Origin of the sequence: Parasphingorhabdus sp. (assembly GCF_048267785.1) — a bacterium.
In the GTDB taxonomy this organism is placed as follows: domain Bacteria; phylum Pseudomonadota; class Alphaproteobacteria; order Sphingomonadales; family Sphingomonadaceae; genus Parasphingorhabdus.
In genome coordinates this window covers 115,343-172,171 of the sequence record NZ_JBLWWU010000006.1, presented here as the reverse complement: position 1 = coordinate 172,171, position 56,829 = coordinate 115,343, and the positions used below count along the sequence as shown (strand labels likewise).

Annotated in this window: 57 protein-coding genes and 1 tRNA gene (2 of these 58 only partly in view); 28 read left to right on the top strand and 30 right to left on the bottom strand. The window is 57.1% G+C overall.

The window, feature by feature from the left end:
- On the top strand, positions 1-32 hold the final stretch of the coding sequence (locus tag ACN0VD_RS07030) for a hypothetical protein (RefSeq protein WP_417593039.1). 547 nt of this gene lie to the left of the window's left edge; the window shows 32 of its 579 coding nt (coding positions 548-579); its start codon lies off the left edge, out of view; its stop codon occupies positions 30-32.
- Between the two features lie 14 nt (positions 33-46).
- Here ACN0VD_RS07030 and ACN0VD_RS07025 read toward each other — a convergent pair whose 3' ends face one another.
- The 7 genes from ACN0VD_RS07025 to ACN0VD_RS06995 form a co-directional block, all read right to left on the bottom strand.
- Positions 47-1,282, bottom strand: coding sequence for a winged helix-turn-helix domain-containing protein (locus ACN0VD_RS07025; RefSeq protein ID WP_417593037.1), 1,236 nt, complete (start codon positions 1,280-1,282; stop codon positions 47-49).
- Positions 1,222-2,145 carry a DMT family transporter gene (locus ACN0VD_RS07020; RefSeq protein WP_417593035.1) on the bottom strand — a complete coding sequence of 308 codons (924 nt, stop codon included), beginning with the start codon at positions 2,143-2,145 and terminating at the stop codon, positions 1,222-1,224. Before ACN0VD_RS07020 ends, ACN0VD_RS07025 begins: the two co-directional genes overlap by 61 nt.
- Positions 2,146-2,250: 105 nt before the next feature.
- The gene (locus tag ACN0VD_RS07015; protein ID WP_417593033.1) at positions 2,251-3,393 is read right to left on the bottom strand and encodes an acyl-CoA dehydrogenase family protein; all 1,143 of its coding nucleotides are present in this window, start codon (positions 3,391-3,393) and stop codon (positions 2,251-2,253) included.
- A gap of 29 nt (positions 3,394-3,422) precedes the next feature.
- Positions 3,423-3,875: an acyl-CoA thioesterase gene (locus ACN0VD_RS07010; protein ID WP_417593031.1), complete on the bottom strand. Its 453-nt coding sequence runs from the start codon at positions 3,873-3,875 to the stop codon at positions 3,423-3,425.
- Positions 3,859-5,019 carry an iron-containing alcohol dehydrogenase gene (locus ACN0VD_RS07005; protein ID WP_417593029.1) on the bottom strand — a complete coding sequence of 387 codons (1,161 nt, stop codon included), beginning with the start codon at positions 5,017-5,019 and terminating at the stop codon, positions 3,859-3,861. Before ACN0VD_RS07005 ends, ACN0VD_RS07010 begins: the two co-directional genes overlap by 17 nt.
- A gap of 105 nt (positions 5,020-5,124) precedes the next feature.
- Complete coding sequence (locus tag ACN0VD_RS07000) at positions 5,125-7,707, bottom strand: TonB-dependent receptor (RefSeq protein WP_417593027.1); 2,583 nt, start codon at positions 7,705-7,707, stop codon at positions 5,125-5,127.
- A gap of 367 nt (positions 7,708-8,074) precedes the next feature.
- Positions 8,075-10,618, bottom strand: coding sequence for a TonB-dependent receptor (locus ACN0VD_RS06995; protein WP_417593025.1), 2,544 nt, complete (start codon positions 10,616-10,618; stop codon positions 8,075-8,077).
- 355 nt (positions 10,619-10,973) lie between these two features.
- Between ACN0VD_RS06995 and gpmA the strand changes: the two genes are divergently transcribed.
- The gene (gene gpmA / locus ACN0VD_RS06990; RefSeq protein ID WP_417593023.1) at positions 10,974-11,660 is read left to right on the top strand and encodes a 2,3-diphosphoglycerate-dependent phosphoglycerate mutase; all 687 of its coding nucleotides are present in this window, start codon (positions 10,974-10,976) and stop codon (positions 11,658-11,660) included.
- 10 nt (positions 11,661-11,670) lie between these two features.
- On the opposite strand, the gene ACN0VD_RS06985 is transcribed toward gpmA, so the two are convergent.
- Positions 11,671-12,003: a GGDEF domain-containing protein gene (locus tag ACN0VD_RS06985; RefSeq protein ID WP_417593094.1), complete on the bottom strand. Its 333-nt coding sequence runs from the start codon at positions 12,001-12,003 to the stop codon at positions 11,671-11,673.
- Between the two features lie 5 nt (positions 12,004-12,008).
- Positions 12,009-12,251 (bottom strand): GGDEF domain-containing protein, encoded by a 243-nt coding sequence (locus tag ACN0VD_RS06980; RefSeq protein ID WP_417593021.1) that lies wholly within the window; start codon positions 12,249-12,251, stop codon positions 12,009-12,011.
- A 234-nt stretch (positions 12,252-12,485) separates the two neighbouring features.
- Here ACN0VD_RS06980 and purE point away from each other — a divergent pair, with 234 nt between their 5' ends.
- From purE to ACN0VD_RS06940, 8 genes are all read left to right on the top strand, one after another.
- Entirely contained in the window at positions 12,486-12,974 is a 489-nt protein-coding gene (purE, locus tag ACN0VD_RS06975; protein ID WP_417593019.1) for a 5-(carboxyamino)imidazole ribonucleotide mutase, read from the top strand.
- Positions 12,975-12,982: 8 nt separating this feature from the next.
- Entirely contained in the window at positions 12,983-14,053 is a 1,071-nt protein-coding gene (locus ACN0VD_RS06970) for a 5-(carboxyamino)imidazole ribonucleotide synthase (RefSeq protein WP_417593017.1), read from the top strand.
- Between the two features lie 35 nt (positions 14,054-14,088).
- Positions 14,089-14,583, top strand: a complete 495-nt coding sequence (locus ACN0VD_RS06965) for a dihydrofolate reductase (protein ID WP_417593015.1) — start codon at positions 14,089-14,091, stop codon at positions 14,581-14,583.
- Complete coding sequence (locus ACN0VD_RS06960; RefSeq protein WP_417593013.1) at positions 14,580-15,836, top strand: dipeptidase; 1,257 nt, start codon at positions 14,580-14,582, stop codon at positions 15,834-15,836. The genes ACN0VD_RS06965 and ACN0VD_RS06960 overlap by 4 nt, the downstream gene beginning before the upstream one ends.
- 65 nt (positions 15,837-15,901) lie before the next feature.
- Positions 15,902-16,825 carry a bifunctional riboflavin kinase/FAD synthetase gene (locus ACN0VD_RS06955; protein ID WP_417593011.1) on the top strand — a complete coding sequence of 308 codons (924 nt, stop codon included), beginning with the start codon at positions 15,902-15,904 and terminating at the stop codon, positions 16,823-16,825.
- Between the two features lie 286 nt (positions 16,826-17,111).
- Positions 17,112-20,039, top strand: a complete 2,928-nt coding sequence (ileS, locus tag ACN0VD_RS06950) for an isoleucine--tRNA ligase (RefSeq protein WP_417593009.1) — start codon at positions 17,112-17,114, stop codon at positions 20,037-20,039.
- A 90-nt stretch (positions 20,040-20,129) separates the two neighbouring features.
- Complete coding sequence (gene lspA / locus ACN0VD_RS06945; protein WP_417593007.1) at positions 20,130-20,663, top strand: signal peptidase II; 534 nt, start codon at positions 20,130-20,132, stop codon at positions 20,661-20,663.
- Between the two features lie 55 nt (positions 20,664-20,718).
- Positions 20,719-21,126 (top strand): DUF3035 domain-containing protein, encoded by a 408-nt coding sequence (locus ACN0VD_RS06940; protein ID WP_417593005.1) that lies wholly within the window; start codon positions 20,719-20,721, stop codon positions 21,124-21,126.
- A 67-nt stretch (positions 21,127-21,193) separates the two neighbouring features.
- Here ACN0VD_RS06940 and ACN0VD_RS06935 read toward each other — a convergent pair whose 3' ends face one another.
- Positions 21,194-21,484, bottom strand: a complete 291-nt coding sequence (locus tag ACN0VD_RS06935; RefSeq protein WP_417593003.1) for a DUF167 domain-containing protein — start codon at positions 21,482-21,484, stop codon at positions 21,194-21,196.
- Between the two features lie 13 nt (positions 21,485-21,497).
- Complete coding sequence (locus ACN0VD_RS06930; RefSeq protein ID WP_417593001.1) at positions 21,498-21,839, bottom strand: DUF6481 family protein; 342 nt, start codon at positions 21,837-21,839, stop codon at positions 21,498-21,500.
- Between the two features lie 268 nt (positions 21,840-22,107).
- Here ACN0VD_RS06930 and ACN0VD_RS06925 point away from each other — a divergent pair, with 268 nt between their 5' ends.
- Positions 22,108-22,878 (top strand): NRDE family protein, encoded by a 771-nt coding sequence (locus ACN0VD_RS06925; protein WP_417592999.1) that lies wholly within the window; start codon positions 22,108-22,110, stop codon positions 22,876-22,878.
- Between the two features lie 156 nt (positions 22,879-23,034).
- On the top strand, positions 23,035-23,388 hold the full coding sequence (locus ACN0VD_RS06920; RefSeq protein ID WP_417592997.1) for a hypothetical protein: 354 nt from the start codon (positions 23,035-23,037) through the stop codon (positions 23,386-23,388).
- Positions 23,389-23,483: 95 nt separating this feature from the next.
- Here ACN0VD_RS06920 and purH read toward each other — a convergent pair whose 3' ends face one another.
- From purH to ACN0VD_RS06900, 4 genes are all read right to left on the bottom strand, one after another.
- The gene (gene purH / locus ACN0VD_RS06915) at positions 23,484-25,076 is read right to left on the bottom strand and encodes a bifunctional phosphoribosylaminoimidazolecarboxamide formyltransferase/IMP cyclohydrolase (protein ID WP_417592995.1); all 1,593 of its coding nucleotides are present in this window, start codon (positions 25,074-25,076) and stop codon (positions 23,484-23,486) included.
- Between the two features lie 2 nt (positions 25,077-25,078).
- The gene (locus ACN0VD_RS06910) at positions 25,079-26,866 is read right to left on the bottom strand and encodes a heparinase II/III family protein (RefSeq protein ID WP_417592993.1); all 1,788 of its coding nucleotides are present in this window, start codon (positions 26,864-26,866) and stop codon (positions 25,079-25,081) included.
- Entirely contained in the window at positions 26,863-27,525 is a 663-nt protein-coding gene (gene rpe / locus ACN0VD_RS06905) for a ribulose-phosphate 3-epimerase (RefSeq protein WP_417592991.1), read from the bottom strand. The genes ACN0VD_RS06910 and rpe overlap by 4 nt, the downstream gene beginning before the upstream one ends.
- A 121-nt stretch (positions 27,526-27,646) precedes the next feature.
- Positions 27,647-28,924, bottom strand: coding sequence for an RsmB/NOP family class I SAM-dependent RNA methyltransferase (locus ACN0VD_RS06900; RefSeq protein WP_417592989.1), 1,278 nt, complete (start codon positions 28,922-28,924; stop codon positions 27,647-27,649).
- Positions 28,925-29,398: 474 nt separating this feature from the next.
- Here ACN0VD_RS06900 and ACN0VD_RS06895 point away from each other — a divergent pair, with 474 nt between their 5' ends.
- Positions 29,399-29,728 carry a hypothetical protein gene (locus tag ACN0VD_RS06895; RefSeq protein ID WP_417592987.1) on the top strand — a complete coding sequence of 110 codons (330 nt, stop codon included), beginning with the start codon at positions 29,399-29,401 and terminating at the stop codon, positions 29,726-29,728.
- A gap of 142 nt (positions 29,729-29,870) precedes the next feature.
- On the opposite strand, the gene ACN0VD_RS06890 is transcribed toward ACN0VD_RS06895, so the two are convergent.
- The gene (locus ACN0VD_RS06890; RefSeq protein WP_417592985.1) at positions 29,871-30,221 is read right to left on the bottom strand and encodes a hypothetical protein; all 351 of its coding nucleotides are present in this window, start codon (positions 30,219-30,221) and stop codon (positions 29,871-29,873) included.
- 100 nt (positions 30,222-30,321) lie between these two features.
- Here ACN0VD_RS06890 and ACN0VD_RS06885 point away from each other — a divergent pair, with 100 nt between their 5' ends.
- Positions 30,322-31,224 (top strand): LysR substrate-binding domain-containing protein, encoded by a 903-nt coding sequence (locus ACN0VD_RS06885; RefSeq protein WP_417592983.1) that lies wholly within the window; start codon positions 30,322-30,324, stop codon positions 31,222-31,224.
- Positions 31,225-31,398: 174 nt separating this feature from the next.
- Here the strand turns inward: ACN0VD_RS06885 and ACN0VD_RS06880 are convergent, their stop codons facing one another.
- Positions 31,399-32,307, bottom strand: a complete 909-nt coding sequence (locus ACN0VD_RS06880) for a M48 family metalloprotease (protein ID WP_417592981.1) — start codon at positions 32,305-32,307, stop codon at positions 31,399-31,401.
- 85 nt (positions 32,308-32,392) lie between these two features.
- Between ACN0VD_RS06880 and ACN0VD_RS06875 the strand changes: the two genes are divergently transcribed.
- Positions 32,393-32,575 (top strand): DUF1674 domain-containing protein, encoded by a 183-nt coding sequence (locus ACN0VD_RS06875; RefSeq protein ID WP_417592979.1) that lies wholly within the window; start codon positions 32,393-32,395, stop codon positions 32,573-32,575.
- A gap of 16 nt (positions 32,576-32,591) precedes the next feature.
- Here ACN0VD_RS06875 and ACN0VD_RS06870 read toward each other — a convergent pair whose 3' ends face one another.
- Positions 32,592-33,776 (bottom strand): hypothetical protein, encoded by a 1,185-nt coding sequence (locus ACN0VD_RS06870; protein WP_417592977.1) that lies wholly within the window; start codon positions 33,774-33,776, stop codon positions 32,592-32,594.
- Positions 33,777-34,017: 241 nt separating this feature from the next.
- On the opposite strand from ACN0VD_RS06870, the gene ACN0VD_RS06865 reads away from it, so the two are divergent.
- Positions 34,018-34,854: a nucleotidyltransferase family protein gene (locus ACN0VD_RS06865; RefSeq protein WP_417592975.1), complete on the top strand. Its 837-nt coding sequence runs from the start codon at positions 34,018-34,020 to the stop codon at positions 34,852-34,854.
- Positions 34,855-35,019: 165 nt separating this feature from the next.
- Positions 35,020-35,364: a hypothetical protein gene (locus tag ACN0VD_RS06860; RefSeq protein WP_417592973.1), complete on the top strand. Its 345-nt coding sequence runs from the start codon at positions 35,020-35,022 to the stop codon at positions 35,362-35,364.
- A gap of 258 nt (positions 35,365-35,622) precedes the next feature.
- Here the strand turns inward: ACN0VD_RS06860 and ACN0VD_RS06855 are convergent.
- Positions 35,623-35,697, bottom strand: a tRNA-Gly gene (locus tag ACN0VD_RS06855).
- A gap of 221 nt (positions 35,698-35,918) precedes the next feature.
- On the opposite strand from ACN0VD_RS06855, the gene ACN0VD_RS06850 reads away from it, so the two are divergent.
- The 3 genes from ACN0VD_RS06850 to ACN0VD_RS06840 are packed head-to-tail and all read left to right on the top strand — an operon-like array spanning position 35,919 to position 37,653.
- Complete coding sequence (locus ACN0VD_RS06850; RefSeq protein WP_417592971.1) at positions 35,919-36,827, top strand: tetratricopeptide repeat protein; 909 nt, start codon at positions 35,919-35,921, stop codon at positions 36,825-36,827.
- On the top strand, positions 36,824-37,444 hold the full coding sequence (locus tag ACN0VD_RS06845; RefSeq protein WP_417592969.1) for an LON peptidase substrate-binding domain-containing protein: 621 nt from the start codon (positions 36,824-36,826) through the stop codon (positions 37,442-37,444). Before ACN0VD_RS06850 ends, ACN0VD_RS06845 begins: the two co-directional genes overlap by 4 nt.
- An 11-nt stretch (positions 37,445-37,455) precedes the next feature.
- Positions 37,456-37,653 carry a Trm112 family protein gene (locus ACN0VD_RS06840; protein ID WP_417592967.1) on the top strand — a complete coding sequence of 66 codons (198 nt, stop codon included), beginning with the start codon at positions 37,456-37,458 and terminating at the stop codon, positions 37,651-37,653.
- 34 nt (positions 37,654-37,687) lie between these two features.
- On the opposite strand, the gene ACN0VD_RS06835 is transcribed toward ACN0VD_RS06840, so the two are convergent.
- The gene (locus tag ACN0VD_RS06835; RefSeq protein ID WP_417592965.1) at positions 37,688-37,855 is read right to left on the bottom strand and encodes a hypothetical protein; all 168 of its coding nucleotides are present in this window, start codon (positions 37,853-37,855) and stop codon (positions 37,688-37,690) included.
- Between the two features lie 483 nt (positions 37,856-38,338).
- Here ACN0VD_RS06835 and ACN0VD_RS06830 point away from each other — a divergent pair, with 483 nt between their 5' ends.
- The 5 genes from ACN0VD_RS06830 to ACN0VD_RS06810 all read left to right on the top strand — a co-directional run bounded on the left by ACN0VD_RS06830 (position 38,339) and on the right by ACN0VD_RS06810 (position 42,181).
- The gene (locus tag ACN0VD_RS06830; RefSeq protein WP_417592963.1) at positions 38,339-38,947 is read left to right on the top strand and encodes a helix-turn-helix transcriptional regulator; all 609 of its coding nucleotides are present in this window, start codon (positions 38,339-38,341) and stop codon (positions 38,945-38,947) included.
- Between the two features lie 57 nt (positions 38,948-39,004).
- On the top strand, positions 39,005-39,373 hold the full coding sequence (locus ACN0VD_RS06825) for a hypothetical protein (protein WP_417592961.1): 369 nt from the start codon (positions 39,005-39,007) through the stop codon (positions 39,371-39,373).
- 48 nt (positions 39,374-39,421) lie between these two features.
- A complete protein-coding gene (locus tag ACN0VD_RS06820; protein WP_417593100.1) occupies positions 39,422-39,880 on the top strand; it encodes a hypothetical protein in 459 nt (152 codons plus the stop codon).
- 14 nt (positions 39,881-39,894) lie between these two features.
- Positions 39,895-40,422, top strand: coding sequence for a JAB domain-containing protein (locus tag ACN0VD_RS06815; RefSeq protein ID WP_417593092.1), 528 nt, complete (start codon positions 39,895-39,897; stop codon positions 40,420-40,422).
- A gap of 64 nt (positions 40,423-40,486) precedes the next feature.
- Entirely contained in the window at positions 40,487-42,181 is a 1,695-nt protein-coding gene (locus tag ACN0VD_RS06810) for a tetratricopeptide repeat protein (RefSeq protein ID WP_417592959.1), read from the top strand.
- Positions 42,182-42,196: 15 nt separating this feature from the next.
- Here the strand turns inward: ACN0VD_RS06810 and ACN0VD_RS06805 are convergent, their stop codons facing one another.
- From ACN0VD_RS06805 to mutS, 7 genes are all read right to left on the bottom strand, one after another.
- A complete protein-coding gene (locus tag ACN0VD_RS06805; protein WP_417592957.1) occupies positions 42,197-42,814 on the bottom strand; it encodes a MarC family protein in 618 nt (205 codons plus the stop codon).
- The gene (locus ACN0VD_RS06800) at positions 42,811-43,530 is read right to left on the bottom strand and encodes a hypothetical protein (protein WP_417592955.1); all 720 of its coding nucleotides are present in this window, start codon (positions 43,528-43,530) and stop codon (positions 42,811-42,813) included. Before ACN0VD_RS06800 ends, ACN0VD_RS06805 begins: the two co-directional genes overlap by 4 nt.
- Positions 43,530-44,426: a bifunctional methylenetetrahydrofolate dehydrogenase/methenyltetrahydrofolate cyclohydrolase FolD gene (gene folD / locus ACN0VD_RS06795; RefSeq protein WP_417592953.1), complete on the bottom strand. Its 897-nt coding sequence runs from the start codon at positions 44,424-44,426 to the stop codon at positions 43,530-43,532. The genes ACN0VD_RS06800 and folD overlap by 1 nt, the downstream gene beginning before the upstream one ends.
- A complete protein-coding gene (locus ACN0VD_RS06790; RefSeq protein ID WP_417592951.1) occupies positions 44,423-44,719 on the bottom strand; it encodes a YggT family protein in 297 nt (98 codons plus the stop codon). The genes folD and ACN0VD_RS06790 overlap by 4 nt, the downstream gene beginning before the upstream one ends.
- Before the next feature lie 98 nt (positions 44,720-44,817).
- Entirely contained in the window at positions 44,818-45,732 is a 915-nt protein-coding gene (argB, locus tag ACN0VD_RS06785) for an acetylglutamate kinase (protein WP_417592949.1), read from the bottom strand.
- Between the two features lie 43 nt (positions 45,733-45,775).
- Positions 45,776-46,330 (bottom strand): peroxiredoxin, encoded by a 555-nt coding sequence (locus ACN0VD_RS06780; RefSeq protein WP_417592947.1) that lies wholly within the window; start codon positions 46,328-46,330, stop codon positions 45,776-45,778.
- Between the two features lie 4 nt (positions 46,331-46,334).
- Positions 46,335-48,914, bottom strand: a complete 2,580-nt coding sequence (gene mutS, locus ACN0VD_RS06775; protein ID WP_417593090.1) for a DNA mismatch repair protein MutS — start codon at positions 48,912-48,914, stop codon at positions 46,335-46,337.
- Between the two features lie 240 nt (positions 48,915-49,154).
- Between mutS and ACN0VD_RS06770 the strand changes: the two genes are divergently transcribed.
- The gene (locus ACN0VD_RS06770) at positions 49,155-51,425 is read left to right on the top strand and encodes an NADP-dependent malic enzyme (RefSeq protein WP_417592945.1); all 2,271 of its coding nucleotides are present in this window, start codon (positions 49,155-49,157) and stop codon (positions 51,423-51,425) included.
- A 33-nt stretch (positions 51,426-51,458) separates the two neighbouring features.
- Here the strand turns inward: ACN0VD_RS06770 and ACN0VD_RS06765 are convergent, their stop codons facing one another.
- A complete protein-coding gene (locus tag ACN0VD_RS06765; protein ID WP_417592943.1) occupies positions 51,459-51,950 on the bottom strand; it encodes an outer membrane protein assembly factor BamE in 492 nt (163 codons plus the stop codon).
- A gap of 147 nt (positions 51,951-52,097) precedes the next feature.
- Here ACN0VD_RS06765 and ACN0VD_RS06760 point away from each other — a divergent pair, with 147 nt between their 5' ends.
- The gene (locus ACN0VD_RS06760; RefSeq protein ID WP_417592941.1) at positions 52,098-52,631 is read left to right on the top strand and encodes a ubiquinol-cytochrome C chaperone family protein; all 534 of its coding nucleotides are present in this window, start codon (positions 52,098-52,100) and stop codon (positions 52,629-52,631) included.
- Positions 52,631-53,155 (top strand): YceD family protein, encoded by a 525-nt coding sequence (locus ACN0VD_RS06755; protein WP_417592939.1) that lies wholly within the window; start codon positions 52,631-52,633, stop codon positions 53,153-53,155. The genes ACN0VD_RS06760 and ACN0VD_RS06755 overlap by 1 nt, the downstream gene beginning before the upstream one ends.
- On the opposite strand, the gene ACN0VD_RS06750 is transcribed toward ACN0VD_RS06755, so the two are convergent.
- On the bottom strand, positions 53,152-55,932 hold the full coding sequence (locus tag ACN0VD_RS06750; RefSeq protein ID WP_417592937.1) for a [protein-PII] uridylyltransferase: 2,781 nt from the start codon (positions 55,930-55,932) through the stop codon (positions 53,152-53,154). The genes ACN0VD_RS06755 and ACN0VD_RS06750 overlap by 4 nt on opposite strands.
- Positions 55,929-56,829, bottom strand: the 3' portion of a protein-coding gene (locus tag ACN0VD_RS06745) for a class I adenylate-forming enzyme family protein (protein WP_417592935.1). Its footprint extends 809 nt past the window's final position; the window shows 901 of its 1,710 coding nt (coding positions 810-1,710); its start codon lies beyond the right edge, outside the window; it ends in the stop codon at positions 55,929-55,931. Before ACN0VD_RS06745 ends, ACN0VD_RS06750 begins: the two co-directional genes overlap by 4 nt.

Here is a 56,829-nt window from a genome sequence, read left to right as displayed (position 1 = left end):
GTGATCTGCGCTTTCGTGGCATTGTCAAATAGCAGCGCGATCGCAATTACCCGCCGTCACATTCCCATATGATATCGCCGACCCCGATCAGGCGCGCCAATCGCGCCAGTTCGGAACTCAACTTGCCCTGACGGGCAACCGGCCACCGAATGCCCGGTTCGGGCCAGAGTTGGGTCACCCGCAAATGGCCCGCTGAACGGTCTGCCTTGATTTCGATGCGACCGACAAAACGGTCGCGCTCGAGTATCGGATAGACATAATAGCCCCATTGCCGCTGCGCTGCGGGCACGAACATCTCGTTGCGATAGTGAAAGCCGAACAGGGTGAGCAGGCGCTTGCGGTCGCGGACGACCGGATCGAAGGGATTGATGATACGCAGGCGCGCGGTCGGTTCGGGCACGCTGGCCAGACGGGCCGCGATATCGGGCGGTGCCAGTGCCTTGAACCATTGCCCCTCATGATTTTCCACCTCGACCGCAACACTGTCCTTCGCCGAATCTGCCCAGAGCCGTGTTTCCTTGGCATTTACCGCATCCCAGAACCGCTGGATTTCTCCGGGTGAGCCAAAGGCCAGCCGGTCGAGCGCGTTGCGGCAGAGCCAGTCAATCTGATCGGCCTCGTCATGGTCCGCCTCGCGGTGATGCGAGGGAATCACCCGCTCGCTGAGGTCGTAAAATTTGTTGAAATTGACGCGATGGGAAGTGGCCAGTTCACCGGCATACCAGAGCTGGTCCATCACCCTCTTGTGCGGCGGGCGATCCCACATCTGTTTCTTGCCGCTGACCTTTGTGTCAAAGGCCTGGGTCGACAGCGGACCTTCTGCGGCAATCCGCGCCTTGATCTCCTCGGCCCCAATTTCCCGCGCTGCCTTTTTAAAGGAGGCATAGCCTGCCACCTTTGCGCCCAGCCGCCGGAATTGCCGCTGCCACATCGGGTAGAATTCCATTGGCAGGACCGAGGCGTCATGGGTGAAATGCTCGAACACTCCCCTGTCCTCGCCCAACAGCTTGTCGAGCATCGGCTCGCGGTAATTCTGGTTGCGGCTCCACAGGATATGATGGTGGGCGCGAGTGACATTCTGGATGGTGTCGAGCTGGACATAGCCGAGGCGGCGGATCGTCTCGGGCAGGTCGAGCGGCCCGGTCGGGGTGTCGGACAGGCCCTGCGACTGCAGCCAGAGCCAGCGTGCCTGCCGGTTGCGGATCCGCAGCGCCATCGCGATCAGACCGCGGTCGTTTCGATATGCGCCACTTTCCGGTCCCGCCGCGTTGCCAATATGCAACCGACAACGATCATGGCCGCGCCGGAAACGGTGGTCAGCGTGATCGGCTCGCGGAAAAACAGCCAGCCGAAGATCGCCGCCCAGATGAAGGCGCTATATTCGAGATTGATCAGATTTTGCGCTTCGGCCCGCGCATAGCCCCAGGCGATGAACAGCGAGGAGATCAGCGAGAATATCGCCGCGGCCCCGATATAGGGCAGCGATTCCGCTTCCGGAACGACCGCAAAAAAGGGCGCGAGCAGCAGGAAGGATGACCCGACGACAAGATTCTGGGCGAAGCTGATCTCGATTGGCCCGGCGAGCAGCGCCTGTTGCCGCTGGATCACCAGATTGCCGGCATAGAGAACCGCTGACACTAGAATGGCTCCGATGCCGAGCAGCGCTTCTTTCTCGAACTCGCCGCTCGCCCTGCCCCACGCGATCACCAGCACCCCGGCAAAGCCGAGAGCCGAGGCGTAGATGGCGTTGCGGTGGATGGTCTCGCCGAGGAATACGGCGGCGAGATAAAGCGCGATAATCGGCGCGATGAAGGACAGCGCAATCGCTTCGGCCAGCGGTACCCGCGCCAGACCCCAGAAGAACAGATAGGACATGAAGACGATGATAATGCCCCGCTGCAGATGGACCTTGCGGGCGGCCTTGCCCGGCATTCTGGGGCGGCGCACGAAGAAAACCACCGAAACGATCACCAGAGCGAGCAGCACCCGCCAGAGGATCGCGTTATAGGCGCCAATCTCGATCGACAGACTTTTCATCGCCACGTCCATCATCGCGAAGGTGAGCAGGCCGAAAAGCACCGAACCCGCCGGCAGCAGGATCGGGCCATTTTCTGGCGCTGGGTCAGGGGATATTATGTCAGCCATATATTGTTCCATCAGCCCCGGTCCCGGTGCTTCGACAGGCTCAGCACGAACGGATTTTTCAAGTCCCGCCGGTTATCGCCGGATCGCCGAAAATGGCAAGCGCGATCAGAGGCCCATTTGCCGGACCGCGAGATCGCGCATGATTTCTTCCGAGCCGCCGCCGATCGCCATCACCTTGACCTCGCGATAGAAACGCTCGACCGGATTGCCGCGCAAATAGCCGGCGCCGCCGAGTATCTGCATGGCTTCGCTGGCGCAAAATTCGAGATCCTTGGTGGCGCTGAACTTGGCCTTGCAAATCTGCGCGACCGGCATTTCGCCCTGATCGGCCAGCCAACAGATCTGGTTGAGCCAGCCGTCGAGTCGATCCACCCGCGCCGACATGTCGGCAATCTTGTGGCGGATCACCTGATGCTTGATCATCGGTTTGCCGAAGGTCTCGCGCTGCTGCGCATAGTCTATCGAATATTCGAGCAAGACCCGCATCATGCCGAGAGACTGGGCGACCATGCCGAGCCGTTCATGGTTGAAATTGTGCATGATCTGGATGAAACCGCGCCCTTCCTCGCCGAGCATATTTTCCGCCGGGACGCGCACTTCGTCGAAATAGAGCGACGCCTGATCGGAAGCCCACCAGCCCATTTTCTTGTCGAGCGCGGTGCGCGAGAAGCCCTCGGCATCGGCGTCGACGAGAAACAGCGAAATGCCGTTCAGGCCCTCGCCACCGGTGCGCGCGCCGATGACATAGTGGTCGGCGGTCATGCCGCCGGTGATGAAGGTCTTGGCCCCGTTGATCACCCAATGATTACCGTCCTGCCTTGCGGTGGTCTGCATATTGGCGACGTCCGATCCGCCACCCGGTTCGGTGATGCCAAGGCTGGAGCCCTTTTTGCCCAGCACGATATCTTTCAGGATGCGGTCCTTGATATCCTGCGACGCCAGCTTGTGGATCGGACCGATGGAAATGCTGCGGCCGCCGAGCGCCGCCAGCGTGCCGCCATTATGCGCTCTTGCCGCTTCCTCGCCCCAGGCCGCGCGCATGAAGATATCGTCCATGCCGAGCCCGCCATATTTTTCGTCAACGCCAAAGCCCCAGACGCCGAGTGCGCCGGCTTTTTCGTGGACCTCCCACGGGATTTCGCCCGCTTCGTCCCACTGGTTGGCGAACGGCTGCAATTCACTTTCGGCAAAGCGGCGGCAGGTTTCGCGGAACTGTCGGCGTTCTTCGTTATCAAAGGGGCGTAACATGTCTCTCTCCCGGCGATTTAATCGTCTGATTAAACTTCTATCGCTTCCAGTGCGGAACGCAAGGGGGATGGCAGAGAAACCGGTCGTCTTGTGTCGCGATCAACATAGACATGGGTGAAGCTGCCGGCGGCGGAGGCAATATCCTCGTCGCCGCGAAACAGGCCGACACCATAAGTCACGCTGCTGTTGCCCAGCCGGTCGACGCGAATCCGCGCCATGACATCGTCGGGAAAGGCAATCGGCGCGAAATAGTCGCAGCTGGTATTGACGACCAGACCGATGGTCTCGCCCCCGGTGATATCGAGCGCGCCCTGTTCGACCAGATAGCGGTTTACCGCGGTGTCGAACCAGAAATAATAGATCGCATTATTCACATGACCATATGGATCATTGTCGTTCCAGCGGGTGGTGATCGCCGAGCCGGTGCGATAGTCGCTCCTTACCGGAGGTTCAGCCCTCGGGCTTTTACCAGGCGGCATCATAGATCCTTTGCGCGTCGGCCAAGGTCACCTCTTTGGGATTGTTGACCAGCAGCCGGACCTGCAACATCGCCGCTTTGGCGAGTTCGGTGGTGGCGTTTTTGGCGATGCCGATGTCCCGCAGCTTGCGCGGTGCCTTAACCTTGACCGCCAGTGCCTCGAGAAAGTCGATCAGTTGCTGCGCCCGCGCTTCGCTGCTGTTCTCGCTGCCGCGCGGCAGATCGAGCGCATCGGCGAGCTCGGCATAGAGCGGCGCGGCGGCTTCCAGATTGAATTGCATGACATAAGGCATGACCAGCGCGTTGGAGAGGCCGTGCGGGATATGATAAATGCCGCCGAGCGGATAGGCGAGCGCGTGGATCGCGCCGACCGGACTGTTCGCAAAAGCCTGCCCGGCGAGCATCGAGCCGCGCAACATCGCTTCGCGCGCCTGCATGTTTTTCCCGTCAAAGCAGGCGATTTCGATATTGGCGGTGAGCAATTTCAATGCCTCGATCGCGAACATATCGGAGACGGGGTTCTTGCCATTGCGGCTGGTGTAGGATTCAATCGCATGGACCATCGCATCGATTCCGGTTGCGGCGGTCACATCGGCGGGAAGGCCGAGAGTCAGGGCCGGATCTAGCAAGGCAACATCGGCAACAAGATGCGGCGAGATGATACCGGCTTTGGTCGTTTCGCCAGTGGTCAGGATCGAAATGGCGGTGACTTCCGATCCGGTGCCGGATGTGGTCGGGATCAATATGGTCGGCAGGCCCTTGCGTTCCAGCAACCCGATGCCGTAAATCTCCGCAAGCGGCTGGGCCCCGTCGACCGCGAGAGCAGCAACCACCTTTGCGGTATCAAGCGAACTGCCGCCGCCCAATCCGATAACGATATCGACGCCCGCGGCTTTGGCCGCTTCGATGGCCCGCAAGACAATCGCTTCCGGCGGGTCGGCAATCACGGAGTCGAATATCGCGACCTCGAGACCGGCTGCCCGCAAGGTCTGTTCAACCGGTGCGATCAGGCCCGCATCGACAATGCCCTTGTCGGTGACAATCATCGGTCGGGAAGCACGCAGGGCCGCGATCTGGCCGGGCAGTTCGGCGAGGCAGCCTTCACCAAAGTGGAGCACGGGGACGGTCTGGAATATATAGTTTTTCATAGCCTTGGTCTTTTGCACCTATGGTTCTGCCGCGCAATAAAAAGGGGCCGGAAGGACCGGCCCCTGATTGCCTGGTGACGAAAAGCCACCAAATTCTCCTAGCTTCTAGAATGCGCCACGAAGCGTCAGGCCATACATGCGCGGTTCCTGAACAAAGGCCGAGCGTGATGCTGCAGCGCCCGATCCGCGAAGTACGGTGTTGAATGTCACACCGCGTGTCGCTTCGTTGGTCAGGTTGGTAACCCACGCTTCGATCCCCCATGCATCATTGATATCACCGATACCGGCGCGCATGTTGATCTTGATATTGCCGTCCTGGATATCAAACGGAGCCAATGGCGCCGCATCGACAGCAGCCTGAACGCTGCCGGCTGTTGCGATATCCGTCGCACTCGGGACAACAATTGCCTGAGTGGAAGTCCGGCGATCGCTTTCCATGCGAACCTGACCATTCACGAAGAACTTCATGCTGCTACCCAGATCGCGATCATAGGTTGCGCCCATGATACCGACCCATTTCGGAGCATTGGTCAACGAATTGCCACAGAGCGACAATACGTTGGCTGACGTTTGCGTACCGGCACAATCTTCCGGATAGCGCGCGTCTGTGTAAGTCAGGCCACCGTTGATGGTGAAATGCCTGCTTGGACGGGCCAGCATTTCCAGTTCGACACCGGTGGATTTCGCCATCGGCACGTTGAATGTGGTAAACTGGGCACCGGTGAATTCCAGCACCTGGAAATTGCTGAATTCTTCATGGAAACCCGCAATATTCACGGTCAACGCATTATCGAGAAACTTGCCCTTGAAGCCGACTTCATAGGCATCGACTTCTTCCGAAAGAAAGCTTGGGTCGCTGCCACCGACCGCGGCTGTCGAGTCAAGATTGAAGCCGCCGGATTTATATCCGTGCGTGAAACTGGCATATACCGTGATCGGAGAAGCAAATTCATAGCTTACCTTACCGGTGTAAATCAGCTCTTCATCGCTAAATGTACCGGCAAACGAACGCGGAAGCGGGACGGCGGCTGCCTGGGGCAGATCAGCCGGAGCCGTGAACGCGAAACAGCCGGTTCCGAAGAGGCCGTTGGCCAAGGCAGAGCCGCCGGCCAATGGCGGAGCCGGCGCGGCGCCAGCAGGCGGAACCCCCAACAGGTTGCTCAGAATCGCCGGACAGAGCGCATTGGTCACCGAAGGCTGGGTAAAGCTACCGTCCTTGCTTTCATCCGAATAACGCAGACCAACGGTCAGTTTCAGCCCGTCTACCACCTCCAGCGTATTGTGCGTGAAAATCGACCAGCTTTTGCTGCTTTGCGAATAGGCATTTGTTGCGCGAACGGTTGCAGCATCGATGCCGCCGGAGAAGAGCGCAAGCGGAGCAGGACCGGCAGCACCACCAAATAAAGCACCAACCAGAGCATCATAATCTTCGCCGAGGCCAAAATTGACGACCTGACTGATATCCTCGTCGGAATAATATCCGCCGACGAGCCAGCTCAGCGCGCCATCAAGAGCATCGCCCTGTACCCGCAATTCGTGCGTCATCGTGTCAATGGACGTGCCCCCGCCCGGTAGAACGTTAAAGACATCCAGACCCGAGAAGTCCGAATCATAGGATTCGCCGGCACGGAACTCGCGATAGGACCCGATATAGACCAGGTCGGCAGAGTCACCGACGGGCACTTCCACCTCGGCGGTTACGCCCCACTGATCATTGCTGTTCGTCGACTGATAGCTTTGGGTCGCGATGCGATTGTCGACGGCGCGCTGCATCGTTGTCGTATCAAACGGGTTTACCGCAACATCCGGCGCAGCCATGCCGCCCCGGGCACCAAGACCGACCAGACCGAAAAATCCGGCCGTTTCAACCGGAGACTGATATAATTCTACAGCTGCACAGCAGCTGGCAGTGCTTTTGGAATAATCAGCAATCAGACGTCCGCTGATACCGCCCTCGGTTTCGAAACCGAGCTGGCCGCGGATCAGATATTGATCGGTATTGTTGGATTCACCGTTTGTCGCACCGGTGGAATCGATGCTGGTGATATAACCGTCACGCTTGCGGTAAGCACCGGTAACGCGCAGCGCCAACGTATCTTCAATGAGCGGGGCGTTGATCGCGCCCTGAATGCTCATATGGTCAAAATTGCCATAGGTCGCGTTCACAAAACCGCCAAAATCATTAAGATCCGGACGTGTGTTGGTGATGTTCAAGGCACCGGCAGACGTATTCCGGCCGAACAAAGTACCTTGCGGTCCGCGCAGAATTTCGACGCGTTCCACGTCAACAAATTCACCCAGCGCGACGCCAGGGCGCGATTGATAGGCACCATCGACAAAAATACCGACGGCCGATTCAAAGCCGATGTTGTTGGAAGTGGTGCCGACGCCGCGAATACGAAGCACAACCGTTCCAGACGCTGTTTGCGCGTTGGAGGTCGAGAAGCTTGGCGATACACTGCCGATATTCTGCACGTTCACCACGCCCTGCTGCTCGAGCTGAACCGAGCTGACCGCGGTCACGGCAATAGGAATATCCTGCACGTCCTGTGCCCGGCGGGTTGCCGTCACGATGATTACATCATTTTCGAATGTTTCCGCTTCCTGCGCGGCATCCTGTGCAAAAGCGGGGGTGGTCATGGCAGATGTGCAAAGCGCCGCCATGAGAATTTTATTGATTGCTTTCATTTATCTTCTCCCGTTGAAATCGCCGTCGTCATCGCCATTTTCCTGGGGGGATGGCTTGTTTTTACGACAGCTGTGAGCGAGACAGTCCTTTAATTGATCCGTTAAATCAAGCCGGGAGGGGTGGATGCAGGCCGTCTCCGGGATAGGCGTTGCAAATATGTAACATTCAATCTGACCATGGAAAACTTAGAAATCGGCGCTCATACGCCGGCATCGATGTTAAAATGACACATCCCATAATCGTATTTGTCACACTGAGCGCGTTGATCACCGGATGTTTTGCCGCAGTAAACGGACGAAAAAAAAGGCGACCGGAAAATCCGGCCGCCAGTTGTCTATTGATAGAATAAACCGCAGTCGGCTCGCGTTAGAATTTGCTGCGAACGGTCAGCCCATAGCTGCGCGGTTCCTGGATGAAGACCGACCGCGAACCGGACCGCAGGACCGTGTTGAACGTAACCCCCCGCGTCACCTCGTTGTTCAGGTTGGTCACAAAGGCCTCAATCCCCCATGCCTCATCCTGGCTACCGATACCGGCGCGCAAGTTGATCTTGATATTGCCGTCCTGCGTTCCGAACGGAACCGGCGTCATCGCCGCCAGATCGGCGGTTTCAATGGCCTGGGTCCCCGTCCGGCGATCACTTTCGAAACGCAATTGCGCGTTGAGAAAATATTCCAGATCATCGCCCAGTTCATTTTCATAGGTGGCGCCTGCAATACCCACGAAATCGGGCGCGTTGGTCAGCGAATATCCACACAAGGCAACAACATTGACTGACGTTTCGGTCCCGGCGCAATCCTCAGGATAGTCGGCGTCGGTGATCGTCAGGGCAGCATTGACAGTGAAGTGGTCGCTCGGCCGGATGGTTGATTCAATTTCCACGCCCTGCGTTTCCGCTTTGGGAACATTGAACGTCTGGAACTGCGCTCCGGTAAATTCCAGAATCTGGAAATTGGTGAACATCTCGCGGAATAAGGCCAGATTGAGTGTCACCGCATCGTCGAGAAGCTTCGCCTTCACACCAACTTCATAGGAATCGACTTCTTCTGACAGGAAGCGGGGATCCGCACCGCCAGCCGCAGCGGTCGAATCGAGATTGAAGCCACCTGACTTATAGCCATGGGTAAAGCTGGCATAGATATTGACCGGATCGGCAAAGGCATAGGAGATCTTTCCGGTGTAGATCAGTTCGGTATCGCTAAATGTCCCGTCGAATGTGCGGGGTGTCGGCAAGACCGCCGCATAGGGCGCATCGGCGGGCGAGAAAAAGGCGAAGCAACCGAGACCGAACAGGGCATTTTGCAACGCGGCTGGCAGAGTGCTCAAACCACCACCGGGCGAGATTTGACCGATGATCGCCGGGCAGATGGGATTGTTGGTGCCGCCGCTGGCAAAACTGCCGTCTTTGCTTTCATCCGAATAGCGCAGCCCTAATGTCAGCTTCAGTCCGTCGGTTACAGCCAACACATTATGGGTGAAGATGGACCAGCTTTTGCTGTTTTGCGCATATTGATTGGCGTTAGTGACCGTTGCCGGATCAAAACCCGTGATATTTTCAAGCGGTGTCGCTCCGAGGAAAATCGGGCTTAGCGGATTGAGAGTGGCTCCGCCCGTCGCACCGGCAAGCGTGGCACCGACCACTTGGTCATAATCCTCTCCCAAGGCAAAGGTCAGATCCTGGGCAATCTCTTCCTTGGAATAATATCCGCCCACGAGCCAGTTCAGCGCACCGCCGAGCAATTCGCCCTGAACCCGGATTTCGTGCGTTCTGGTTTCGATGAACGTGCGGTTTTTCGTAACGTTGAACAGATCAAGATCCGAAAAATCATTATCATAGGCTTCGGTCGCATCATATTGGCGATAGGAACCGATATAGATCAGGTCCGTGCTGTCGCTCAAAGGCACCTCGACTTCACCGGTCACACCCCATTGATCGAAGTTTGTTTGCGGAGCGTAGCTGGCGGTCGAAATCCGCTGGTCGGCGGCGGCCTCAGCGGCGGTCGTATCAAATGGATTAACCGCAACAACAGGTCCCGCCATACCACCGCGTGCGCCCAATCCCACAGCCGCGAACAGGCCAGAAGTTTCAAGCGGCGATTGCAGGACTTCAATCGCGGCACAGCAGCCTGCAGTGCTTTCGGCATAATCCGCGATCAGACGTCCGCGAATGCCGCCATCGGTTTCAAAGCCGAGCTGACCGCGCACGAGATATTGATCTGTCCCGTTCGATTCACCAATTTTGGTGCCGCTGCTGTCTACTACAGTCACATAGCCATCGCGCTCGCGATAGGCACCGGTCACACGCAGCGCCAGATTACCCTCGATGATCGGAACGTTGACCGCACCTTGCACACCCATCAGATCACGATTTCCGTATGTGGCATTGGCGAAGCCGCCAAATTCATTCAGATTCGGTCGCACATTTGTGATATTCAGAGCGCCGGCAGACGTATTGCGTCCGAACAGCGTGCCCTGTGGCCCGCGCAGCACCTCGACGCGCTCAACGTCGACAAATTCGGATAGCGCGATACCGGGACGGGACTGATAGGCACCGTCGATGAAAATCCCTACCGCCGATTCAAAGCCGATATTATTGGAATTGGTGCCGACACCCCGAATCCGCAACACTACTGACCCCGACGCCAACTGGGCATTGGATACAGAAAAACTGGTAGACACGCTGGCGATCTCGGAGACACCGACAACCCCCTGGCGTTCGAGCTGAACCGGGCCGACGGCCGTCACCGCAAGGGGAATATCCTGGACGTCCTGCGCACGCCGGGTGGCCGTCACAATGATCACATCGTCATCGAAGGTTTCCTCTCCGCCCACGAGGTCTTGTGCGCATACGGGGGTGGCCATCGCGGTGGTACCAAGTGCAGCGATGATCAATTTGCTAAGCTTGTTCAAAAAAATTCTCCAGATTGAAGCATGATCTATTTGCCTGACTGCGCTGAGAGGGGGATGGCTTGCCGCTATTGCAGCGAACTCGTTGCCAGACCTTTATCACGAACTTTCATTCGAGTAGCGTGGCCGGGAACCGAACCGACCGGTTTGTAACCGCTCTAGAAAGATAGTCTTGATATCGCGTTAAGGTTAACGGCATGTCGAAACGCAGCTTAACGTCTGAGGGCAAAAATCAGCGCGCGACTGACCGGTCTGGGCACACCGGATGAGAGCCCATCCGTGCTTCGGCCCTAAATCACTCTTGGCGACCTCCGTCATCGGCGCTAGAGGAGGTCACGAACAAGCTTAAGGACAATCAATGCCTCAACTCATCCTTCTTCGCCATGGCCAGTCGCAATGGAATCTGGAAAACCGTTTTACCGGTTGGTGGGATGTAGACATCACCGAAAAAGGTGTGGAGGAGGCCAAGGCCGCCGGGCAGTTGATGAAGGAGCGGGGCATTGACCCCAATATCTGTTTTACCAGCGTCCAGACCCGGGCAATCAAGACGCTCAATCTCGCGCTGGAGGAAATGGGACGTCTCTGGCTGCCGGTGGAAAAAAACTATCGGCTCAACGAGCGGCACTATGGCGGTCTGACCGGCCTCAACAAACAGGAAACGCGCGACAAGCATGGCGACGAGCAAGTCCATATCTGGCGGCGCAGCTTTGATACACCGCCGCCGCCCATGGCGTCGGATAGTCCCTATCAAATGTCCAATGACCCGCGCTACGAAGGAATTGAAGTTCCGGCAACCGAAAGCCTGAAAGATACGATCGTGCGGGTCCTCCCCTATTGGAAGAGCCGGATCGCGCCGGAATTGCAAAATGGCCAACGGGTATTGATCTCGGCCCATGGCAACAGCCTGCGTGCACTGGTCAAACATCTGTCCAAGATTCCGGACGACGAAATTACCGGCCTGGAAATCCCGACCGGCCAGCCGATTGGCTATGAACTGGACGACGAACTGAACGAAATTGAGCGCTATTATCTCGCGGATCGATAATCCCTAGCGCCTATCCAACTTTTTCTTTGGCCCGGTACATCGCGGCGTCAGCGCGGGACATAAGGCCTTCGACCGTGTCTTTCGGACCGACAAAACAATAGCGGACGTTCGCGTCAACAGGTAGGGACTGGTCCGCATAGGTGCAATTTGCTTTGCCAAACTGGTCGACGAGATATGCGATTTTTTTCTCGACCTCATCGGCATCCATATTATCGAACAAAAGACCGAACTCATCGCCGCCTATGCGCGCTGCGATGTCCGACGTGCGGATGTGGAGCCGCAATATCTGGGCCAGACGCGCCAGCACAATATCCCCGGCGGCATGACCATGATTATCATTTATCTTTTTCAGATCATCGACATCAAGAAATAATACAGCACAATTATCACCATATCACCATATCGCCGACATCGCTCGACCCGGCTCTGAAGGCTTTGGACAAAATACCGCCTGTTGGGCAGGCCGGTCAGAGTATCAAGATAAACATGCTGATCCATTTCCGCGATATCGCGTTTTAAATCGCCAGTTTCCCGCTGAAGGACAGCACAAGTGACACAATTCTGTTCATTGCTTGATTTATTCTTCTTCATGTCATCCTCCATTCTTAGTATGTGGCACCGGAATATTTGCATCTATCTGATAAAACAAGATAATTAATTATCACAAGTGTAAATATTTGTGAAATCCCGGATCGGCAGTCCGGTGTCACACCGACTGGCTCCGATTTGTCGCCGTGAAATTTCATACCGGCCATAAGTGTCATTGCGTCCGCGCGATTTCATGACTAAACCACGTTGCTTCCGTAGCATTTGTCAGGGGCAAAAATGGTCGAAGCTTCTCCTCCGGTTGGGATTATCATGGGCAGCCAGTCTGACTGGGCAACGATGAAGCTTGCGAGCGACATCCTCGATCAGCTGGGCGTTGCGCATGAAACCAAGATTGTTTCCGCGCACCGCACTCCTGGCAGGCTCTATGACTATGCTCAATCAGCGGTGGGCCGCGGACTGAAAGTGATTATCGCCGGCGCTGGCGGCGCGGCGCATCTGCCCGGCATGGTAGCATCCATGACCCGCGTGCCCGTCCTTGGCGTGCCGATCCAGTCAAAGGCGCTGAGCGGCATGGACAGCCTGCTTTCAATCGCGCAAATGCCCGCAGGTATCCCGGTCGGCACATTGGCAATCGGCGACGCGGGCGCAAAGAACGCGGCGCTGCTGGCAGCAGCCATTCTTGCCAATGAAGACCCTGCACTGGCCGAACGGCTGGACACATGGCGCGCTGAGCAGACAGCATCCGTCGCTGACCAGCCCGAATAATAGCGCTTATGAAAACACTCCCTCCCGGATCAACCATCGGCATATTGGGCGGCGGCCAACTCGGTCGGATGCTGAGCGTGGCGGCGGCGCAGCTCGGCTATCGCTGCCATATCTATGCGTCCGATGCCGGCAGCGTCGCCGCGGAAGTCTCCGCCCAATTTACCTGCGCGCTGGATGAAGATATCGTCTCTCTGACCCGCTTCGCAGAAAGTTGCGACGTTATCACTTTTGAATTTGAAAATGTGCCGGTAGGTCCGTTGCACCAGATTGAGGCCTGCGCGCCGCTTCATCCGCCAATCACTGCGCTCGACATCGCTCAGAACCGGGTGGCCGAGAAAAATTTTGCCCGCACCCATGGCGGAACCACCGCTCCCTTTGCAGAAGTGTTGGATCGCCCTTCACTGGATACCGCGATCGCCGAAATCGGCGCTCCGGCGATCCTCAAGACCATTCGGATGGGCTATGATGGCAAGGGCCAGTCGCGAATCCGGTCGGGCGACAATCTCGACAGCCACTGGGAAGCGGTGGCTCATCAGCCATGCGTTGCCGAGGGTTTCGTGACCTTCGACCATGAATTTTCGGTGATATTGGTACGCGGACAGGATGGCGAAATTCGTTTCTGGAACACCCCGCACAATATCCATGAAGACGGTATATTGGCCCTCTCGGTCGCCCCCGCCCCTGCCGCCATATTGGAACAACAGGACGCCGCCCGCGCGCTGGCCGCGAAAATGGCAGACGCGATGGACTATGTCGGCGTCCTGACCTGCGAATTTTTTGCTACCAAAAACGGTCCGGTGTTCAACGAAATGGCACCACGGGTGCACAACAGCGGCCACTGGACCATCGAAGGGGCGGTCAGCAGCCAGTTTGAAAATCATATCAGGGCGATCTGCGGATTGCCGCTCGGCGACACCGGACTCGCCGCGAAAAACGTCGAGATGCACAATCTGATCGGGGCGCAAGCCAACGACTGGCAGAGCCTGCTATCCGACGGCGCAAACCATCTCCATCTCTATGGCAAGGGCGAGAGCCGGCCGGGTCGAAAAATGGGTCATGTCACCAAATTGCATTTCTAATTTGCAGTCTGCCGGAACTGCGCTAGGCGTCGCCCATGAACCATCCTGAAATCATCCTCTTCCTTGCCCGTGCCGACAATGGCGTGATCGGCGACGGCGACACCATTCCCTGGCGCCTGCCCGAGGACCAGAGGCGTTTCAAAACGATGACCATGGGCAAGCCGATGATCATGGGCCGCAAGACCTTTGACAGCCTGCCCGGCCTGTTGCCCGGACGGCGTCATATCGTGCTGACCCGAGACAAGGACTGGGAAGCCGATGATGCGGAGACTGCGCACAGCATTGAAAGCGCCCTGAAAATAGCCAATTCTCCACATATCGCGGTGATCGGGGGAGCGGAAATCTACAAGGCCTTTCTCGACCGCGCCCACCGGATTGAACTGACCGAAGTGCATCTCAAGCCCAAAGGCAATATCAAGATTCCGGCCTTTGATGATGCCGTCTGGGAAGAGACGATGCGCGAGGATCATCAGCCAAAGAATGACAAGCCCGGTTACAGCTTCGTCACATTGAAAAAGAAAATCGGATGAGGAAATTCCTGGTGGCGCTTTTGGGCCTCGGCGGGATCGCCCTCGCCGCCTTCCTGATTTTGGCGCCGGCATGGTTCGACAAGCAAACCAATATGGTCGACGGCAAGCCGCTGCCGGAGATCAGAGCCGAGGCGCAGAAGCTGCACGACAGCCTGATGATCGTCGACCTGCATGGCGACACATTATTGTGGAAGCGCAAGATTACCGATCAAACGGACTATGGTCACATCGATCTCAAACGCCTGCAAGAAGGCAATGTCGGGCTACAGGTCTTTTCCAGCGTAACCAAGACACCCAAGGGCCAGAATTACGACAGCAACGGCGCCGACACCGACAATATCACCCTGCTCGCGATCGCCCAGTTGCAGCCTGTGCGGACCTGGTTTTCTTTGCTCGAACGGCAGCTCTATCATGCCCAAAAACTCGACAAGGCCGCCGCAAAATCGGCGGGTGCGATGCTACCGATCAACAAACCCGGCGACCTCGACCGGTTGACGGCAGGGCGTATGACAAAGAACGGACCGGTTGGCGTGCTCTTTTCCGCCGAGGGTCTCCAGACGCTGGAAGGCAAGCGGGAGAATCTGCAGAAACTCTATGATGCCGGGATGCGGATGGCAGGGATGGTGCATTTTTTCGACAATGAACTGGCCGGGTCGATGCATGGCATAGACAAGGGCGGCCTGACCGATTTTGGCCGAACCATCATCGGCGACATGGAAAAAATGGGAATGATCGTCGATATTGCCCATAGCAGCCATGCGACGGTTGCCGACATTCTCAAAATGGCGAAGCGCCCGGTGGTCTCCAGCCACGGCGGCGTACAAGCGGTGTGCGGAGTCAATCGCAACCTGACCGACGAAGAAATCAGGGGCGTTGCGGCGACCGGCGGCGTCATTGGTCTTGGCTATTGGGACGGGGCGATGTGCGACACCGATCCGGCGACGGTGGCCAAGGCAGCAAAACATGTTCGCGATCTGGTCGGGATTGAACATGTTGCGCTGGGCAGCGATTTTGACGGCGCGGTGACGACTCGCTTTGATGCCAGCGGACTTGCGCAGATTACCCAGGCATTGATCGACGCGGGCTTTACCGAAGCGGAAATCCGCGCGGCGATGGGGCTGAATGCCTTGCGGGTGATCAAGGCTGGACTGGTGCCTTTGGCGCAGACCGTCGCCCCGGCGAGTGAAAGGCAACCGAAGATCGACCCTGAAAGCCAATCCGATAACCATGCTCGCACCTCGGAGGCGGGCTAGATGCCAGTCTGTGCCAGCATGACGACTATGTTGAAACATGCGCAGAAACCCGCAATAGCGATTCGATGATTCGACTGAACGGAAAAGACCGCATTGAAGGCGAACTGCGTGGAGCTATTGTGGCACTGGGCAATTTTGACGGCTTTCATTTCGGCCATCAGGCGGTTGCCGGGAAGGCTCTGAGCTGGGCGGAAGACGAAGGTCGCCCGGCGATCATCGCTACATTTGATCCGCACCCGGTGCGCTTTTTCAAACCCGATATCGCGCCTTTCCGGCTGACCAGTCTGGATCAGCGCCAGCGGCTGTTTGCCGATGCCGGGGCCAGTGCGATGCTGGTTTTCGCATTTGATGCCGGACTGGCCAGCACAATGGCAGAAGATTTCATCACAAAACTGCTGGTCGACCGCTTTGGTGCGGCGGGCGTGGTCACCGGGGCCGATTTCACTTTTGGCAAGGGTGCCAAAGGCGACATCAATCTGCTGCGTGAAATCGGAGCGGCGCACGGTTTGAAAGCCAATGCGGTCAGCCCGATCAGCGATAGTGAAAATGTCATTTCATCCAGCCGCATCCGTGCCGCCCTGAAAGAAGGCAAATGCGAGGAAGCGGGTCGGCTGCTGACGCGCCCTTTCACGATTCAGGGGGAAGTGATCCACGGCGACAAGAACGGTCGGCTACTGGGCTTTCCCACCGCGAATATCGACATCGGTCAGTATCTGCGCCCTAAATACGGTATCTACGCGGTCAAGGGCCGCCTGCCCGATGGCCGGGTGCTGAATGGCGCGGCGAATCTGGGCATTCGTCCCAGTTTCGATCCGCCGAAGGAATTGCTTGAGCCCTATTTCTTTGATTTTGATGACGATCTTTATGGCCAGACCATCGAGGTGGAATTGCACCATTTCCTGCGCGGGGAAGAGAAATTCGGCGATCTCGAGGCGCTCAAAACGCAGATGAAAAAAGACTGTGACAGGGCGCGAGAGCTGCTGGCTTAGGCGAGTGGATGGGTGCGAACCTATTTGCCGTTCGTCCTGAGCCTGTTGAAGCACGCGTCAAGCCGATAAAGGTCCTTCGACAAGCCCACGACGAACGGTTTTAGGGCAACCTGATGAAGCTATCCCGTCTCCCGCTGGTGGTGAGCCTGTCGAACCACCTTTAAAGACCACAAGCGCCGTTGGGCTTCGCTCGCCCCTCGTGTCGGCACGCTCTGGGCAAATGGTTGCGTCACCGGTGTAAAACCATGCTTGCACACGCTCGCAACCTCCCCTAATCCCCGCGATCATGACCGATCCCAAAGCAGATTATAAAGACACGGTTTTCCTGCCGAAAACCGATTTCCCGATGAAGGCTGGCCTTGCGAACAAGGAACCGGCGATTTTGGAACGCTGGGAGAAGATTGGTCTCTATGAAAAGCTGCGCGAAGCCCGCGCCGGCCGCGAGAAATTCATCCTTCACGATGGCCCGCCTTATGCCAATGGCAATATCCATATCGGCCACAGTCTCAACAAGACGCTGAAGGATCTGGTCGTGCGCTCGCAGAGCCTGCTCGGCAAGGACGCGCCTTATGTGCCGGGATGGGATTGTCACGGCCTGCCGATCGAGTGGAAGATCGAGGAACAATATCGCAAGAAAAAGCGGAACAAGGACGAGGTGCCGGCCAGCGAATTCCGCGCCGAATGCCGCGACTATGCGGATAAATGGGTCAATGTGCAGCGCGAGGAATTCAAGCGGCTTGGCGTGATGGGCCAGTGGGACAAGCCCTATCTGACGATGGACTATGACGCCGAAGCGGCGATCGTCACCGAATTGCTGAAATTTGCCGAAGCCGGCCAGCTCTATCGCGGCGCCAAGCCGGTGATGTGGTCGCCGGTCGAGAAGACCGCGCTGGCCGAGGCCGAGGTGGAATATGAGGATATCACCTCGACGCAGATTGATGTGGCGTTCGAGATTGTCGATGCGCCGAATGCGCCGGAACTGGTCGGCGCGCATGCGGTGATCTGGACGACTACGCCGTGGACGATTCCAGTTAATCAGGCTTTGGCTTATGGGGCGGATGTTGATTATTCTCTATTCACCGAACAAGCGTCACAAAAGAAGTATTTGGTTGCAGAAGCGTTGATTGATGATTTTTTCATGCGGATCAGTGCGGATGAGGATTCAATGGTACTTAATGCTGGTGGTTGGCGTGGCAAAGGCTCCCAACTAGCCGGAGCTACAGCCAAGCACCCGATGGCCGACAGATTCCCGGACAGCGAATTCTACACCAAGCCGCGCCCGTTTCTCGATGGGTCGCATTTCGTCACCACCGATGCGGGTACCGGTCTGGTCCATATGTCGCCCGACCATGGCGAGGATGATTTCGATCTCTGCAAGGCCAATGGCATCAATCCGGTGTTCGCGGTCGATGCCGATGGCGTCTATCGCGACGACTGGGAATGGCTGCCGCGTGGCGACGAGCGTGCCGGCGGGGTGATCAACAAGAATTTCAACGGTCCGGAAGGCCCGATCTGCTCAGACCTGCGCGAGGCGGGTGCGCTGTTGTCGGCGAGCGCCGATTTCAAGCATAGCTATCCGCACAGCTGGCGCTCGAAAGCGAAGATTATTTATCGCTGCACGCCGCAATGGTTTGTGCCGATGGATGCACCGATCGATCATGATGTCCCGCGCTGTGCCGATGAAGCGGCCATTCGCGCCGAGCAGGGTGACGGTGAAACGCTGCGCGAAATAGCGCTGGATGAAATCCGCGAGCATGTGCGCTTCGTCCCGGAACGCGGGCGGCGCCGTCTGGAATCGATGGTCGAGGGTCGCCCCGACTGGGTCTTGTCGCGCCAGCGCGCCTGGGGCGTGCCGATTGCGCTTTATGTGAACCGAAAGAGCGGCGAATATCTCAACGATCCGGCGGTCAATGCACGGATCATTGCGGCGTTCAAGGCAGGCGGTGCCGATGCCTGGTTCAATGCCAATCATCAGGATTTCCTGGGCAACGACCACGCGCTCGACGATTATGAAGTGATCACCGATATTCTCGACGTATGGTTCGACAGCGGCTGCACCCATGCCTTCGTGCTGGAAAGCGGCAAATGGCCCGAGCAGCGCAGTCCGGCGGATCTCTATCTCGAAGGCAGCGACCAGCATCGCGGCTGGTTCCAGTCGAGCCTGCTGGAATCATGCGGTACCAGAGGTCGCGCGCCCTATAAGGCAGTGCTGACCCACGGCATGACGCTCGACAAGAACGGCAAGAAAATGTCCAAATCGCTCGGCAACACGCTTGATCCGAAGAAGATCATCGACGTGCAGGGCGCGGACATATTGCGGCTATGGGCCGCGAGTGTCGATTTTACCGAAGATCACCGGATCGGCGATGAAATCCTCAAAGGGGTTTCGGACAGCTACCGGAAGCTGCGCAACACCTTCCGCTATATGCTCGGTGGTCTTGGCACCTTTACCGACGCCGAGCGGGTCGCCGTCGCCGATATGCCGGAGCTGGAACGCTATATCCTGCACCGGCTGGCCGAGGTCGATGCGGAACTTAAGCAGCATGTAGATGATTTTGCTTTCGGTCCCTATATGCGGACGCTGAACGCTTTCGCGCAGGAAGATCTCAGCGCTTTCTTCTTCGATATCCGCAAGGATTGTCTCTATTGCGATGCGCCGGATGACCCGAAACGCATGGCCTATCGGACGGTGATGGATATCTTGTTCCACGCCCTCACCCGCTATATTGCGCCGGTGCTGGTGTTTACCGCCGAGGAAATCTGGCAGAGTCGGTTCCCGGATGAGGAAGACAGTATTCATCTCAAGGAATGGCCTGATTTCAAGGCGCTCACTACAGGTCATCCCAGCGAAGGCTGGGACCCAGACCAATCGACGAGCGGTTTGGACCCCAGCCTGCGCTGGGGCGACAGTGAGGTTCAAAAGTGGGATCTCGTCCGCGATGCCCGCGAAAAAGTCACCGAAGCCATCGAACCGTTGCGGCGGGAGAAAACCATCCGGTCGAGCCTCGAGGCCGAAGTCGTCTATCCAATGACCGACCTGCCGATCAGCACGGACGAATTTGCCGAACTGGCGATTGTCGCGGACGTCACCGATGGTACGGAAATTGCCGTCACCAAGACAGACAATCACAAATGCGGCCGCTGCTGGCGCTTGCTGCCCGAAGTGGAAGAGGAAGGCGCGCTTTGTGATCGTTGTGCGAAGGTTTTGGCGTGAAGCGCTCTCCGTTCGTCTCGAGCATAGTCGAGAGACGCTTTACCCAATATCCATGTGTCTCGACTTCGCTCGACACGAACGGAGGCTAATATGACCGACATTTCACAAATCAAGAAATATCGCCGCATCGGCCTGATCCTCGCCTTTCTGATCTTCCTCCTCGATCAGGCGAGCAAATTTGTCGTCATGCAACTGCTCCAGTTGCCAAACCGGGGCCAGATTGAGCTGGTGCCGTTTTTCAACTTGACCTGGGCGGAAAATTACGGCGTTTCGATGGGTTTTCTCACCGCCTCGACCGATTTTCAGCGCTGGGCGCTGGTCGCGCTGACCGGCCTGATCGGGGTTGCCGTTTTCATCTGGATGAACCGCGAAAAGGCGAAATGGGATATTATCGCGCTGGGCATGGTGCTTGGCGGGGCGATGGGCAATATCGTCGACCGCGCGCGGCTGGGCTATGTCGCCGACTTTGCCGATCTTCACATCGGTGACTTCCGTCCGTTCCTGATTTTCAACCTTGCCGACGCCTGTATCAGCATCGGGGTGGTAATCCTGCTTGCACGTGCGCTGCTAATCCGCGAAAAGAAGGATGATACAAAAGACCACGTTCAGCTTGACGAAAGTTGACCTGTGACAGGAGCGCGCTATCAGGCTCCGTAAGAGATTTTTGAGGGATAAAAACATGCGTAAATCCACCGTCGCCATCAGCCTCGTTTCGCTGGTCAGCCTGTCTGCCTGCGGCTCGACCGGGTTGTTTGACCGTGAACGGCCTGATGAATTTGCGGTTTCCCGCCAGCCACCGCTGGTAATCCCGCCCGACTTTACGCTGACCCCGCCTCAGCCGGGTCAGCCTCGCCCCCAGACCGGCGGTTTGCAGCAGCAGACCCTGGAAGCCCTGTTCGGCGGTCCGCAAGCGCGCAGCGTGACCGAATCGGCGATTGTTGGCCAGGCCGGTCCCTCGGACGCAGGGATTCGTACATCGGTCGGTGATCCCGATACGTTCACCGTCGACAAGGGTAGCGTGACCCGCGACATTATTGCCGCACCAGAAGGTGACGGACAAAATGCACAGGCTGCAACGCCCCAGTAAATTTTCGGATTGAACCTGTTTGGTCTTTTTGACCGCCATCATTGCCGATAAAATTACCGTCCCGATATCAGTCCGGAATAGCAATGACCTTGGTTCGTGCATTACCGCCGCGCACAATCGCGAGCGATGTTCTGGGTATTCCAAGCGCTTTGGACAATAGCTTCAAAACGGCCTGATTGGCTTTTCCATTTTCCGGCGTAGCAGTCACCCGGACCAACAACAGGCCGACCGAATCGTTTGCTTTGGGCAGGACAATGCTGTTTTCACCGGCATTGGGGACGACTTTCACCGTCAACTCACCGCCGCTGGCAAGCGCCAGCATGTCATCGCGAGGCGGGAAGCGGGTCTTTTTCGCCATTATCGTTTGCGCGTTATTTCTTGCGTTTTTTCCGTTTCGCGTAGCGTGCGTCACGCGCGGCTTTCTTTTCAGCTTCCGTTCGTTCCGGTGCGACCACAGGAGCGGCTTCCTGCTTCGTCAGCCTTGCCTGTTCTTTCGCAGCTTTCCGGTCGGCTTTCTGTTTTTCAAATGCCTCACGCTTCTCTGCGCGAGCCCTGGCCTGTTTTTCCTCACGCGCAAGCTGGGCTGCCTTGCGTTCGGCGATGACTTCGGGACTGAGCGGTGCCTTTGCCTTCAGTTTTTTGAGTGCGGCCTGCTTGGCTTTCGCTGCCATTTGAGTACGTTCCTGGAAGCTTGGTTCTGTAAATGGCGGCATTGGCGTTTATAATTCCTTGTTTGATCAACGGCGTCTGGCATCGGTTAATTCCCGAAAACTGGTGCAAGTCCTACAGTTATGCGAGCAATCCGGCAATGTTTAAGCGGCCGCACAAAATTATCATGTCTGACGGTTGACCGAAATCTGTCAACGAACCGCCCAGAAGTGGCAACCCGGTCAGCGGACCACCGGACATCTGCCGGACATCCTGATGCAACAGCCCTTGAGATTTTTGGTCGCAAGTTCGATCCAACAGACTATTAGTCCGATGATGTGTATCGTTTCATTCGCCTGGAAAGCCCATCCCAAATGGCAATTGGTTGCAATCGGCAATCGCGATGAACTGCATGCCCGCCCCGCAGAATCGGCGCACCGCTGGGAGGATTCCGATCATCTGTTGGCTGGCAGGGATAGCCGGGCAGGCGGAACCTGGCTCGGCATTTCCGAACAGGGGCGCTTTGCCGTTGTTACCAATTTATACGGATTCGGCACCCCCCGTCCAGACCGGGCATCCCGCGGAGATTTGCTGAAGGACTTTCTCTCGGGAAAGGGCAAATATGCGGACATCGCGGCGGCAGATTATGCAGACTTCAATCCCTTCAACCTGATCACCGTGACGCAGGGAGAGGCACGGGTTCACACCAATCGACCCGACAAGATCACAAAGCCCCTAGATCACGGGGTTCACGGACTATCGAACGGATCAATCCATCAGCCGTGGGCCAAATCCCCACATCTCAACGAGATGTTGGGTCAGTGGATTGCAAAACAGTCCGATGACCCGGTGATGCTATTGGATGGTCTGCTTGACCGGAATAGCTACGAATCCAGAGATCCTTCCAGCCCGGTTATCCAGTCTGATCCTGAACCCGAGAATTCCGCCATCTTCATGTGCGACCCGATATATGGAACGCGTTGCAGCACGGTGGTAGCAATCGACCATGACGGCAACGGGATCTTCATTGAACGCCGTTTTGCACCGTCCGGTTCCGCCATCGGCCAAACCCGTCTATCCTTTGCCTGGCCCACGCCGGGATAATGTTTCGGTGATAGGGTGTCGGCACATCGGGCTGAACACCGGATGATACTATTAATTTTACACAATGTTACCGTTAAGCATAACATGACAGACTGCAATGTTGATAATGGCCCGGGACAGCATTCTTCCGCGCCGCGCGAGCAACGAGCGCGGAAGTTGATTCGTGTTGATATTGAACGCGAAAATAACACCGGTTTTCCAGCCATTGTCACCAACCTGTCCACACAAGGAATGGGCGGCCACGCCGAAGGCTTTCTCCAACCCTTTGAACTGATCACGATCATCAAAAAGGGATATGGCCGCATCTCCGGTGAGGTCCGATGGACCGACGGCGAAAATTTCGGTGTCCTGTTTGCGGAACCCGTCAATGTCGACCTGTTCAATTTCACCAGCGACAACAAGCAAAAACCATTGATCCCGCAACCCGATGAGGACGATATCTGGCGAGGGTTTAAAACCATCAGTTCGACCAGAAGGCCTGGCGTTACCGACCGCTTTTCCCAAAGCTAGCCCATTATCCGGCGACGAAACCGAATGAGTGGCATCAGCCCATGCCCTGGCCATCGCGCAGGCGCGGACAAACCAATTTCAGCGCCGACCCGAATCTAGTGCCGGAAATGGCGCATCCCGGTAAACAGCATCGCCAGACCCGCTTCATCCGCCGCCGCGATCACTTCATCATCACGGATCGATCCACCCGGCTGAATCACTGCCGTTGCGCCTGCTTCGACCGCGGTCAACAGTCCGTCGGCGAAGGGGAAGAAAGCATCGGAAGCGACCGACGAACCGATGGTGCGGCTTTCGCTCCAGCCCGCTTTTTCCGCTGCATCCTTGGCTTTCCACGCAGCAATCCGTGCCGATTCCATCCGGTTCATCTGACCTGCGCCGACACCGGCGGTAGAGCCGCCCTTGGCATAGACAATCGCGTTGGATTTGACATGTTTGGCAACGGTCCAGGCGAACAGGCAATCGGCCATTTCCTGCTCGGTCGGCTGACGCTTGGTGACGCATTTCAGATCAGCTTGAGAAATCTGGCCGTTGTCGCGGGACTGGAGCAGAAAACCGCCGGCGATGGATTTGAAGCCCATGCCGGTGCGTGCGGGATCGGGCAGTTCGCCGGTTAGCAGCAGGCGCAGGTTTTTCTTCTTGGCGAAGATTTCCTTGGCCTCGTCATTTGCACTGGGTGCGCAGACAACTTCGGTGAAAATGCCAGTCATCGCTTCGGCCGCCGGGCCGTCGAGTGGCCGGTTGACCGCAATGATGCCGCCGAATGCCGAAACGCTGTCGCAGGCCAAGGCCGCTTTATAAGCGTCGAGAATATTGTCGGCGCTCGCAACACCGCAAGGATTGGCGTGCTTGACGATGACCACGGTCGGCGGGCCGTCGCGGAATTCGCTGACCAGTTCGAGTGCGGCGTCGGCGTCATTATAATTATTATAGCTCAGCGCCTTGCCCTGCAATTGCTCCGCCTGCGCAATGCCGCTCGCGGACGGGCCGTCGGGCAAATAGAGCGCCGCGCTCTGGTGCGGGTTTTCACCATAGCGCAGCTCGACCGGACGGCTCATGGTGACCGGCAGCGTGTCGGGGAACATCTTGCCCTGATCGGCAAAGCCGAACCACTGGGCGATCATGCTGTCATAGCTGGCGGTCGCGGCAAAGGCCTTGGCCGCCATATTCTTGCGGAAGGCCAGCGAGGTGCCGCCGTCATTTTGCTGCAGTTCGGTCAGCAGGGTTTCATAGTCGGAAGGGTCGGTGACGATGGTGACGAAATCGTGGTTCTTTGCCGCGCTGCGCACCATGGAGGGGCCACCGATATCGATATTCTCGATAATCTCGTCGCGTTCCGCGCCCTTGGCGACGGTCTGGGCGAATGGGTAGAGATTGACGATCACCAGATCGATCCCGGCGATATCATGTTCTTCCATCGAAGCGACATGGTCGGCATCATCGCGCCGGGCGAGCAGGCCGCCGTGGACCTTGGGATGGAGGGTCTTGACCCGGCCGTCCATCATTTCGGGGAAGTTGGTCACATCACTGATGTCCGCGACCTCGAGCCCGGCTTCGCGCAGGGCCTTGGCGGTGCCACCAGTCGAGACCAGCGCGACGCCCCTGGCCGCCAGCTGTTTGCCGAGATCGGCGAGGCCGCTCTTGTCCGAAACCGACAAAAGCGCGCGTTTGATTTTGATATTTTCCGTCATTTCTACCCCATATGTTTGAGCAGCCAGCCGGTGGCACCGCCGCCCCTGCCCACTGCTCCGGTGATCACCATCTGTCTGACCTCATGGCCTATGCCCATGCCGTCAACCCAGACGCTCTCCTCCAGTTGAATTTCTCCGCTGGTCGAGCGGAATTGCCATAAATTTCCGTCTTTCAGACGCAAGAGCACGCCCTTGCCTTCCGAAATAAGATCGCTTTCGATATCCGGCCCGAGATGGAATCGCAGCGCATATTGGATGTCATCCTTGCGGCGCCTACGCTTCTTGCCGTCGGGGATCAACATATCCTCGCCGCGCAATTCGAGACCGTCCGAACGCTGCAGCAAAAGCCGCTTGTGGATGAGGCCAAAGCGCCGGGCATAACCGTCATGACTGGCCTCGAGCCGGGTCGCATTTTCGACATCGCGGCGAAACAGTTCAACCTCGCTGACGCCGCGGCCAAGCTTGCCATCGGCCAGGATCGAAGTACTGTTGCTATCGGCGATACACAATGTGCTGTGCGCGGCAGTGGTCCGCAGTGCTCGTGCCAGCGCCGCCGGTATCGTCGCGCCAACCAGCCCCGCGCCGCCGCAATTGCTGATGATCCGGCAATCGCCATGGGAGAATTCAAAAGCCAGCGTCGACGCGCAACCCGCCACTGCCATGCGCGCAATCGGAGGGGGTGCCGCGTCCAGTATAAGCACCGATCGACCAGATGAGACCCGCTGATAACCCCATTCGCGTGCCTGTCGCAGCGGTCTGGCGCGGACACCGCTGGCCTCGACCACCTGGGCGATCTGCTCCGCCGATGTCGCGCCGCTGCCCTGCCAGTTGCCCAGCGTGCCGTCAAAATGGGTCAGCGCGGTAAGCGGCGGCACCGCCTTGTTGAGCGCTTCTTCAAGAAACGGAGGAGCATCTTCCTTGCGCGCGATATAGACCTGTTTCAGCATCGACAGCAATATCACCGCGTCCATCTGGTTGAGCGGCGAACGCGACACGGTGCCGCCGTCGGCAAAGAAAAATTCGCCCATCGCTTTCTCAAGACCCGCCTCACCAACAATCTGCCGCACACGGCCTTCGGGCAACAGCAAAGAGGAGGCGACAACGCCGCTCCAGGCCACCAGCCGGCCGAGGCTGCTATTTGCCTTGTCGGCGGTACGGTCAAGATGACGGGCGGTGCGGGCAATATTGTTGAGCAGTTTCGAACGGTAAATGAGGTCGCTGGAGGACAGGATCAGCGGCGCATGGCTCGCCCAGATCAACAGCCGCCAGGCACAATTATCCGGTCGCCAAGCGGGCTGACGGATGACGCCGCCATTGGCATCAAGCCACGCGTTCATCAATTTTTCCGCCACCGGCACCGCCTGATCGCGCGATGCGGCGGTATCAAGATCCCGCAACCATTGAAAGCGGTGGACATAATCTTCAAATTGCGGCGGCAATTTCAATTCGGCAAAATCGATATTCTCATGTTTCTTCTTGAGACCACGAAACAGGAAATATCCGGCGCGGACCGCCATGCCTTGTACCCGGTCGCCATCGACCGGATCGACCGGCACCGCGAGAAGGCGAAGTGGCAATTTGCCCGACAGACGGAGCCGGTGCATCGGCATCCGCCAGGTCATCCGGTAGAAGAGCATCGTCGCCTGTTCGGCAAGCGACTGACCCCGATCCCGGTCATGGCGCAGGGTCAGACTGCGGCCTTCGCCTATCGCATCATTTTCGTCATGGGTAGCCGAGTCGTCCGGGTCACCATCGCCCAGATCAAGCCGGTCAGGCTTGTCCGCGGTCATTCACCCCTCAGTCCGCTGATATTGGCGGCATAATGATCCGGCCCTCCCCGGAAGGTGGCGGTGCCGGCAACCAGTGTATCGGCACCGGCGGCTATCGCCTTCGGCGCGGTGGCAAGATCGATACCGCCGTCGACTTCCAGCCTGATATCCTTGCCGGTGTCGTCAATCCGTTTGCGGATCGCTTCGATCTTGCGCAACTGGCTGTCGATGAAACTCTGCCCGCCAAAGCCCGGGTTGACGCTCATCACCAGAACAAGGTCAAGATCGTCAATCAGATAGTCGAGTATATCAAGTGGCGTCGCCGGATTGAGAACCAAGCCGGCCTGCTTGCCGAGCGAATGAATGGTCTGCACCGTGCGGTGCGGATGCGGACCCGCTTCGGGATGGAAGGAAATAATATCAGCACCCGCTTCCGCAAAATCTTCCAGAAACTGATCAACCGGCGAGATCATCAGATGGACATCGAACGGCTTCGCGCTATGCGGCCGAAGCGCTTTGACCACCGCCGGGCCAATGGTGATATTGGGGACAAAATGACCGTCCATCACGTCGACATGGACCCAGTCACAGCCGGCCTTGTCGATGGCCTGCACCTCTTCGCCCAGTCGGGCAAAATCGGCAGAAAGGATAGATGGGGCGATACGAATGCTGTCGGACATGGCGCTTCCTTAAACTATGCCCGGCAGTAGGATTTTTATATCCACCAATCAAGGCGCTATTCTGGCAGCGGCCACAGTCCCTTGTGGACAGATTGGGGACAGGTTCACAATATGTAGAAAATCAGCTTTTGCGGAGCAATCTGGCGATAAAGAAACCATCGACATGGCCTTGTTCCGCCAGCGAATCCGGCAAGGTGCGGACGCAGCCGGATTCGGTCGGCGGCAGGCCGGCCGGAAGCTCGTCACTGGCGACGGGATTGATCGCAAACTGCTCTTGCCGCTCGAGAAAAGCCTCGATCTGCTCTTCGCCTTCCTCGGGCTCGAGCGAGCAGACCGCATAGACCAACGTGCCGCCGGGCTTCACCCAGTGCGCGGTGCGGTCGAGCAAGGCGCTCTGCACTTCAGTCCGGTCAGCTATCTGGCGTGAACCGATACAGTGCAGGACATCGGGATGACGGCGATAAATACCGGTGGCACTGCAAGGTGCGTCGAGCAGGATGGCATCTGCGGGTTCCGCCGGCTCCCACTGCATCAGATCGGCGATCACGTCCTCAGCCAGCAATTGGGTGCGCTTCAGATTGTCCTGAAAGCGTTCCATTCTTTTGGCGCTGTTGTCGACCGAGACCACGTTCCAGCCGGCGCTGGCCAGTTGCATTGTCTTGCCGCCGGGTGCCGCACAGAGGTCCAAAACGGTGCGCCCGTCGCCTTCGCCGAGCAGCCTGGCGGGAATCGAGGCAGCCAGATCCTGTACCCAGAACCGGCCTTCATCAAAGCCTTCCAGCCCGGTAACTGGAAGATTTGGAAGCATCCTGAGATGTTTCGGGGCCAGCTTGATACCTTCCAGATCTCCAACGTCATCACTCCGAAAGCTGAGGTCGAGCGGTGCGGGATTGGCCCACGCCCTGGACGCAGCAGTGGCGACATCCTCGCCCCAGCTATGGGTCCAGCGGTCGTGCGTTTCGCCAGGAATTTCGGGATATTCGGGCAATTTCAGCTTGCCCGATTCAAGGCCGCGCATGACGGTCGAGAACACGCCGTGGACCAGCCGCCGCGGGCCACCGTGGACCAACGGCAGCGCGGTCGAAATCGCGGCATGTTGCGGCGTATCCAGGATCAGCACCTGCGCCAGCGCGATACGCAGCGCCATCCGCGCCTTGGCGTCATCGGCCAGCCGGTTACGGGTCGCGCTGTCGATCATCGCGTCGAGCGCGCTCATCCAGCGCAGGACATTGGCGGCGATATTATGGGCCAGCGCCTTGTCGGATGGATTCGACAATTTTCCGGTCGCAGCCGGCATTGCCTGATCCAGAGTCTCCCCGCGCCGGCAGACGGCGTCAAGCAGACGCAAGGCCGACTGGCGTGTCGCGAGGCCGGGGATAGCATTATTGGGTTGGTTCATTTTTATTCCGCGATGATTTGGCTTGCAGAACCCGGGTGGCTCGCTCTGCCCAACCGCATAGACCTTCCCGCGCTTCGATCAAGCTTTTGGATGGAAGCGCGGGAAGGTAAAGAAACCACAATCGCGGATTTGCAGCCTGGCCGCCAGCATTCGCCGGGATCGCTTCGATCAGCCGGGGCGCTCCGCAATCGACCATGTCCGTGGGGTTGTGATCTACATCACTCGAGCGTTCGAGAGTTTCGCTAGGGCGACATCTGGATTGATCATAGGTCCTTCAACGATGCCTATCTCGCCTCACACTACTGCTCTGTTCGTCGCCGTGATCGTGACGCGAGAAAGCTATCGGCAAGGGATATTGATGGATCAATCCGAGATTTCGCCGATGCATGATCGGTGAAAAAGACTATGTCCGCTGCCGGATGATGGCTCATTGCCAGCAAAGGCAGCACTCAATAAAAATAACGGGAAAAAACTATGAAAAAATCGATTGCAACCTTGACAGTTTTTGCGAGCGCCTTTGCGCTCAGCGCATGCGGTACCAGCAATGAAACATCGGAAACTGCCGCAACTGAAGAAGCTACAGAGGCTGTGACAACGGAGGCATGTACGCAAGACGACATGATGGCCAAAGCAACAAAGCTTGGTGAAAAAATGCAAGCTCTCGCCGGCGATCCGGAAGCAATGCAGAAAATGACCAGCAAGATGCAGGAAGTCCAGGAAAAGATGCAGGCAGGCGCTGCTGACGGAAGCTTTGGAGTAGCCGAAGCTTGCGCTGTCTATGACGAAATGCTCGCTGCCGGTTGATCCGGTCGGGCAAAACAATGGGGCACGGCAGAGTTTCTTCTCTGCCGTGCCGACATGAGCGAATGAAAACGGGCTGGATTTGATCCGGCCTTTTTTATGCGTTCGGCCAGGGGGTCTGAGGATATTGGTGCGACTGAGCTTTTCAGATCGTATCCGGGTCATGCATAGCCAGGAAATCATCTCCCGCCAAAGGTTGCGGAAGCGCTAGAATATAGACCACACGATCCTTTACCACACCCTCCGCATGGAGCGTTCTTGCCGGGATTATGATCTTGTCGCCCGCCACAACCGGGGTCTGCTTGCCGCTCTCTGCGTCCAGAAAGTCAGTTTCCCCTTCCATGATATAGGCATGCACTTCATCCAGGTGCCAATGTACCGGCAGCGCAGCGGACGGTCCCGAGACAAATGTGGTGGGCCATGTCTCGTTGGTTTTTACGTCGTCGAGAACCTCTGCGCGCGTCTTGAAGAATTGGTGAGAGAAGTGAAGTGGCATTGCATAGTCCTTGTCTGGAAGCTCGTCCCTTGACTCTATGCATGATTATTGGTGTAGTAAATGCACATTATAGAACGATAATCATGAGGAAATCGCACGAATGGATTTGATGTCATTTCGGATTTTCGTTCAGTCGGTAAAGCTCGGAAGCTTTGCTGCGGTCGCCCGTCAGATGGAGCTTGATCCATCGACAGTCTCACGATCCATCACCAATCTGGAAACCGAACTGGGGTTTCGACTGCTTCAGCGCACGACCCGTATGCTGGCTCCAACCGAAGCCGGATCGCTCTATTTTGAACGTATTCAGGGTCTGCTCGAGAATTTTGATATTGCCAGTCAGGAAGCTCAGGATCTGGTCAACCAACCGCAGGGTAATTTGCGCGTCGCGGCCTGTACGTCCTTCGGTCCCCGTATCCTGGCGCCGCTCCTGCCCAAGCTGATGGAGCAATATCCCGATCTGACCATCGAACTGTTGCTGGCAGATCATCAAGTCGATATCGTCAAAGAAGAAATCGATCTGGCCATCAGATTTGGCCTCAAGCCAACCGGTGATTGTGTTTCCGCTCAACTTACGCCCAGAAGGTTTCGCATTTGCGCGAGCCCGAATTTTGTTCAAAGACACGGAAGCCCGTCCCACCCGGATGACATCCGGGGTCTGGACGGCATTGTGTTTCGCATGCCGGGACAGACCAGCGCCTGGCGTTATCGTGACCAAGATGGAGCCGAAGGAGAAGTTACGGTTGCTGGCAAACTCATCACGTCTCACGGCCTGACGATGACCGCTGCTGCTGTTTCGGGGATCGGCATCGCCATCCTTCCTGACTGGTTGTGCGCGCCCGAGCTGGAAGACGGCAGACTGATCAACCTGTTCCCGCAGTTTGATTGTACGCCTTCAGAATTTGATACAGCTGCATGGCTTACCTATCCCAGTCGTCGCTATCTGCCCCTGAAGGTCCGGAAATTTATCGACTTTCTGAACGTTGAAATTGGCGGTTATGCCTGACCAATATTGATGCCATCGAGAGTAGCCAAGGTCAGCTTTCGGACAAGGCGGAAGTCAATTCCGGAAAGCGACTTTTGGGCGTGCGGTCACGGTAGCACGTCAGACCATCCATCCGCGCTGGACTATTCACTTCACCAAAGCAGCTAGCGAATTCGGAACATCGCCAGGGCAATCCTATCGCGTCGGGTCCAGCGCGCTCGGCTTACGCAAACGGCCCCTATCACCGAGTTCGTCTGACCGGCTCGACCAGCCGGGACCGCCGCCCATACCGCCATTCTGCGCGATAGCTTCCAGAGCCGCAATCCGGTCTTCGGTGGCGGGGTGGGTGGAGAACATCTGGCGGACGCCTCCGGGGACGATATAGAGCTGGACCGCTGCCGGATTGCGCTCGGCGACAGGATTCGGAATGCGCGCCGCCTGACCGGAAATCTTGGCCAGCGCGGAGGCCAGCGATAACGGCTTGCCGCTGATCCCGGCCGCGGCGGCATCGGCGCCAAATTCGCGGGTGCGGCTAATAGCCATTTGCACGATCATCGCGGCAAAGGGCGCGATCAGCACCGCCATCAAACCGGCAATGCCTGCGCTACGGTCGCGGAAGAACAGGCCGAAATTGGCGAGCATTGAAACCGCACCAGCAATCGTCGCGACCATCGTCATGATCAAGGTATCGCGGTTTTTAACATGGCCGAGTTCGTGGGCCATAACGCCTTCGATCTCGTCATGGCTGAGCATTTTCAGCAGGCCTGTGGTCGCCGCAACGGCTGAATGTTCCGGATCGCGGCCGGTAGCAAAGGCATTGGGCTGGGCCTGGTCGACAATATAGACTTTCGGCATCGGCAATTGTGCCCGTTTCGCCAAATTCTGCACCATATTGTAAAATTCGGGGTGGCTTTTGGCATCGACTTCCACCGCATTGTGCATTTTCAACACAATTCTGTCTGCGTTCCAGTAGGTGAACAGGTTCATGCCCGCCGCGACGATCAAGGCAACAATCGCGCCGCCGCTGCCGCCGAGCGAATAGCCCAACACCATGAACAGCGCCGTCAGCGCCGCCAATAACATGGTCGTTTTCATGAAGTTCATTGCCCTTACTCGCTTGATTATGATCGTCCTGGCCTCAATATAGGGTCTGAGACGGCGCGATTCAATTTGATGGGCAGACAAAAGAATGACCGAAAGCGATAGAAAACCCGGCGAGCGGCCAGCTCGTGTAAAGGCTCCCGCCCATCTTTCCCCGAACAAGCCGGTGCCACAGCCCGATCCGCTCGACAAGGCGGAGGAGATTGCGGAGAAAAACGGACCCACCCGCTATGGCGACTGGGAGCATAAGGGCATCGCCGTCGACTTCTAAAGCGCTTCGGTTGGCGCTATTGCGGAATATCCATGAATTCGGCGATCGCGGCGGCAGCACGCTGCGAGGGCGATTTGCGCCTATCCATGTCGAAAGAATAGGCAAAGGCCCGCGCCTGCGCCTGCCGACAGGAGTCCGATAGCGGCGATACCGCGTCCAGCGTCGCACCCAGATCAGCGATATCATCCAGCACCGGACCGAATGTCCAATGTTCGTAATTGGCGTTGCCCCGCCATTCGGCACCGTGGGAATTGAGAAAAATTGCCGGACGCGGATTCTGGATAAATTCGTAAATCTGACTGCTCACGTCGCCGAGATAGATATCGGCGGCACGGGTGTAGGTCATATCGACGCTGCGCGCGCTGCCGGTGTCGATATGCATATGATCAAGCCTGTCATAGCGCGAATCGATGCGCTGGCGGAAACGGAGCAGACGATGCTCGACCGAGGCCAATATCTTGCGCTGGAACAGCATGACATGGGGCGCGAAAATCAGATTATAGTCATTCTGATTGGCGAAATAGTCGAGTATCGACTCGCCAAAGCGGAACCAGGACGAAAGCAATGGATCAAAATGCGGGTTATAGAGCACAACCGGCCTGTCATTGTCGAACAGCTTCACCGGCCGCCGGTTCGCAAATGCCTCGAACTTGGGATAGCCGACGATCCGGTGATTATCAGGGCGGATGACCCCGACCGCCAGCATCCGGTCGCGGGTCTTCTCTCCCGGCAGCAGCACATAGTCAAACAGCCGGATTTCCGGCGAGAAACCGATTGACCGGTCGCCGGCACCATGAGGAAAGAATATCAGCTTTGGCCGCTCCGACGGACTGTTTTTCCTGAGAAAAGTCGTCGTCGTCTCCGGCACCACCAGCGCATCAAAATCTCGGAACAGGGCGGAGCTCCGCTTGAGACTGCTCAACCGGTTGAGCGGGACCATTTTGCCAAGCATATTCTCGGCCAGCCGGCTCCAGCGATTGGGCCGGATCGACCGGAAGACAGGTGCCGGCAAGGCGGAATCGAGAAACTGGCGGACCGCCAGGGCCTGCCGGTCGCTGGATGTGATGACTTCGACCCGCGCGCCCGGTGCCTGCCGCTGCAGCGCGGAAATGATCGGCGCAATATGGGCAACCTGATGCAATTCGTCATGATTGAACAGAAATCCGATACGCCGGGAATCGCTTGATGAATCGGACGTCATTTCAGTGTCATCGGATGTCCGACCTCATTTGCGCTCAAGCCAGCGGTGGAACCGATCCGCCGCATCATAGTCATTGGACAGGTTTTTTGCGAAAGTCCACGGAGTCTCGCGCCGGTGCGGTTCGCGACCAGACCGGAGATGTCGCATCAACGCCCGACTTTGCAAAAGCGCCCGCTGCGGCTAACAGGTGATCAGCACAACCGGTTTTCGCGGAAAGCGATCGACTAGTAAAAGGACGCCCGTGACCCCCGTTACTGAACCCGAGATATCCCCCGGTGCGCTGCATCCCGACGAAAAACCCTTGTGGACGGCGATCATATTGGCTGGTCAGCGGCCCGAGGGTGATCCGATGGCCGCATATTGCCATGTCCGATATAAGGCGCTGATCCCGATCAACGGGCAAACCATGCTGGAACGGGTGACGCGGGCGTTGCTGGCCTGCCCGGATGTCTGCAAGATCATCATCATGGCGCAATCGCCCGAAGGTCTGGAGGCCGGACTCGATGCTGATCTGGCCGGGCATGACGATATCAGCTTTGTTGCATCCGGCGACGGCATCGCGACCAGCATTCACAATGTGATCGGCACCGCCATCGCGCCATGGCCGGTGCTGGTGACCACCGCAGACAATGCGCTGCTGACCGGAGAGATACTCGACAGTTTCTTCACAGCTTATGGAGGGCAGGATGTCGCGGTCGCGGTGGTGGATCGCCAGACCATGCTGGCCGCTTATCCCGACGCCCGCCGGACCTGGCTGAAATTCCGCGGCGGCGCCTATAGCGGGGCCAATCTGTTCGCGCTGTGCAATGAAGCCGCGAAGCCAGCGGTTGCTTTCTGGTCTTCGGTCGAAAAGGACCGCAAGAAGGGCTGGAAGATCTTCGCCCGTTTCGGTCCGTGGCTGCTGCTCCGTGCGCTCAGCCGGACGATCAGCTTCAAGGGCGCGATGGCAGACGCCGGTCTGCGCATGACCCTGCGGGCTGAACCGATTGTCTTGCCGATAGCCGAAGCGGCCATCGATGTGGACAAGCCGAGTGATCTTGAACTGGTGACCGGGATATTGGAGCGACGGGAGGGCTGATCGTTCCGTATCTCGACCTTGTCCGGAATATCGACATTCCCTACAATGGTTCATGCTGACAATCGAATCGGTTTCAATTTTCAACGCCAGCACAATGATCCCGTTGGCAAGACACCACCATCAGGGATGGCATTGATGGACCATAGCGGCAATATGGGGGATAATATGGCTCGTTCAGCACAATTAAGCACCGCATCGGGCCGTCTTATGATGGAGCATGTTTCCGGCCTTATTGCCGAAGCTACCCGGTTGCACGAGCAAGCCCGGGAGCGGGCTGCTGCAGGCGACCGGACGACCGCTGCCGATTTATACGAACGGGCGAAAGCGCTGGCCTCCAGTGCGATTTCATTCCGTTACGATCTGGCCGATGTCCATGCTGACACGAAAGAGGCTGACGACGTGATTGCCATGCTAGACAAATGGGTCGCTATAGTGGAGCGCGCACGCGCCCCGAACGATGAGCCTCGAGCAACTGTTGCCGACTCTGTTTTTAGCTGGGCGACTGAATAAAGCCGCAATTTGATCAGCCTTGTCCCGTTATCGGCAAGGCGCGGCGTCTTTTCCAGGCACCATTTCGACCGGACATTCTTCGGCGAGCGCGCCAAGGCAAGCGAACCGGACATACAGCGCCGCCCCTCTGCTTGCGAGATTTCTGCAATGAGTCTTGGGAATGACGTCCAAAGGTAGATATTTGGCCAAGCCACCCTCGCTTGCGCTCCGGGATTTTTTGGATGACAATCCGCCGGATTGTCCTTTTTTTCGAAAAACTGGAGCGGGCGAAGAGATTCGAACTCTCGACCCCAACCTTGGCAAGGTTGTGCTCTACCCCTGAGCTACGCCCGCTCGGCGTTGCTGCGACACTTGGGTAATCACTTGGTCAGCAGCAGTTGAGGCGCGCGGTTAGCATGGGTTTTTATACCCCGCAAGCCCCAATCACACCCTAGTTCACTACAAATGCAAAAATATCCTTGGCATTGGCGCGCCGGACCCCACATAAAGCGCTTAAGATTAATGATTTGGGCGCTGGTCCGGGCATTGGCCCGGCGCCATAACAGGAGCATGATGTGGCAACAGCAGGACTGACAGTCGAAGAACAGAAAGCGGTAGAAATCTTCCAGCGGGAGGTTGTGACACCGAGCATGGACAAGCTCGTCATCCTCGATTTCTGGGCAGAATGGTGCGGGCCGTGCAAGGCGCTGACGCCAGTGCTGGAAAAGGTTGCGGCGCAATATGCGGATCGCGGCGTTATATTGGCGAAACTGAATGTCGACGAAAATAAATTCATCGCCGCGCAATTCCAGGTCCAGTCGATCCCGACCGTCTATGCGATTTTCCAGGGCAAGCCGGTGGCCGACCTGACCAGCGCACGCACCGAAAGCCAGTTGTCCTCAATGCTCGACCAGTTGCTCGAGAAGCTGCCGGTTGGCGGTGGAGCTGAAGCCGAACAGGATGTCGCGCCCCTGCTCGCGATGGGCGAAGAAGTGCTGGCTGAAGGCGATGCCGAGCGTGCTGCCGGCATTTTCGCGCAGATCGCCGATATGGCGCCGGACAATGTCGAGGCCGTCGGCGGCCTGATTCGCGCGCTGGTTGCGGCGGGCCATATAGAGCAGGCCGAAGCAGCGCTAGCAGGTTTGCCGGAGGATTTGCGCAGCGATCCCGCGATCGAACGCGCGCAGACGACCCTGAAACTGGCAAAGGACAAACCCGATGCTGACGCTTTGGCAGCCCTTGAAGCCGCCGTGGCAGCCAATGAAAAGGACCATCAGGCGCGATTCGATCTTGCCTGCGCGCTGATCGCAACGGGCGAACATGACGCTGCGGCCGAACATCTGCTGACGATCATCACCGCCGACAAAGACTGGAACGACGGTGCAGCCCGACAGAAATTGCTGTCGCTGTTTGAAATGGTTGGTCTGGAAGACGAGTGGGTGGCTGCCACCCGCCGCAAGCTCAGCGCCGTACTTTTCGGATGAGCGAAACCAAACGGCTCTCCATATTCCCGCTGGCCGGGGCACTGCTGTTTCCCGGCATGCATCTGCCGTTGCACATATTCGAGGAACGCTACCGCGCGCTGATCAACGACGCGATGGCGCGCGACCGCCAGATCGGAATGGTCCAGCCAAAGGAGGCGGGCAAGCACCCTGCCCTGTTCGACATCGGGTGCATCGGAAAGATCGTCGATATCGAGGCTCTGGATGATGGCCGCTTCAACGTCGTGCTGGAAGGTGTGGCGCGATTCAGGATTGTCGAGGAAATCGACGCATCCACCGCCTTCCGGCAGGTTCGGGCCGAGATAGAAGACGATCAGGAAATGGATGAAGTGTTGGCCAGCGCCGAACGGGCCGCGCTGGAAATCGAATCACGAAAATTTGCCGACCTTCAGGGCTATCAAGTCGACTGGGACAGTATCGGGCGTCTCGACGACATGGCCTTTGTCAACGGCATCGCACAGATAGCGCCCTTTGATGCAGCATCGAAACAAGCGCTGCTTGAGGTTGATGGACTGGCCAATCGCGCGGAACTGATCATCCAACTGCTGCAATTTTTCGGTCGCCAGGATGGCGACGATGACCGGGTCACATTACAATGAAGGCTGGGCCAATGAAGCCCGGGAAAGGGCTTGATAAAAAGCAGCTTGTCGATCCGGAACTGCTGGATATTCTGGTCTGTCCGATCACACGGTCAAGGCTGGTCCTTGATACCGAAGCCGAGGAATTGATCAGCGAACGCGCAGGCCTGGCTTATCCAGTAAGGGACGGGATTCCTGTGTTGCTCGTCGAAGAGGCGCGCAAGTTATAAGAGTGCATTCAAATGCCTGATGCCATGAGGCAGTTTAAAGCGCTTCAGAAGCCGTCCCGCCAGATTGCCCCTCTTCAGCGGCAAGCGTCGGGGCCAGAGAAATTGCCAGCGTCAAGGCTGTGATGATAGAACCCCACGCGACGACATTTCCCAGAATCAATTCTTTTTCTCGTCGGTTCAAATTTAATTTTTGACGTTTCATTCTTACAAAATCTCTAAATTTTTTCAATCTCAGTTGATATCAAATCCGGGTCGATCCAATCGTGGGAGAGAGTCGACCGACCCGGATTTGATCGGGTAAAGAAGCGAATCGGGAGAGATGCGCTTCTTCAGTTCGGACCGGAACCCTTCACAGTGGAGGAATATTGACCAGAATATTCCAGGCACTTTATCAATGGCCGTTTAGAAAAGCGGACCTGAGCCCAGGGGGACCGGAACTATCTTACCGCCGTTCTGCCAAACCATTATTCTAGGCTTCCAACCGAACCCCATGTTTATGAGCCCATCTGACGAGCTTCCCGAGTTTCAAACCGTTTCACGATTCAAGAGGGGGGTAACAGGTTAACGCAGCCACCGGATAACCGGCAAAAATTCGTTCACAATTGGATGATTTTCGCGATTTTTCTTAACCATTTTTATCGGTAACATTTGGTTTTACCCTAGCATGAAAATACCAAAGCTGGTTTTGACCCGCGGCAAGACGGGGTTACAAATATTCCTGTCGATCTTTTTTGCTAAATTGACTTACATCATTTATGAACGTGAGATGACCAGTACCCCTTTTGATGATCTGAACGAGAACGAGAAAGAGGCACTCCACCTGCTCTTGCAGGGTTATGATGCCAAAACCGCTGCTCAAGTTTGCGGGGTAACGCCCAATGTCATCAACGAACGATTGCGGTCATCCCGGCAAAAACTGCAGGTTACAAGCAGCAAGGCAGCCGCTCGTATGCTCGCCGAGCACGAGAGAATCGGTCCCAAATTTTTTGTACCCAAAGAATTTGGGATTGATGAAAAGCCGAAATCAGGCGCAATTTATCCCTTGCCTGGACAACAGGCAGCGTCACCGGAAAGGGACCGGGTCAGGGAAATGCAGGCGACCTATCAGTCATATGCAGCTTCCTCCAGTCCGCTCCTTTCTGTGCCGCTCCGCAAGCAGGGAGAAAGGGTTAATGGTCTAAGCAAAGGAGCGCGAATATGGGCGATCGCCGATCTGTCGGTCAAACTCGCCTTTGCATTCGCCTTTGTCTGTCTTGCAGCGATGCTTGTAAGCAGGTTGATCGCCCCCAATTAATCTCTGTCAATTTGGCCCCTAGCTGACGTCGGTTATATCCGATGTCTGGAGAGTCGCATGTTGAACGAACGTATTGAAGCCGCACGACCTATTGCAAAAAAAATTAATGAAGTCGAAAAATCTCTCAACCTGACCATGATCCAGATTGGTGAACTTCTGAGCAGCATTGCTGCTGCTCGACTTGCCCCTGGCACCCGCTTTTCACTCACGGCAGGAATGGAAGCATCGGAAAAACTGATCGCTGCAGCAGCGGAAACAAGCCGCAGCTATCGGGAAGTTGTAAAAGCGCACGAACATCTGGCCGAAGATCGCAACGACGCCGGAATGCGCACGGTAAGCTGGGGTGACGTTTCCGAATGTCCGCCAAACCATGCCAGTGCGTCGCAGGATACCTCCACCCCGCTACGCGTCGTAGAAAGCGCTTAACAACGCGAAGGGCTTGACCTGACCAAACATTTTTGGTCCGGTCATCTCATGAATCGCATCGAATTCTTTTTCTCGCTCCTGATGGTCGTTTGCATTTATTCGACCATATGGGGCGGGAAACCCGAAAGACGTGCCGTGATGATTTTCATCGTCGGACTTGCGATGACACTCGCTGCAGTATCGCTCTCGGGTAACAAATATGCACATCTCGAGATCGGCGTTTTTGTTGCTGATATATGGATTTTGTTGGCCTTTGTAGTGCTCGCATTAAGTGCAGAAAGGTATTGGACATTATGGATATGCGCTATGCAAGTAATTCAGGTTCTGTCCCATATCCCAAAAATGATAATCCCGGAATTGCTTCCGCAGGCTTATTATATAACGATAGCGTTCTGGGCCTATCCGATGTTGATAGTATTGGCCATCGGCACGTACCGGCATCAGCAACGGCTTCGACAATTCGGGGCCGACAGATCCTGGAGCGACTTTTCACCGTCGCCAAGATAGACAATGCCTCCGTTTTGGCGGATGCATTGATGAATCAATTTGGTTCTATCGGCGCCGTTTTGCACGCCGAGTATCGCGCGGCAGAAAATAGTCCCGCGGGGGCCATCCTGTCATTGGTACGCGAAGCAATGCTGGTCTCGTTCAAGGACGACATGCTCGAACGTGTTTCCCTGTCCAAAGCAGCTGATGTGATCGAATATCTCGTCGTCGCCATGGCGCAATTGCCGATTGAAGAAGTACGAGTGCTGTTTCTCGACAGCAAAAACCGGCTGATCAGTGATGAGGTTGTCAGTCGAGGCACAATTTCGGAAGCGCCGATCTATCCGCGAGAGATATTGAAGCGATCACTGGTTCTCGACGCGGCAGCCCTGATCTTGGCACATAACCATCCGTCAGGTGATCCCCAGCCAAGCGAAGGGGACATTGAGGCCACGCGCAGACTGGCCATAGCCGGAAAAGAGCTCGGACTGACGGTTCATGATCATATCATCGTCGGCAGGGAAGGCTGGGTAAGTCTTCGAGACTGGTCGGCGTTCCAGTGAACATTGCGCTGATCCGAGATCGCCGCATTGTGGCTAGACACCGGATAAAAGGACATCCGGAATAATGTTCTCGTCGACTGCAGGTGAGCGGCGAACGAAGCTGCTCCGCGCAGAAGTCCATGCGCTCCTGCAGTCGCCCGATTTCGTCCGTTCGCCGGTCATGTCACAACTGCTGCGCTATCTGGTCGAGCAGGCAATTTCCAATCCGGAAAAACCGCCCAAGGCTTATCAGATTGCTGTAGACGGGCTGGGTCGCACCGAAGATTTCGATGTTCAGGCCGACAGCTACCCCCGCGTGCAGGTGGGACGGCTGCGCAAAATGTTAGCGGCCCACTATGCCGCGCTTGGCAGCGAAGAGCGACTGCGCATCCCGATTGGCCATTATGCCGTCGAGATTCAGATGGATGATGGCGAGCTGGAGAATGAACCGAGCAGCGCAGAAGCGGATATCGACCGTCTCTCTGCCATCCCACCGGTCGACAATGGAAAAAATCAGTGGTTCAACAACCGTCAGACGACCATCGGGCTGGCGGCATTTCTCTTGTTCATCGGGATCTGCCTGGCCTGGGCGCTGAACCGCGACGACAAGAATAGCGGGTTGCAGGATTACAGACAGCCTCCCAAAATCTATTTTTCCTCCTCACAGGAAGGGTTCCCGGATCAAGAACTCGGTGATGATCTAGAAATCCGGATGTTTTTCGAGAATGCCTTTTCCAATTCTTCGCAAGTTCGGCTGGCGGCAGCGGGAATATCCAGCGCTTTCCCCGAACAAGACCAGAACGCCTACCGGTTTGAGGACAAGCTGGTGACGAGCCCGGACGGTCGGGAGATCATATTCACCCTAACCTCCCTGGCGAGAAACGAAACAATCTGGTCGGCCACCATCGCCATGCCCGATTCACCGACAGATTATCCCGAAAAACTGGGTCCCATCGCCAGTCGCGTCGCCAGTACATATGGAGCAATCGCTACGGATCAGCGGCGACAACTGCCCGCAGAGGCAATGACAGGCTATGCATGCCTCCTCCGGTTCGGAAGCTACCGCCTCAATCATGACCCCCTATTGTTGCCCGTCGTCGAATCCTGCATCGAAAAATCTCTCGCGGCTGATCCGCTCGACAGCCAGATTCTTTCAGCTGCTTCATTCATGTCCTTTGCGCGACAAGAAGCAACCGGCAAAAAGCCAAATCCTGAAGAAGGATTGCAATATGCTCGTCGCGCAATGGTTCGCGGCAGAGAGGATTCATCTTCCGTCTTCGCTCTTGCCCGGGCGAGCTTCTACAATGGCAGCTGCACTCGAGGGAAAGAATTTGCCTTGAAGGCCATCGAACTGGACCCGTATGAAGCGACCATCCAGGCGGAGACAGGCGCCAATCTTTTCGCGTGCAATGATCCTGATGCGACCAAATATCTGAGACGTGCGATCGTTTTGGACCCTCGCGGTTCGATCGTCGCCGAAACCGGCCTTGTGCTCACCCTGCTGTCGGAAGGAAAAAACAAGGAAGCACTTGCCTACGCGGAAAAGATCATTCCATCCAGCACCGGAGTTGGCCCCTATTATGACCTCGCCATGGCCATGGTCTATGCCAAAAACGGCCGCATTCCGGAATCCCGCCTATCATGGAAGCAACTGGTCTCCGCCTATGGCAGCGAAAAAGAGGAAAGCCCGGAAGAATTGCTCGGTCGTCTGATCACCAATCCGGCATTGGCCGATCGGGCGTTTCAGCTGCTTTCCACTGCGGGCGTGTTCACCGAATAGAGCGGGATCGCTACATCAGAAACTTGCGTTCAGCCCGTCGACCACAAACTGCACCGCAAGCGCGCCGAGGAGCACGCCGAGCACCCGGGTAATCACCGCCTCGACCTTGTTGCCCAGCACCCTCATCAATGGTCCGGCGGAAACCAATCCGATCAATGTGAGCAATAGCACCGACCCCAGAGCACCGAGAATGACCAGCGCATTGTCGATCCCGTCATGCTGGGACGTCAACAGCATGACAGCGGCAATCGAACCCGGTCCCGCGATCATCGGCATCGCCATAGGAAAAATCGAAACATCCTCGATTTCTGGCGTTTCTATGATTTCCTGCGCCCGGTCCTCTCGTCGTTCGGTGCGCTTTTCGAACACCATTTCAAGTGCGATCAGGAACAGCATGATTCCGCCGGCAATCCGGAAACTGTCAAGACTGATCCCCAGCGCGCCAAGCATCTGTTCCCCGAACAGGGCAAAAACCAGCAATATGATCGCGGCAACAAATATGGCGCGAATGGCCATGGCCCGGCGGTCGCGCGGTGGCGCGCTGCTGGTCAGGCTGGCATAAATTGGTGCACAGCCGGGCGGATCGATCACCACAAAAAAGGTGACGAAGGCAGAGATGAACAGTTCGATCATTGGGCTGGCGCAGCAACGCGATATTCATGAACCCGCCGGAAGCTGCCGTCATCCTGTGCCTGATCGACAAAGACGATGCGCGAGCCATCAGCCGCAAAAGCCGCATTCCAGACCAGGCTGCCATCGGCGGAGGCCCCGCTCTTGCCCTTCCCCGTCGGGTTCGCTGGGGGAAAACCGGCTGGAACCTTGGCTTTGCAAGAGGCGACTTCAGTCTCAATATAATCGGGTTCCGCGAGCGGCGTGGCCAGCGGCTGACCGTCGTCGAAAACCCATTTCCACTCGATGTCTTTATTGGGACGCCGTGTGCCAAAATCCTGTTGTTGCCAGATGGTGGTAAAATGCCCGGTTTCGCCACTGGCGCCTTGCCAGGCACCGGTCGAAACGCCGGTACTGCCGTCGCAGGACATGAATATCTTGTACGGCTGCCAGTCAACCGCTTGCGGAGGATCCGCTTTGCCTTTCAGCCATTGTTGCGCATTGACCAGATCGGGCGTGAACATGATCGCGTCATCGGCGGCGGTTTCGCGAAACGCAGTCCACTGCCCCTTTTCCTGTGCCAGACGGGCGAAGGACAGTTCTGCTTTGACGATGGCACTGGGATTGGCAACCGGTTTGCCCCGGACCCGGTTAAACTGTTCACGATCACTGGGCCGCCCACCGCCGCCGGCGCAACTCGCCAGCATCAGCGCTATTCCGATTGCGGCAAATAAGCGCATTATAAACCCTCCGGTTTCTCCAGACCGGCGCGGACCGATGCCGCGACCAGCGTATTGCGCAATAGCACTGCAATGGTCATCGGGCCAACCCCTCCCGGAACTGGCGTAATCGCGCGGACATGGTCAAGTGCCTCGGCTGTGGCGACATCGCCGACCAGACGGCCCTTGCTCTCGCCGGGCACGGCTTCGAGCCGGTTGATACCGACATCAATCACGACCGCACCGGGTTTCAACCAGTCGCCTTTGACCATTTCAGCACGACCAACGGCAGCGACTACAATATCAGCGCGGCGGACGACGTCGGGAAGGTCCCGCGTCCGGCTGTGGGCCATGGTCACGGTGCAATTTTCAGCGAGCAGCAGTTGCGCCATCGGTTTGCCAACCAGGATCGATCGGCCAACGACCACGGCGTCCAGGCCGGTCAGGTCACCCAAAGTGTCTTTCAGCAGCATCAGACTGCCCAGCGGCGTACAGGGCGTCAGCGCTTCCTCGCCATTGGCCAGCCGACCGGCGTTGATCACGTGGAGACCGTCGACATCCTTGTCCGGATCAATCGCCATGACCACCGCTTTTTCGTCCAGACCTTCGGGCAGAGGCAACTGGACCAATATTCCGTCGACCGTCTCGTCTGCATTGAGCCGTTCGACCAGCGCGATCAACTCTTCCTGAGCCACGTCTGCGGGCAAGCGGTGCTCGAAACTTTCCATGCCGGCGGCGATGGTCGCCTTGTGCTTGGACGCGACATAGACCTGGCTGGCAGGATCTTCCCCGACCAAAACCACGGCCAGACCGGGCGCGCGGCCTGTCTGCTTCACAAAGGCGGGAACAGCGTCCCTGATCCGTTCGCGCAGGCCAGCGGCAAACGCCTTGCCGTCGATGATATGGGCGGCTGTCAACTGAGCAACGCCTGCGCCAGAGGTGGCAGAATTGCATCCTGCAAAATGATAATGCCGATAATGACAACCATCGGAGTCAGATCAAGCTGGCCAAAATCTGGCATGATCTTGCGGATCGGCCGATAGATTGGCGCGGTCAGCGCATCCAGTGTGGTCCAGATGGCCCGGACGATGTCATTTTGCAGGTTGATCACGTTGAACGCGAGCAGCCAGCTCATGATCGCCTGCACAATGATGACGGTAATTGCCACGTTGAGCAATATTGCGATAATCTGAAGAATTGCGAATGCCATGGACGGACCCTTTATCGATAATCTGGCATTGCGGCTAGAGCTTTGTCGGCAGCAACACCAGTAATTTACTGTACCATCAATATAAGACAGCGAGGCGATTAATCAACCGGGCGAAAATCCCGTACCAGCGTACCAGCGCCCTTGCTGGTGAAGATTTCCAGCAGCATCGCGTGCGGTATCCGGCCATCCAGGATGACCGCCGCATCGACGCCTTCCTCTACCGCTTTCACGCAGGTCTCGAGCTTGGGAATCATGCCGCCAGAAATCGTGCCCTCTTCAACCAGAGTCTGGATCTTTGGCGGATCGAGATCGGTCAACAGATCGCCCTGCTTGTCGAGCACGCCAGGAACATCGGTGAGCAGGAACAGGCGCGCGGCCCGCAAGGCGGAAGCAACGGCACCCGCCATGGTGTCGGCGTTGATATTATAGGTTGCCCCGTCGCTCCCCACGCCGATCGGCGCGATGACCGGGATCATTCCGGCTGCAGAAATCTTGTCAACAACGCTGCGGTCCACTCTCTTCGGTTCGCCGACATAACCAAGATCGATGATCCGTTCGATATTGCTGTCCGGATCGCGGTTGGTACGCCGCAGTTTCGTCGCTTTGACAAAGCCACCATCCTTGCCGGAAATCCCGATAGCGCTACCGCCGGCCTGTCCAATCCAGCTGACCAGTTCCTTGTTGATCGCCCCGGACAACACCATTTCGGCAATTTCTGCGGTTTCCTTCGTGGTCACCCGCAAACCATCGACAAATTCGCTCTCGACGCCAACCCGGGCCAGCATCGCACCGATTTGCGGTCCGCCGCCGTGCACGACCACCGGATTGATCCCGACCGCTTTTAGCAGAACGATATCCTGTGCAAAATTTCTGGCGAGCGCAGCATCGCCCATGGCGTGGCCGCCATATTTGACGACAAAGGTCTTGCCCGCATAGCGTTGCAGATAAGGCAAGGCATCGGTGAGCGTTTCTGCTTTGGCAAGCATGGCTGGATCGGGTGCGTGATCGGTCATGGGCGTCTTTCAGTATAGCCGCACTGTAAATGCAAGTGTTTAATCAGCTTTTGGAGAGTGCTTTCACTTTTGCCAGCGTGCCGGTCACATGGCCCTGCGGTTTCGTCGCGCTGTGGACAAAGACGATTTTCCCTGACTGATCGATGACATAGCTGGTCCGGTTGGTCATCGCCAGCCCCGGTGCCATGCGTACCTGATAATCTTCGATAATCTTCTCATCAGCCCGGGCCACCGCGAATTTGTCGCGACATTCGGAGACGGAAAATTTCTTCAGCCCCTCGATATCGTCCCCCGACATGCCGATTACGGTCGCACCGGCGGCGCGGAACTCGGCGGTGGCATCGGCGAACATATTGGCCTCGATCGTGCAACCTTCGGTAAAGACCTTGGGAAAGAAATAAAGCACAACCGGACCGTCTTTCAACTTGTCGGACAGCGAAAATTGAAATTCCTGTCCTGCCAGCGCTCCCGAGGTGGTGAAATCAGGCGCAGCGGCCCCAATTTCCAGCGGCTCGGCATTGGCATTGCGGGAATAATAGACAAAGGCAGCGCCGCCCACGATTGCCACGGTCAGTAATATCACGATCCATTTTTTCATATCGTTATTCCTGTTCGAGCTGTGCTTTAAGGGCGTAGAGCTGGTCCAGCGCTTCGCGCGGGGACAGCGCATCCACATCAATCGCACCGAGCGCCTGACGCAGGCCATCCTGCTTTTCTTCGACATCCGCAAGGCTTGCCGCAAATAATGGCAGATCGCCAAGACCAGCAGCGAGACCTCCGGTTTCCGCCTTGCCAGCCTCAAGCTTGTCGAGAACCGCTTTCGCGCGATTTAACACCGGTCCCGGAATGCCCGCCAGTTTCGCTACCGCCAGACCGTAGCTGCGATCCGCCGGCCCTTTTGCCAGTTCATGCAGCAGCACCAGATCACCTTTCCACTCACGGGCACGAACATGGTGAAGCGACAGCGCATCCAGCCGGTCGGCCAGCCGGGTCAGCTCGTGGTAATGGGTCGCGAACAGGCAGCGGCAGCGATTGGTCTCGTGCACGGCCTCGACCACCGCCCAGGCCAGCGCCAGACCGTCATAAGTCGAAGTGCCCCTGCCCACTTCGTCGAGAATGACGAAGCTTTTCTCGGTTGCCTGCGACAGGATCGCCGCAGTCTCGACCATTTCAACCATGAAGGTCGAGCGGCCCTGAGCGAGATTGTCCGACGCGCCGACGCGGCTGAACAGCCGGTCGACAAGGCTGAGTTTCGCCGACGAGGCCGGCACAAAGCCGCCAGCCTGGGCAAGAATGACGATCAGCGCATTTTGCCGCAGGAAGGTCGATTTACCGCCCATATTGGGACCGGACACCAGCCACAGGCGTTCATCCTGCGCCAGACAACAATCATTGGCGACAAAAGGATCACCCTTGGCCGCCAGCGCAGATTCGACCACCGGGTGACGACCGCCCTGGATATCGAGTATATTGCCGTCGACAAATTCGGGGCGGCACCACTGGCCCTCGGCAGCCCGTTCGGCTAGCGCCGCAGAGACATCGATCCGGGCGAGCGCGTCCGCGCTTTCCCCAATCTCGTGCTTGCGTGCCAGCACCTTGTCGACCAGTTCCTCGAAATGCGCAGCCTCTGCGGCCAGCGCATGGGCTCCGGCTTGCGACACCCGCACGGCCTCTTCGTGCAGGTCGGTGGAATTGAAGCGGACGACCCCGGCAAGTGTCTGGCGATGCGTGAAGCCGGAATTTTCCGCCATCAGACTGTCGCCATGCCGGGCGGGAACCTCGATAAAATAGCCAAGCACCGCATTATGCTTGATCTTCAGCGTATTGATCCCGGCCGCCTCCCGGTAACGTGCCTCCAGCATCGCGATGGCCTTGCGCCCATCAGACCCTGCGCTGCGCAGTTCGTCCAGCGCCGGATCGAAACCGGCTGCGATATAACCGCCGTTGGTCATCTCGGTTGGCGGTGCCTCGACCAGGGCGCGGTCGAGCAGATCGACCAGCGTGGCATGCCCGTCGAGCGCGGGCAGAATAGAATCGAGCAGTTCCGGCAACCCCGCAAATGTCGTCAGACGCTCGCGCAATATCCGCGCACCGCGCAGACCATCGCGGATCTGTCCGAGGTCGCGCGGGCTCCCCCGTCCCGCCGAAATACGGCCCAGGGCCCGACCAATATCGGGCAAAGCCTTGAGCTCTGTCCGGACATCACCGCGCACCGCCGACCCGTCATGAAACCATTGGACCAGCCCGAGCCGCTGGTTGATCTGCTTTTCATCAAACAGTGGTGCAGATAAATCGCGGGCCAGCAAACGCGCGCCTGCGGGCGTAACCGTGCGGTCGATGGCGTGTAGCAAGCTGCCGTCGCGCGCGCCGGCAAGCGTCCGGTCAATCTCCAGACTCGCACGAGTCGGACCGTCAATGGACAGAAACTCCCGGCTTTCCCGCCTTCTGGGTGGATGCAAATAGGGCATATTGCCTTGGGAAACATGCGCGACATAGGCCACCAGTCCACCGGCGGTGGCCAGCTCGGCCCGCGAAAATTCGCCCATGCCATCAAGCGTGGCAACGCCGAAATGGTCCAGAAGCCGCTGCTCTGCGCTTACGCTGTCAAAATGGCTCTTGTCCCAGCCGGTCGCTTTCGCCAGTCGCGGTAGCAAGGCCGGCGGACAAATAATCTCTGAAGGCGCAAGCCGGGCCAGTTCGGCATCTAGACCATCATCGGAAATTGTCGACAGTTCAAAACTGCCCGTCGAAATATCCGCCGCCGCAAGCCCGATTTCGCCCTGCACCTGTGCCAGCGCGACGAGCATGTTGTCGCTGCGCGCATCCAGCAGCGTATCTTCAGTAAGCGTCCCGGCGGTCACATAGCGAATAATATCTCGCGCAACCAAAGCTTTATAGCCGCCGCGCGCTTTTGCCTCTGCCGGCGTTTCTGTCTGTTCGGCAATCGCCACCTTGAAACCCGACCGGATCAGCTTCGCCAGATAGCTCTCGGCAGCATGCACCGGTACGCCGCACATCGGAATCGAATCCCCGGCATTTTTTCCGCGCGAAGTCAGGGCGATATCGAGCGCCGCCGAGGCGAGCTTTGCATCTTCGTAAAACAGCTCGAAAAAATCACCCATCCGATAGAAAAGCAGACAGTCGTCCGCCTTTTCCTTGAGCGCAAAATATTGCTCCATCATCGGCGTCACCTTTGCCGCTGCCGGCGAAGGCGCTTTGACTGCGTTTTTCACTTTGTCCTGAGTCCGACTTGCCATCCATTCGCGATAGCCGAGTGCAACGATACATAAAAGAGCAGCAAGCACATCCTGTTGAATTTTACTTGAATATTGCGGCGTCGCGACAAAACGAGTAGATCGCGTCCGGGACGTGAACATCCAAATGGCGTATTCAAGCCAATCATTCATAAACGGAGATATAATTTGGCCGACAAGAACGATAGCAACCTAGACTTTTCAGAACGGGAAGCCCTTCTTTTTCACTCCCATGGCCGCCCAGGAAAAATCGAGATTATCGCGTCGAAGCCGATGGCTACCCAGCGCGATCTCAGCCTAGCCTATTCGCCCGGCGTCGCCGTCCCCGTCCGGGCAATTGCCGAAGACCCGGCGAAAGCCTACGACTATACCGCAAAGGGCAATCTGGTCGCCGTTATTTCGAACGGCACCGCCATTCTTGGCCTCGGCAATCTCGGCGCGCTTGCCTCCAAACCGGTAATGGAAGGCAAGGCTGTTTTGTTCAAACGCTTCGCCGATGTCGATGCGATCGATCTGGAACTCAATACCGAAGACCCGGAAGCCATCATCAATGCCGTTGAGATCATGGAACCCAGTTTTGGCGGGATTAATCTCGAAGACATTGGTGCTCCTGACTGCTTCGTCATCGAACAGACCTTGCGCGACCGGATGAATATTCCGGTATTTCACGATGACCAGCACGGAACCGCGATTATCGCCGCTGCCGGGATCATCAACGCCTGCCTGCTGACCGATCGCAAGATTGAGGATATAAAGGTTGTCGTCAACGGCGCCGGTGCCGCTGCCATAGCCTGCGCCTCGCTGATCAAAAGCCTGGGCGTTCCGCATGACAATCTCACCATGTGCGACCGGACCGGTGTTATCTATCGTGGCCGCGACGACGTCGACCAGTGGAAATCCGCCCATGCGATTGACACCGACACGCGCACACTGACGGAAGCACTTTCCGGCGCCGACGTTTTCCTCGGCCTGTCTGCCGGCGGCGCGCTGAAACAGGAAATGGTCAAGGATATGGCCCCCCAGCCCATAATTTTTGCGATGGCCAATCCCGATCCGGAAATCACCCCGCCCGATGCAAAAGCAGCACGGCCCGACGCAATTATCGCCACCGGGCGTTCGGATTATCCCAACCAGGTTAACAATGTCATCGGTTTCCCCTTCATCTTCCGCGGTGCGCTGGATGTCCGCGCAACCCGGATCAACGAAGAGATGAAGGTCGCGGCGGCGCACGCTATTGCCGAGCTTGCCCGGGAGCAGGTTCCCGAAGAGGTCGCGGTTGCCTATGGCGGAAAAGCGCCAAGTTTTGGTGTTGACTATATCATCCCCGCCCCCTTTGATCCCCGTCTGATGGACGTGGTATCTGCCGCCGTCGCAAAGGCCGCAATGGATAGCGGCGTGGCCCAGAAACCAATTGAGGATTTCGATGCCTATCGACAGGCTCTGAAGGCGCGTCTCAATCCGACAACATCCGTCCTTACCCAGGCCTATCAGGCCTGCCGCGTTGCGCCCAAACGGATCATTTTCGCCGAAGCCGAGGAAGATGTCGTGCTGCGTGCTGCGATCCAGTTCCAGGATGGCGGCTACGGCACGCCGGTTCTGGTCGGCAGAGACGATCGCGTACGGGCGAAGCTTATGGAATTAGGCGTGACCGATCCGGACCGCTTCGAGGTCCACAACAGCCGCAATAGCCCGCTCGTGCCAGACATGGTGAACATGCTGTACGAGCGTCTCCACCGCCGCGGCTATATGGAGCGCGACATCAAGCGGATGGTCAATCAGGACCGCAATATATTCGGTTCCGCCATGCTCGCCATGAATCAGGGTGATGCGATGATCACCGGGGTTACCCGCCCTTATGCACAATCCTTCCGTGATGTCGTCAAAGTCATAGATGTGGAGAAAGGTCGTACTGCCCTTGGCATCCATGTCATGGTCGGCCAGCATCATACGGTGTTCATGGCAGACACCACGGTCAACGAACGGCCGACAGCGCATGAACTGGCGGATATCGCCGAGCAGACTGCTGCTGTCGCACGTCAGATGGGCCACGAGCCGCGCGTCGCTTTCCTCAGCTATTCGACCTTTGGCAACCCCGAAGGGCGCTGGCTGGAGAATCTTCGCGAAGCCGTTGCGATCCTAGATCAGCGGCGCGTCACTTTCGAATATGAAGGCGAAATGGCGCCCGACGTTGCGCTCAACCCCAAGCTGATGGCAAACTATCCGTTCAGCCGCCTGTCACAACCCGCCAACGTGCTGGTCATGCCAGGCCTCCAATCGGCCAACCTGTCAGCCAAATTGCTGCGCGAACTGGGCGGTGATTCGGTCATCGGACCGATGCTGGTCGGACTGGAAAAATCGGTTCAGATCGCCACCATGGCATCCACCGCATCGGAATTGGTAACGCTGGCCGTACTCGCCGCCAGCGGTATTGCCAAATAAGGGAAACCGCCGGGACGAAAATGGGGGCAGGCGTCAGGGGCGAGTCGGATCGTTGCTTGCGCCGCCCACTCCCCCTGCACCAACCGCACCGATATTGCCGAATAATTCTTCGAAAAAGGAGCGATCGCGGCCCAGAGTCGGTGTTTTGTCGCCATCCGGGCTGATACTCGCCACCAGTTCCAGGCCGGTGCGGTCAACCGCTGTCACATTTCCTGCGGCATCAAATTGCACGCGCATCACCTGCTGATCCCGTGGACGAGGATTGTTAAAGCCATATTGGCGAGTATCGCGGGAGAAATAATACCAGGTATTATCATCAAACTGGCCAGAAAAAGTCGGCCGACCGAGCGATGCCTCAACCGACTGGCGATTGTCGACGCCTGGCTGAATAGCGGACATCAGCACTTCGTCGGCAATATATCCCTGATGACCCTGCACCTGGGTGCATCCCGTCATCGTCATAGCACCGGCCATTAGCCCAAGCCACAAGCTGTGTTTTTTGAAATTGCCGACCATCGAACTCATTCTCCACTATACAGCCAGCACCATATTGGTGTCTGACCTGTCATCGCCCATTGCATCTCGGGCGATAAATATCAATATGCCCTGTATCCAGACTTAACAAACGCCATGATCGTCCATAAAGTCGCGACCCAACCAGCGGAACCAGCAATGTCATTTTTCAGCAAAATATTTTCCAGAGACAAAGCCAATGCCGAGATGCGTCCGCTATACCAGGCGATTGTGCGGGAAGGCCGACAGATTTCCTGGTATGAAAAGGGCCAGGTCCCGGATAGTATCGATGGCCGGTTTGACATGATTGCCGCGATTTTCTCGCTCGTGATGATCCGGCTCGAAAAAGAACCGGAACTGGATCAGCACGTGGCTTGGCTGACCGAAATTTTTATATCCGATATGGATGGACAATTGCGTCAGATCGGCATTGGCGACATGGTGGTAAGCAAGCATGTCGGCCGGATTATGGGTGCGCTGGGCGGTCGCGTCGGTGCCTATCGCGATGCGCTGGAAAATGGCAAGGATCTTCAAGACGCGATTTTGCGTAATATTTTCCGCGGAGAAAAACCTGAAGATGCCGCGCTAGCCTATGTTACCCGGCAACTTTCCGCCTATCATGCCGCTTTGCAGAATTGCGATTCAGACGAGATAGTGGCGGGTCACATTCCGGACAGCGGAGTGACTGGATAATGGACCAGCCTGAATTCTCCCATATTGTCAAACTGTCGGACATCGGCGCGAAACCGAAAAGCGGCAAGCTCGTGGCCAATGCGGAAGAACGAGACGCTTTGGCGCTCAGATTCGACTTGCCGCAGATATCCAGCCTGACGGGGAGCTATAAACTGACGGCGACAGAACGCGGGATCGCGTTTACCGGACAGATCGAATCCGATTTGCACCAAAGTTGCGCAACAACCGGTGAAGCCATTCCAGTGGAGGTTCGGGAAGAATTTGATATTCTTTTTGTTCCCAAGGCCGATCCGGACGAGCTTGAGGAAGAGATCGAGTTGACCGAGGACGAATGCGATATCGTCGAATATGAACGGGCGCAGATTGATCTGGGAGAAACTATTGCGCAAACGCTCTATCTTTCACTCGACCCTTTTCCGCGCGGTCCAAACGCCGATGAAGTCGCCCGCGAGAAAGGGCTGAAATCCGAAGCGGAAGCAGGTCCCTTTGGTGCTCTGGCGGCATTGAAGGACAAGCTCGGCTAAGCAGCCTTGTCGTCGACCTTGGCAGCAGCAGCGTTGGTCAGCCGTTTTTGCAGCCCGTTCAGCCTTTGCTTGCTGGTGATCTTGCCACCCAGCAGATCAGTAATGTAGAAAGTATCCACCGCACGCTCACCATAAGTTGCGATATGGGCGCTATGCACGGTCACTTTCGATTCAAACAGGGCATAGGCCAGAGCGTTGAGCAGGGCCGGTCGGTCCTGGGCGTTGACTTCGACAACGGTAAACCGGTTGGACGCGTCATTGTCGACCAACGCAAAGGGCGTAATGGTAAAGGCGTCTGCCCGTGAATGGGTCAGCGGTCGGGCGTCGAGCTTGGTCGAGAGTTTGGATCGGTTTGCCAAAGCATCCTCGACTGCTTCCTTGAGCCGATCCAGCTGCGCCTTTTCCGAAAACGGTTTTCCATGTGCATCCTGAACGAGGAAATTGTCCAGCGCCATGCCGTCTCGGGTGGTGTGAATGCGCGCGTCGATAATATTGCCGCCGGAGACGTGAATGCCCCCTGCAATCCGATAGAATAATCCCGGATGGTCAGCGGCATAGACGGTTATCAATGTCGCACCCCGTTCGGCATAAACATCTGCAAAAATCGCTAGGTTCGTATCCCCGGCATCCAGCACTAGCTGGGCATTCTGAGCGATTATATCATCAGGTTCTGCGATCCAGTAGGGATCGGTGAATCGTTTTGCCAATGCCTTGAACTCGGCCTCCGGCAAATTCAGTGCCTCGGCCAGAACGGCCTTTTTCTCGTCAATCCGTTCCTTGCGGCCACGTTGTTTGTGACCAAGTAGCAGCATTTCCTCCGCCGCTTCAAACAGATCGGTCAGCAACTGCCGTTTCCAGCTATTCCAGACTCCCGGCCCGACCGCGCGAATGTCCACGACCGTCAGCACAGTGAGCTGACGGAGACGCTCGACACTTTTCACCTGACTGACAAAATCCTGAATGGTCTTGAAATCGGAAAGATCCCGTTTGAACGCAACCGCCGACATCAGCAGGTGATTGCGAACCAGCCACGCGACCAGTTCGGTCTCATGTGGTCTCAGACCCAGTCGCGGACAAAGTTTCATTGCCACTTCCGCGCCCAATATACTGTGATCACCACCGCGTCCCTTGGCAATGTCATGTAGCAACGTGGCGACAAAAATTACCCGCCGGTTCTGCAGTTTCGCCATGGTCGCGGTGCTGTTCGGATGATCGTCAGCCAGATCACCCCTGCCGATTCTGGCGAGCAGGCCAATCGCGCGGATCGTGTGTTCATCAACCGTATAATGATGATACATGTCGAATTGCATCTGTGCCACAACCCGGCCAAAATCGGGGATGAAGCGCCCAAATATTGCGGCTTCGTTCATCCAGCGCAGCACCAGTTCAGGATCGCGCGGCGAGCAAAGCACGTCGAGAAACAGCTTGTTGGCGCGCTTGTTCTTGCGGATTCTGTTGTCGATCAGCTTGGCATCTCGCCGCGCCGCCCGCATTGCGAGCGGATGGATTTCCAGCCCGTGCTTGTCGGCAAGCCAGAAAATCTCGAGTAGCCGGACCGGGTCTTCTTCAAAGAAATTCTCGTCCGGCAATGCCAGCCGGCCGCGATCGAGAACGAAACCCTTCAGCTTCTTTGGCTTCCGGGTCATGCTCGGCAGGAACCGGCGTACCCCGGCGTTGTGCGTCTCGTCCAGATGGGCAAGAAACACACCGGTCAGATTTCCGACCACTTTTGCGTTCAGGAAATAATATTGCATGAACCGCTCAACCGACGATTTTCCGGGGCGGTCGGCAAAACGCATCCGCCGCGCTACTTCAGGCTGGAGATCGAAGGTCAGCCGGTCTTCGGCGCGACCGGTAAGGTCGTGCATGTGACAGCGCACCGCCCAGAGAAAATTGGCCGCCTTGCGAAAGCGCTTGAATTCGTCGGCAGTAAGCAATCCGACGTCGACCAGATCCTCGGCCGAAGCCACGCTATGAATATATTTTCCGATCCAATAGAGGGTTTGCAGGTCACGCATCCCCCCCTTTCCTTCCTTGACATTGGGTTCAACGACATAGCGGCTATCGCCCATTTTCTTGTGGCGGGCATCGCGCTCGGCGAGTTTTTCAGCAACGAAAGTGCTGTCGGTACCTGCCACCACCTCGTTGAAGAAGCGCTGCTTTGCTTCTTCGTAAACGCCGGTATCACCCCATATATAACGCCCTTCGAGCAGCGCCGTGCGGATCGAAAGATCGCCCTTGGCCATACGCACCATTTCGTCGATCGATCGGCTGCTTTGCCCGACCTTCAACCCGAGATCCCAGAGCCAGTAGAGCATCGCTTCGACCGCCTGTTCAGTCCAGCTGGTAGCCTTGTGCGGTGTCAGAAACGCGATATCGACATCGCTATGCGGTGCCATTTCACCCCGGCCATAGCCACCCACCGCCATCACCGCGATTCTTTCGCCCGAGGACGGGTTGCTGACCGGATATTGGTGATGCACCGCGATATCGTGAATCAACCGGACCAACTGGTCGACCAGAAACGACTGGGCTGCTGCCATTTCATGACCAGCAGACGGCCTCTTCAACAGTCGCTTGCTGATCTCAGCCCGGCCATTTGCCAGTGCGTCCTGCAAGATCGAAAGTATCTTTGCCCGCGCTTCGGGCATGGCATATTCGGCGATGATCTCGTCTATTTTTCCAGCAAGCGCCCGACGATTGATAATATCCCGCTGCCGTACGATCCGTTTGCCAGGATCCTCAGGCGCAGCCGGAATATCGGCGCGTATGTTCATCCGCCCGCTGCCAGTTCGTCACGATGCTTTTTCGCAAGCACGATTTTTGCGATTTTTGCAGTGCCAAGTTTCGGCAGTGGTTCGTCATATTTCCAGATATGAACCGGCATCTTATAGGGAGCGAGCTGGTGCTTGAGCCCTTCGAGCAATTGTTCGTCCGTAAGGCTATGGCCCTCTTTGACGTGATAGACCAGCGCCGGCACTTCCCCGAACCGCTTATCGGGAACACCGAAGATACAGGCTTCCGCAACCGCCGGATTTGTATAGACTGCGGCTTCCACCTCCTGACAACTGATATTCTCGCCGCCCCGGATGATGATCTCCTTCTTGCGATCAACGATGTAGAGATAGCCTTCGGGATCAAGATAGCCGATATCGCCAGTGCGGAAATAACCGTCGTCGGTGAAGGCTTCCTTTGTGGCCTCTTCATTGTTCCAGTAGCCGGTGAAATTCGCAGCCGTGCGGATGCAAACTTCACCGCGCTCACCCTGCGGCATCTTGTTGCCGTCATCATCAAGGATCGCGACATCGACAATCGGCGGAGTGGCGCGGCCAGTGCTGTCCGGCTTGGCGAGATAATTTTCATTCTGGTTGGAACAGCCAACACCGTTGGTTTCGGTCAGACCATAGCCAATGACAGGAAAGCCATCGCCCATTTTTTCCTTGATCCGCTTAACATGGTCTACCGGGCGCGGCGCGCCGCCAGCGGCCATGGTAACGCAGCTGCTGAGATCATATTTGTCGAGATTGGGATGCGAATAGATTTCCATGCTCATCAACGGCACACCGACAAAATAGGTAACCCGTTCCTTCTCGATCAGGCGCATTGCCTCTTCGGCATCCCATTTGTTAAGGAACACCAGTTTCCGGCCGATCGCATAGCTGACCAGCACCAAA

Coding starts and splice junctions, on each gene's coding strand:
- ACN0VD_RS07020 (WP_417593035.1), bottom strand. CDS start 2,145: ATGGCTGACATAATATCCCCTGACCCAGCGCCAGAAAATGGCCCGATC.
- ACN0VD_RS07015 (WP_417593033.1), bottom strand. CDS start 3,393: ATGTTACGCCCCTTTGATAACGAAGAACGCCGACAGTTCCGCGAAACC.
- ACN0VD_RS07010 (WP_417593031.1), bottom strand. CDS start 3,875: ATGATGCCGCCTGGTAAAAGCCCGAGGGCTGAACCTCCGGTAAGGAGC.
- ACN0VD_RS07005 (WP_417593029.1), bottom strand. CDS start 5,019: ATGAAAAACTATATATTCCAGACCGTCCCCGTGCTCCACTTTGGTGAA.
- ACN0VD_RS07000 (WP_417593027.1), bottom strand. CDS start 7,707: ATGAAAGCAATCAATAAAATTCTCATGGCGGCGCTTTGCACATCTGCC.
- gpmA (WP_417593023.1), top strand. CDS start 10,974: ATGCCTCAACTCATCCTTCTTCGCCATGGCCAGTCGCAATGGAATCTG.
- ACN0VD_RS06980 (WP_417593021.1), bottom strand. CDS start 12,251: ATGAAGAAGAATAAATCAAGCAATGAACAGAATTGTGTCACTTGTGCT.
- purE (WP_417593019.1), top strand. CDS start 12,486: ATGGTCGAAGCTTCTCCTCCGGTTGGGATTATCATGGGCAGCCAGTCT.
- ACN0VD_RS06970 (WP_417593017.1), top strand. CDS start 12,983: ATGAAAACACTCCCTCCCGGATCAACCATCGGCATATTGGGCGGCGGC.
- ACN0VD_RS06965 (WP_417593015.1), top strand. CDS start 14,089: ATGAACCATCCTGAAATCATCCTCTTCCTTGCCCGTGCCGACAATGGC.
- ACN0VD_RS06960 (WP_417593013.1), top strand. CDS start 14,580: ATGAGGAAATTCCTGGTGGCGCTTTTGGGCCTCGGCGGGATCGCCCTC.
- ACN0VD_RS06955 (WP_417593011.1), top strand. CDS start 15,902: ATGATTCGACTGAACGGAAAAGACCGCATTGAAGGCGAACTGCGTGGA.
- ileS (WP_417593009.1), top strand. CDS start 17,112: ATGACCGATCCCAAAGCAGATTATAAAGACACGGTTTTCCTGCCGAAA.
- lspA (WP_417593007.1), top strand. CDS start 20,130: ATGACCGACATTTCACAAATCAAGAAATATCGCCGCATCGGCCTGATC.
- ACN0VD_RS06940 (WP_417593005.1), top strand. CDS start 20,719: ATGCGTAAATCCACCGTCGCCATCAGCCTCGTTTCGCTGGTCAGCCTG.
- ACN0VD_RS06935 (WP_417593003.1), bottom strand. CDS start 21,484: ATGGCGAAAAAGACCCGCTTCCCGCCTCGCGATGACATGCTGGCGCTT.
- ACN0VD_RS06930 (WP_417593001.1), bottom strand. CDS start 21,839: ATGCCGCCATTTACAGAACCAAGCTTCCAGGAACGTACTCAAATGGCA.
- ACN0VD_RS06925 (WP_417592999.1), top strand. CDS start 22,108: ATGATGTGTATCGTTTCATTCGCCTGGAAAGCCCATCCCAAATGGCAA.
- purH (WP_417592995.1), bottom strand. CDS start 25,076: ATGACGGAAAATATCAAAATCAAACGCGCGCTTTTGTCGGTTTCGGAC.
- ACN0VD_RS06910 (WP_417592993.1), bottom strand. CDS start 26,866: ATGACCGCGGACAAGCCTGACCGGCTTGATCTGGGCGATGGTGACCCG.
- rpe (WP_417592991.1), bottom strand. CDS start 27,525: ATGTCCGACAGCATTCGTATCGCCCCATCTATCCTTTCTGCCGATTTT.
- ACN0VD_RS06900 (WP_417592989.1), bottom strand. CDS start 28,924: ATGAACCAACCCAATAATGCTATCCCCGGCCTCGCGACACGCCAGTCG.
- ACN0VD_RS06895 (WP_417592987.1), top strand. CDS start 29,399: ATGAAAAAATCGATTGCAACCTTGACAGTTTTTGCGAGCGCCTTTGCG.
- ACN0VD_RS06890 (WP_417592985.1), bottom strand. CDS start 30,221: ATGCCACTTCACTTCTCTCACCAATTCTTCAAGACGCGCGCAGAGGTT.
- ACN0VD_RS06885 (WP_417592983.1), top strand. CDS start 30,322: ATGGATTTGATGTCATTTCGGATTTTCGTTCAGTCGGTAAAGCTCGGA.
- ACN0VD_RS06880 (WP_417592981.1), bottom strand. CDS start 32,307: ATGAACTTCATGAAAACGACCATGTTATTGGCGGCGCTGACGGCGCTG.
- ACN0VD_RS06875 (WP_417592979.1), top strand. CDS start 32,393: ATGACCGAAAGCGATAGAAAACCCGGCGAGCGGCCAGCTCGTGTAAAG.
- ACN0VD_RS06870 (WP_417592977.1), bottom strand. CDS start 33,776: ATGACGTCCGATTCATCAAGCGATTCCCGGCGTATCGGATTTCTGTTC.
- ACN0VD_RS06860 (WP_417592973.1), top strand. CDS start 35,020: ATGGCTCGTTCAGCACAATTAAGCACCGCATCGGGCCGTCTTATGATG.
- ACN0VD_RS06845 (WP_417592969.1), top strand. CDS start 36,824: ATGAGCGAAACCAAACGGCTCTCCATATTCCCGCTGGCCGGGGCACTG.
- ACN0VD_RS06840 (WP_417592967.1), top strand. CDS start 37,456: ATGAAGCCCGGGAAAGGGCTTGATAAAAAGCAGCTTGTCGATCCGGAA.
- ACN0VD_RS06835 (WP_417592965.1), bottom strand. CDS start 37,855: ATGAAACGTCAAAAATTAAATTTGAACCGACGAGAAAAAGAATTGATT.
- ACN0VD_RS06825 (WP_417592961.1), top strand. CDS start 39,005: ATGTTGAACGAACGTATTGAAGCCGCACGACCTATTGCAAAAAAAATT.
- ACN0VD_RS06820 (WP_417593100.1), top strand. CDS start 39,422: ATGAATCGCATCGAATTCTTTTTCTCGCTCCTGATGGTCGTTTGCATT.
- ACN0VD_RS06810 (WP_417592959.1), top strand. CDS start 40,487: ATGTTCTCGTCGACTGCAGGTGAGCGGCGAACGAAGCTGCTCCGCGCA.
- ACN0VD_RS06805 (WP_417592957.1), bottom strand. CDS start 42,814: ATGATCGAACTGTTCATCTCTGCCTTCGTCACCTTTTTTGTGGTGATC.
- ACN0VD_RS06800 (WP_417592955.1), bottom strand. CDS start 43,530: ATGCGCTTATTTGCCGCAATCGGAATAGCGCTGATGCTGGCGAGTTGC.
- ACN0VD_RS06790 (WP_417592951.1), bottom strand. CDS start 44,719: ATGGCATTCGCAATTCTTCAGATTATCGCAATATTGCTCAACGTGGCA.
- argB (WP_417592949.1), bottom strand. CDS start 45,732: ATGACCGATCACGCACCCGATCCAGCCATGCTTGCCAAAGCAGAAACG.
- ACN0VD_RS06780 (WP_417592947.1), bottom strand. CDS start 46,330: ATGAAAAAATGGATCGTGATATTACTGACCGTGGCAATCGTGGGCGGC.
- mutS (WP_417593090.1), bottom strand. CDS start 48,914: ATGATGGAGCAATATTTTGCGCTCAAGGAAAAGGCGGACGACTGTCTG.
- ACN0VD_RS06765 (WP_417592943.1), bottom strand. CDS start 51,950: ATGAGTTCGATGGTCGGCAATTTCAAAAAACACAGCTTGTGGCTTGGG.
- ACN0VD_RS06760 (WP_417592941.1), top strand. CDS start 52,098: ATGTCATTTTTCAGCAAAATATTTTCCAGAGACAAAGCCAATGCCGAG.
- ACN0VD_RS06755 (WP_417592939.1), top strand. CDS start 52,631: ATGGACCAGCCTGAATTCTCCCATATTGTCAAACTGTCGGACATCGGC.
- ACN0VD_RS06750 (WP_417592937.1), bottom strand. CDS start 55,932: ATGAACATACGCGCCGATATTCCGGCTGCGCCTGAGGATCCTGGCAAA.